Annotated in this window: 48 protein-coding genes, 1 tRNA gene and 1 riboswitch (2 of these 50 cut by a window edge); of the genes, 25 read left to right on the top strand and 24 right to left on the bottom strand. The window is 63.2% G+C overall.

Annotation, left to right across the window (positions count from 1 at the left end):
• Positions 1 to 333 carry the 5' end (the start) of an O-succinylhomoserine sulfhydrylase gene (locus LMTR3_RS24885; RefSeq protein WP_065747619.1) on the bottom strand. The gene continues 861 nt to the left of window position 1, outside the view, so the window shows 333 of its 1,194 coding nt (coding positions 1-333); the start codon lies at positions 331 to 333; its stop codon lies beyond the left edge, outside the window.
• A gap of 71 nt (positions 334 to 404) precedes the next feature.
• Positions 405 to 484: riboswitch (SAM riboswitch) on the bottom strand.
• A 119-nt stretch (positions 485 to 603) separates the two neighbouring features.
• Here LMTR3_RS24885 and LMTR3_RS24880 point away from each other — a divergent pair.
• Entirely contained in the window at positions 604 to 1,710 is a 1,107-nt protein-coding gene (locus LMTR3_RS24880) for a 2'-deoxycytidine 5'-triphosphate deaminase (RefSeq protein ID WP_065747618.1), read from the top strand.
• Between the two features lie 24 nt (positions 1,711 to 1,734).
• On the opposite strand, the gene LMTR3_RS24875 is transcribed toward LMTR3_RS24880, so the two are convergent.
• From LMTR3_RS24875 to LMTR3_RS24855, 5 genes are all read right to left on the bottom strand, one after another.
• Entirely contained in the window at positions 1,735 to 2,631 is an 897-nt protein-coding gene (locus LMTR3_RS24875) for an alpha/beta hydrolase (protein WP_065747617.1), read from the bottom strand.
• Between the two features lie 14 nt (positions 2,632 to 2,645).
• Positions 2,646 to 3,371 carry an ABC transporter ATP-binding protein gene (locus tag LMTR3_RS24870; protein ID WP_065747616.1) on the bottom strand — a complete coding sequence of 242 codons (726 nt, stop codon included), beginning with the start codon at positions 3,369 to 3,371 and terminating at the stop codon, positions 2,646 to 2,648.
• Positions 3,368 to 4,501 (bottom strand): ABC transporter permease, encoded by a 1,134-nt coding sequence (locus LMTR3_RS24865; protein WP_065747615.1) that lies wholly within the window; start codon positions 4,499 to 4,501, stop codon positions 3,368 to 3,370. The genes LMTR3_RS24870 and LMTR3_RS24865 overlap by 4 nt, the downstream gene beginning before the upstream one ends.
• A gap of 11 nt (positions 4,502 to 4,512) precedes the next feature.
• Entirely contained in the window at positions 4,513 to 5,742 is a 1,230-nt protein-coding gene (locus LMTR3_RS24860; RefSeq protein WP_065747614.1) for an acyltransferase family protein, read from the bottom strand.
• A gap of 138 nt (positions 5,743 to 5,880) precedes the next feature.
• Positions 5,881 to 7,218: a PQQ-dependent sugar dehydrogenase gene (locus LMTR3_RS24855; RefSeq protein ID WP_065747613.1), complete on the bottom strand. Its 1,338-nt coding sequence runs from the start codon at positions 7,216 to 7,218 to the stop codon at positions 5,881 to 5,883.
• A gap of 207 nt (positions 7,219 to 7,425) precedes the next feature.
• Between LMTR3_RS24855 and LMTR3_RS24850 the strand changes: the two genes are divergently transcribed.
• Positions 7,426 to 8,862 carry an MATE family efflux transporter gene (locus LMTR3_RS24850; protein WP_065747612.1) on the top strand — a complete coding sequence of 479 codons (1,437 nt, stop codon included), beginning with the start codon at positions 7,426 to 7,428 and terminating at the stop codon, positions 8,860 to 8,862.
• A 71-nt stretch (positions 8,863 to 8,933) separates the two neighbouring features.
• Here the strand turns inward: LMTR3_RS24850 and LMTR3_RS24845 are convergent, their stop codons facing one another.
• From LMTR3_RS24845 to LMTR3_RS24825, 5 genes are all read right to left on the bottom strand, one after another.
• The gene (locus tag LMTR3_RS24845) at positions 8,934 to 9,398 is read right to left on the bottom strand and encodes a hypothetical protein (protein ID WP_065747611.1); all 465 of its coding nucleotides are present in this window, start codon (positions 9,396 to 9,398) and stop codon (positions 8,934 to 8,936) included.
• Positions 9,399 to 9,524: 126 nt separating this feature from the next.
• Positions 9,525 to 9,926, bottom strand: a complete 402-nt coding sequence (locus LMTR3_RS24840; RefSeq protein ID WP_065747610.1) for an SRPBCC family protein — start codon at positions 9,924 to 9,926, stop codon at positions 9,525 to 9,527.
• Positions 9,927 to 10,107: 181 nt separating this feature from the next.
• Positions 10,108 to 10,467, bottom strand: a complete 360-nt coding sequence (locus LMTR3_RS24835) for a VOC family protein (RefSeq protein ID WP_065747609.1) — start codon at positions 10,465 to 10,467, stop codon at positions 10,108 to 10,110.
• 53 nt (positions 10,468 to 10,520) lie between these two features.
• Positions 10,521 to 11,360, bottom strand: a complete 840-nt coding sequence (locus LMTR3_RS24830; protein WP_065747608.1) for a helix-turn-helix transcriptional regulator — start codon at positions 11,358 to 11,360, stop codon at positions 10,521 to 10,523.
• Between the two features lie 9 nt (positions 11,361 to 11,369).
• Complete coding sequence (locus LMTR3_RS24825) at positions 11,370 to 11,948, bottom strand: methylated-DNA--[protein]-cysteine S-methyltransferase (protein WP_065747854.1); 579 nt, start codon at positions 11,946 to 11,948, stop codon at positions 11,370 to 11,372.
• A gap of 139 nt (positions 11,949 to 12,087) precedes the next feature.
• Between LMTR3_RS24825 and LMTR3_RS24820 the strand changes: the two genes are divergently transcribed.
• The 3 genes from LMTR3_RS24820 to LMTR3_RS24805 all read left to right on the top strand — a co-directional run bounded on the left by LMTR3_RS24820 (position 12,088) and on the right by LMTR3_RS24805 (position 14,924).
• Positions 12,088 to 12,161, top strand: a tRNA-Gly gene (locus tag LMTR3_RS24820).
• A 269-nt stretch (positions 12,162 to 12,430) separates the two neighbouring features.
• Entirely contained in the window at positions 12,431 to 12,712 is a 282-nt protein-coding gene (locus LMTR3_RS24810; protein WP_245319988.1) for a type II toxin-antitoxin system RelE/ParE family toxin, read from the top strand.
• Positions 12,713 to 12,848: 136 nt separating this feature from the next.
• Entirely contained in the window at positions 12,849 to 14,924 is a 2,076-nt protein-coding gene (locus LMTR3_RS24805; RefSeq protein ID WP_065747606.1) for a methyl-accepting chemotaxis protein, read from the top strand.
• A 195-nt stretch (positions 14,925 to 15,119) separates the two neighbouring features.
• On the opposite strand, the gene LMTR3_RS24800 is transcribed toward LMTR3_RS24805, so the two are convergent.
• The 3 genes from LMTR3_RS24800 to LMTR3_RS24790 form a co-directional block, all read right to left on the bottom strand.
• Positions 15,120 to 15,440, bottom strand: coding sequence for a cupredoxin domain-containing protein (locus LMTR3_RS24800; RefSeq protein ID WP_065747605.1), 321 nt, complete (start codon positions 15,438 to 15,440; stop codon positions 15,120 to 15,122).
• Between the two features lie 9 nt (positions 15,441 to 15,449).
• Positions 15,450 to 15,971, bottom strand: a complete 522-nt coding sequence (locus LMTR3_RS24795) for a DUF4142 domain-containing protein (RefSeq protein ID WP_065747604.1) — start codon at positions 15,969 to 15,971, stop codon at positions 15,450 to 15,452.
• Positions 15,972 to 16,232: 261 nt separating this feature from the next.
• Positions 16,233 to 16,913, bottom strand: coding sequence for an RNA polymerase sigma factor (locus LMTR3_RS24790; protein ID WP_065747852.1), 681 nt, complete (start codon positions 16,911 to 16,913; stop codon positions 16,233 to 16,235).
• A gap of 243 nt (positions 16,914 to 17,156) precedes the next feature.
• Here LMTR3_RS24790 and LMTR3_RS24785 point away from each other — a divergent pair, with 243 nt between their 5' ends.
• Positions 17,157 to 17,723, top strand: a complete 567-nt coding sequence (locus LMTR3_RS24785) for a thiamine pyrophosphate-binding protein (RefSeq protein WP_057841186.1) — start codon at positions 17,157 to 17,159, stop codon at positions 17,721 to 17,723.
• On the top strand, positions 17,720 to 18,319 hold the full coding sequence (locus LMTR3_RS24780) for a thiamine pyrophosphate-dependent enzyme (RefSeq protein ID WP_065747603.1): 600 nt from the start codon (positions 17,720 to 17,722) through the stop codon (positions 18,317 to 18,319). Before LMTR3_RS24785 ends, LMTR3_RS24780 begins: the two co-directional genes overlap by 4 nt.
• 7 nt (positions 18,320 to 18,326) lie before the next feature.
• Here the strand turns inward: LMTR3_RS24780 and LMTR3_RS24775 are convergent, their stop codons facing one another.
• Positions 18,327 to 19,250: a LysR family transcriptional regulator gene (locus tag LMTR3_RS24775; protein WP_065747602.1), complete on the bottom strand. Its 924-nt coding sequence runs from the start codon at positions 19,248 to 19,250 to the stop codon at positions 18,327 to 18,329.
• Positions 19,251 to 19,309: 59 nt separating this feature from the next.
• Here LMTR3_RS24775 and LMTR3_RS24770 point away from each other — a divergent pair, with 59 nt between their 5' ends.
• Complete coding sequence (locus tag LMTR3_RS24770) at positions 19,310 to 20,542, top strand: rhodanese-like domain-containing protein (RefSeq protein WP_065747601.1); 1,233 nt, start codon at positions 19,310 to 19,312, stop codon at positions 20,540 to 20,542.
• Between the two features lie 43 nt (positions 20,543 to 20,585).
• Here LMTR3_RS24770 and LMTR3_RS24765 read toward each other — a convergent pair whose 3' ends face one another.
• The gene (locus LMTR3_RS24765) at positions 20,586 to 21,302 is read right to left on the bottom strand and encodes a DNA-3-methyladenine glycosylase I (protein ID WP_065747851.1); all 717 of its coding nucleotides are present in this window, start codon (positions 21,300 to 21,302) and stop codon (positions 20,586 to 20,588) included.
• 303 nt (positions 21,303 to 21,605) lie between these two features.
• On the opposite strand from LMTR3_RS24765, the gene LMTR3_RS24760 reads away from it, so the two are divergent.
• From LMTR3_RS24760 to LMTR3_RS24745, 4 genes are all read left to right on the top strand, one after another.
• Positions 21,606 to 23,465, top strand: a complete 1,860-nt coding sequence (locus LMTR3_RS24760; protein ID WP_245319987.1) for a DEAD/DEAH box helicase — start codon at positions 21,606 to 21,608, stop codon at positions 23,463 to 23,465.
• Positions 23,466 to 23,523: 58 nt separating this feature from the next.
• Positions 23,524 to 23,811 (top strand): DUF1330 domain-containing protein, encoded by a 288-nt coding sequence (locus LMTR3_RS24755; RefSeq protein ID WP_065747599.1) that lies wholly within the window; start codon positions 23,524 to 23,526, stop codon positions 23,809 to 23,811.
• A gap of 221 nt (positions 23,812 to 24,032) precedes the next feature.
• On the top strand, positions 24,033 to 24,314 hold the full coding sequence (locus tag LMTR3_RS38665; RefSeq protein WP_065747598.1) for a hypothetical protein: 282 nt from the start codon (positions 24,033 to 24,035) through the stop codon (positions 24,312 to 24,314).
• Between the two features lie 256 nt (positions 24,315 to 24,570).
• The gene (locus LMTR3_RS24745) at positions 24,571 to 25,827 is read left to right on the top strand and encodes an aminopeptidase (protein ID WP_065747597.1); all 1,257 of its coding nucleotides are present in this window, start codon (positions 24,571 to 24,573) and stop codon (positions 25,825 to 25,827) included.
• Here the strand turns inward: LMTR3_RS24745 and LMTR3_RS24740 are convergent, their stop codons facing one another.
• Together LMTR3_RS24740 and LMTR3_RS24735 are read right to left on the bottom strand one after the other, a co-directional pair.
• Positions 25,828 to 26,877, bottom strand: a complete 1,050-nt coding sequence (locus LMTR3_RS24740) for an amidohydrolase family protein (protein ID WP_065747850.1) — start codon at positions 26,875 to 26,877, stop codon at positions 25,828 to 25,830.
• 137 nt (positions 26,878 to 27,014) lie between these two features.
• Positions 27,015 to 27,833, bottom strand: coding sequence for an MBL fold metallo-hydrolase (locus LMTR3_RS24735; protein ID WP_065747596.1), 819 nt, complete (start codon positions 27,831 to 27,833; stop codon positions 27,015 to 27,017).
• Positions 27,834 to 28,039: 206 nt separating this feature from the next.
• Here LMTR3_RS24735 and LMTR3_RS24730 point away from each other — a divergent pair, with 206 nt between their 5' ends.
• Positions 28,040 to 28,924 (top strand): alpha/beta fold hydrolase, encoded by an 885-nt coding sequence (locus LMTR3_RS24730; RefSeq protein ID WP_283809325.1) that lies wholly within the window; start codon positions 28,040 to 28,042, stop codon positions 28,922 to 28,924.
• A gap of 93 nt (positions 28,925 to 29,017) precedes the next feature.
• Positions 29,018 to 29,983 carry a Bug family tripartite tricarboxylate transporter substrate binding protein gene (locus tag LMTR3_RS24725; protein ID WP_065747848.1) on the top strand — a complete coding sequence of 322 codons (966 nt, stop codon included), beginning with the start codon at positions 29,018 to 29,020 and terminating at the stop codon, positions 29,981 to 29,983.
• A gap of 3 nt (positions 29,984 to 29,986) precedes the next feature.
• Here the strand turns inward: LMTR3_RS24725 and LMTR3_RS24720 are convergent, their stop codons facing one another.
• Together LMTR3_RS24720 and LMTR3_RS24715 are read right to left on the bottom strand one after the other, a co-directional pair.
• On the bottom strand, positions 29,987 to 31,510 hold the full coding sequence (locus LMTR3_RS24720) for a permease (protein ID WP_065747595.1): 1,524 nt from the start codon (positions 31,508 to 31,510) through the stop codon (positions 29,987 to 29,989).
• The gene (locus tag LMTR3_RS24715; protein ID WP_065747594.1) at positions 31,507 to 32,259 is read right to left on the bottom strand and encodes an ABC transporter ATP-binding protein; all 753 of its coding nucleotides are present in this window, start codon (positions 32,257 to 32,259) and stop codon (positions 31,507 to 31,509) included. Before LMTR3_RS24715 ends, LMTR3_RS24720 begins: the two co-directional genes overlap by 4 nt.
• 288 nt (positions 32,260 to 32,547) lie before the next feature.
• On the opposite strand from LMTR3_RS24715, the gene LMTR3_RS24710 reads away from it, so the two are divergent.
• The 6 genes from LMTR3_RS24710 to LMTR3_RS24685 all read left to right on the top strand — a co-directional run bounded on the left by LMTR3_RS24710 (position 32,548) and on the right by LMTR3_RS24685 (position 39,409).
• A complete protein-coding gene (locus LMTR3_RS24710; RefSeq protein ID WP_065733248.1) occupies positions 32,548 to 33,423 on the top strand; it encodes a branched-chain amino acid ABC transporter permease in 876 nt (291 codons plus the stop codon).
• Positions 33,423 to 34,574 (top strand): branched-chain amino acid ABC transporter permease, encoded by a 1,152-nt coding sequence (locus tag LMTR3_RS24705; protein WP_065747593.1) that lies wholly within the window; start codon positions 33,423 to 33,425, stop codon positions 34,572 to 34,574. Before LMTR3_RS24710 ends, LMTR3_RS24705 begins: the two co-directional genes overlap by 1 nt.
• The gene (locus LMTR3_RS24700; protein WP_028351788.1) at positions 34,571 to 35,329 is read left to right on the top strand and encodes an ABC transporter ATP-binding protein; all 759 of its coding nucleotides are present in this window, start codon (positions 34,571 to 34,573) and stop codon (positions 35,327 to 35,329) included. Before LMTR3_RS24705 ends, LMTR3_RS24700 begins: the two co-directional genes overlap by 4 nt.
• A gap of 10 nt (positions 35,330 to 35,339) precedes the next feature.
• A complete protein-coding gene (locus tag LMTR3_RS24695) occupies positions 35,340 to 36,119 on the top strand; it encodes an ABC transporter ATP-binding protein (RefSeq protein ID WP_065747592.1) in 780 nt (259 codons plus the stop codon).
• A 160-nt stretch (positions 36,120 to 36,279) separates the two neighbouring features.
• Positions 36,280 to 38,118 (top strand): AMP-dependent synthetase/ligase, encoded by a 1,839-nt coding sequence (locus LMTR3_RS24690; protein ID WP_065747591.1) that lies wholly within the window; start codon positions 36,280 to 36,282, stop codon positions 38,116 to 38,118.
• A 91-nt stretch (positions 38,119 to 38,209) separates the two neighbouring features.
• Positions 38,210 to 39,409: an ABC transporter substrate-binding protein gene (locus LMTR3_RS24685; protein ID WP_065747590.1), complete on the top strand. Its 1,200-nt coding sequence runs from the start codon at positions 38,210 to 38,212 to the stop codon at positions 39,407 to 39,409.
• A 187-nt stretch (positions 39,410 to 39,596) separates the two neighbouring features.
• On the opposite strand, the gene LMTR3_RS24680 is transcribed toward LMTR3_RS24685, so the two are convergent.
• Complete coding sequence (locus tag LMTR3_RS24680; protein ID WP_084029792.1) at positions 39,597 to 41,777, bottom strand: PQQ-dependent dehydrogenase, methanol/ethanol family; 2,181 nt, start codon at positions 41,775 to 41,777, stop codon at positions 39,597 to 39,599.
• Between the two features lie 248 nt (positions 41,778 to 42,025).
• Positions 42,026 to 42,829 (bottom strand): transglutaminase-like cysteine peptidase, encoded by an 804-nt coding sequence (locus LMTR3_RS24675; protein WP_084029791.1) that lies wholly within the window; start codon positions 42,827 to 42,829, stop codon positions 42,026 to 42,028.
• Between the two features lie 696 nt (positions 42,830 to 43,525).
• Here LMTR3_RS24675 and LMTR3_RS24670 point away from each other — a divergent pair.
• Entirely contained in the window at positions 43,526 to 49,018 is a 5,493-nt protein-coding gene (locus LMTR3_RS24670) for a VCBS domain-containing protein (RefSeq protein WP_065747589.1), read from the top strand.
• A gap of 8 nt (positions 49,019 to 49,026) precedes the next feature.
• Here LMTR3_RS24670 and LMTR3_RS24665 read toward each other — a convergent pair whose 3' ends face one another.
• Positions 49,027 to 50,199, bottom strand: a complete 1,173-nt coding sequence (locus LMTR3_RS24665; protein ID WP_065747588.1) for a tetratricopeptide repeat protein — start codon at positions 50,197 to 50,199, stop codon at positions 49,027 to 49,029.
• A 202-nt stretch (positions 50,200 to 50,401) separates the two neighbouring features.
• Here LMTR3_RS24665 and LMTR3_RS24660 point away from each other — a divergent pair, with 202 nt between their 5' ends.
• Positions 50,402 to 52,630 (top strand): CHASE2 domain-containing protein, encoded by a 2,229-nt coding sequence (locus LMTR3_RS24660; protein WP_065747587.1) that lies wholly within the window; start codon positions 50,402 to 50,404, stop codon positions 52,628 to 52,630.
• 106 nt (positions 52,631 to 52,736) lie between these two features.
• Here the strand turns inward: LMTR3_RS24660 and LMTR3_RS24655 are convergent, their stop codons facing one another.
• Entirely contained in the window at positions 52,737 to 54,350 is a 1,614-nt protein-coding gene (locus LMTR3_RS24655) for an ABC transporter substrate-binding protein (RefSeq protein WP_245319986.1), read from the bottom strand.
• A 205-nt stretch (positions 54,351 to 54,555) separates the two neighbouring features.
• Here LMTR3_RS24655 and LMTR3_RS24650 point away from each other — a divergent pair, with 205 nt between their 5' ends.
• From LMTR3_RS24650 to LMTR3_RS24640, 3 genes are all read left to right on the top strand, one after another.
• The gene (locus LMTR3_RS24650; RefSeq protein WP_084029790.1) at positions 54,556 to 56,214 is read left to right on the top strand and encodes an ABC transporter substrate-binding protein; all 1,659 of its coding nucleotides are present in this window, start codon (positions 54,556 to 54,558) and stop codon (positions 56,212 to 56,214) included.
• A gap of 207 nt (positions 56,215 to 56,421) precedes the next feature.
• Positions 56,422 to 57,375, top strand: coding sequence for an ABC transporter permease (locus LMTR3_RS24645; protein WP_065747585.1), 954 nt, complete (start codon positions 56,422 to 56,424; stop codon positions 57,373 to 57,375).
• 11 nt (positions 57,376 to 57,386) lie between these two features.
• Positions 57,387 to 57,671, top strand: partial view of an ABC transporter permease gene (locus LMTR3_RS24640; protein WP_035728661.1) — the start only. Its footprint extends 594 nt past the window's final position; 285 of the gene's 879 nt are visible here — the first part of the coding sequence; the start codon lies at positions 57,387 to 57,389; its stop codon lies beyond the right edge, outside the window.

Raw genomic sequence — 57,671 nt, 5'->3', positions numbered from 1 at the left:
CGAGGCTACCACGTGGTCGCCGGCTCTGAGCGGTGCGAGGATCGCGGTCGTCACCGCGGCCATGCCGGTGGCGGTGGAGCGAGCGGCTTCCGCGCCTTCGAGCTCGATCATGCGGCGCTCGAACATTGAAATCGTAGGATTGGAATAGCGCGAATAGATAAAACCGGGATCCTCGCCCTTGAAGCGCGCCTCGCACTGCTCCGCGCTGTCGTAGACATAGCCTTGGGTGAGGAACAGCGCTTCCGACGTCTCGCCGAATTGCGAGCGCAGCGTGCCGCCATGGACGAGGCGGGTTTCGGGACGAAAACGCTTGGCAGAACCAACTTCAGACATGTGACCTCCGTCGTGACCAGCAAGAAAATGGTCACAAAAAACCGGCCTGGAAGAATTTCCACAGGCCGGGATCACACGTGTCCCCGGCCTGTTTAGCTACTTATTTAACGTGGCTGCAAGCCGGCCGGCTCAAATCACCACGGGATAAGTCATGCTGATATTCGCTTGCGCCCTTTCAGTCAAGGCGGCCATCGGATAACCCCTAAAAGCCCATATTTACGAGGTTTGGATGACATTTGGGCATCCAGGGCAACCTCAGAGGACCGCGCCGTGTCGTTCACGCTTCCGCCCGACGGTAACGGAATTCTACCCGACCGCATGATCGCGGCGATGGCGGATGCGGGCCTGATCCTGCCGGCCTATCCGTTTGTCGAGAGCCAGATCCAGCCCGCAAGCCTCGATTTGCGCCTCGGCGACGTTGCCTACCGGGTGCGCGCGAGCTTCCTGCCTGGTCCGGGCGCGACCGTCGCCGAACGCATCGACGAATTGAAGCTGCATGAAATAAATCTCTCCGACGGCGCGGTGCTGGAGACCAATTGCGTCTACATCGTGCCGCTCCTGGAAAGCCTGGCGCTGCCGCCGGAGATCGTGGCCGCCGCCAATCCGAAGAGTTCGACCGGACGGCTCGACGTCTTCACCCGCGTGATTGCCGACGGCACCCGCCGCTTCGATATGATCGGCGCGGGCTATCACGGCCCGCTCTATGCCGAGATCAGCCCGAAGACCTTTCCGGTGCTGCTGCGCGAGGGCTCGCGGCTATCGCAGGTGCGTTTCCGCACCGGCGACGCCATCCTCAATGCCGACGAACTCGACGCGCTGCATGGCGCCGAGCGCCTGGTCGATATCGATGACGCCGATCTCGCCAATGGCGTGGCGCTATCGGTCGATCTCTCCGGCGAGAACACAGGCGGATTCGTTGGCTACCGAGCCAAGCGCCACACTGGTGTGGTCGATATCGACCGCCGCGGCGGCTATGCGGTCGATGAATTCTGGGAACCGATCCCGGCTCGATCAGACGGCAGCCTCATCCTCGATCCCGGCGAGTTCTACATCCTGGCCTCGAAGGAGGCCGTGCAGGTGCCGCCGGATTACGCCGCGGAAATGGTGCCGTTCGATCCCCTGGTCGGCGAATTCCGCGTGCATTATGCCGGTTTCTTCGATCCCGGCTTCGGCTATGCCGGTGCCGGCGGGCAGGGCGCGCGCGCCGTGCTCGAAGTGCGCTCGCGCGAGGTGCCGTTCATCCTTGAGCACGGCCAGATCGTCGGCCGTCTGGTCTACGAGAAAATGCTGTCGCGGCCCGATGCGATGTACGGCCAGCGCATCGGCTCGAACTACCAGGCCCAGGGCTTGAAGCTCTCCAAGCACTTCCGGGTCTGATCGCCTGCGCTGCCGGACCGCGCCTCAGCCGCGCACGTCGGAGATAAACTCGCCGATCTGCGCAATCGCCTGATGCGCTTCCGGCAGCACCGGCACGAACAATTGCCAGGTATGCGGCATGCGCCGCCATATCTCGAGTTTGCTGCGCGGATTGTGCGACTGCAGCTTCTCCGCCATTCGGACAGCGTCGTCCCTGAGAATCTCATCGCTACCGACCTGAATAAGCACCGGCGGCAATCCGGCGGGATCGCCGTAGAACGGCGACGCGTACGGCGTACGCGGATCGGCTCCGCCGAGATAGAGCTTCGCCAGTTCGGGAAGATCCTCCGCATTCAGCATCGGATCGGCCGCTGCATTCGTCTTCAGCGAGGCGCCGGTCAGGGCCAGATCGGTCCAGGGCGACAAAGCGACGGCTGCGGCAGGAAGCGGCTTGCCATCGTCACGAAGCCTCAATAGCAGGCCCAGCGCCAGGCCGCCGCCGGCCGAATCTCCCGCTACGAACAACTGGCGACTATTGGGCGTGTGATCGACGAGCCAACGATAGCCTTCCACGGCATCTCCTAGTGCTGCCGGAAAAGCGTGTTCCGGAGCGAGGCGGTATCCGAGCGCCCAGACGCGGGCTTGCAGGGCGTCGGCAATCCGCCAGAGGAAGTGCCGGTAATAGACCGGCGCACCGGAAACATAGGCGCCGCCATGGAGATAGAGCACGTTACGTTCGGGCCGGGATGCCGGCGTGGTAACCCGGTGAAATCGCACCTGGCCAGCCTCGATCTCGACCGTTGCGCTCCGGGCGGGCGGATGCGGCACAAACCGCTCCATCGCGCGCATGCTCCGCCGCCATTGCTCGACGTCGAGACTTCCGCCGCGCCGCTTGAGCAACATGCGAATACCGATGCGCAAAAGTTCGGCTCGCAGGCTCATGGCGGACCTTGCGCTCAGGCCCTGAACGGAACGGCGGTGGGCATCCGCGGGCGGTCGGTACGCTCCTGCACGATAAGACCGTCCTCGATCTCGACGATGCGATCGGCGTAGGGGACGACGCGCGGATCGTGGGTGACGACCAGCACCGCCCGCTCACGCTCATGGGCGGTATCGGCGAGAATCCGCATGATGCTCTGGCCGTTTTTTCCATCCAGTGCACCGGTCGGCTCGTCGGCAAGAACGACGGAAGGGTTTGCGACGAGAGCCCGCGCGATGGCGACCCTTTGCTGCTCGCCGCCGCTGAGCCCGCCCGGCAAACTATCCACCTTTTGCTCGAGCCCGACCATCACAAGGGCGTCCCGCGCCTTCTGCGCCGCGCGCCTGCCGTGCTCGCCACGAATATCCAGCGCCAACTGCACGTTCTGGGTCGCTGTCAGCGTCGGGAACAAATGATAGGACTGGAATACGAAACCAACATGCTCGCGCCGAATCCTGGCGAGCGCTTCCTTGTCGGCGTCGGCTGTCGGCGTACCGCATACGGTGACGCTGCCCGAACTCGGCGTCAGCATGCATCCGAGGACCAATAGCAGCGTGGTCTTGCCGCTGCCCGAAGGGCCCATCAGCAACGTCAACTCGCCCCGCCGTAGCGCGAGATCGATGCCTCGCAACGCGTGCACCTCGCCGGCGCCGCGACCCAGCTTCTTCTCGACCGACCTGGCTTCGACGACATGGTCATTCATCGCATGAACACCGTGGCTGGATCGATACGAACGACGCGGATGATTGCCCCAATGCCGGATGCTACGCACATCACCACCGTCAGCGCGAACAATGCCGCCATCAGCCATGGCGTGATGACGATCGGCAACGCGCTTTTGGCAGTCATCTGGACGACGATCGAGCCGATCCCGGCGGCGATCGCAAATCCGATCACGGCGTTGATGAGTGCCTGATAGATGATCACGGTATAGATATAGGCGTTCGAGGAACCCATCGCGCGCAGGGTGGCGAATTCGTTCAGATGATCCTTGGTGCTGGAGTAAAGCGTCTGCGCGACGATTACGGTGCCGACGATCACTCCGAGCAATGCGCCGGCAAACAGCGCGGCTCCGGCCCCCGTGCCAAACAGCCAGAACGACCGGCTGCGGCTTCGAAAATCTTCCGACGTGAGAACCTCTGCATCGCCGACCTGCGCGCGAATGGCGCTGAGCGCCTTCTCCCGATCGGCATCGGTTTTCAGCCGAACCAGAACGCTGCTGGCGCGATCGCGCGGCGTTCCGGTGTAGTTGCGCGCGTTTTTCAAGTCCACAAAAACGTACGGCGTCGTGGCGAACGAGCGGATGCCGTCGGTGACCGCGACCACGCGCACCTTGCGGCCACGGATTTCTGCCGTCGAGCCGACGCCGCTGACACCGAGCCGGTCAAAATAGGAACGGTCGACCGCAACGTTCGCTCCTTGCGTCAACGTCTGCACGTTGCCGTCCACGACGTTGAACGGTTGCAGGCTGCCGTCGCGCAGGTCGGCGCTCACAATGAAGACCGGCGTCACTTCGCCGCGCTCCAGGCGCCAGTCCGAGAAGCCGATCACGAGCGGGACTGCCCAACTCACGCCTTCCATGGTGGCGACGCGGTCGCGCAGCTTGACGTCGAGCAGCGAAGGGTCCTCGAAGCATTTGGCTCCCTTGGGCAGGATCCACAAATCGGCGGAGGCATGGTCGATCATGGTCGTGACCATTCGGCCGAACCCGAGGAACAGGCCCATCTGGATCATGACGAGGACGACCGAGAAGACGATTCCGACCATGGTCGCGACGAAGCGAAGCCGATCGTGGAACAGGTTGCGGGACGCAAGTGTCAGTACCAGCGACATGTCGGCATCCGTTATCGCGGTTGATTGGCGATGGCTCTCTCGTCTCGTGGCTCGGAATGGCGCGAAACCAGCGCTCTCCCGCCGATCTTCATTCCGGCGCTTGCAGCCAGACTTATGGTGAGCGCAGCGGCAAAAACGATCGTCGCCTTGCCGATCGCGTTGAGATCGACATCAAGCATCGCGTATTGCAGCCACACGACCACAGCGTAATGCAAGAGATAGATGCTGTAGGCATTGCTGGAGAGGCTATCGAGCAGGCGGTCGCGCAATTGCAGCAGCCGAAGGCAGATCGCGAGCAGACACAGAGCGGCGGCCGCGGAAGCAACTGGAAACGCCAGCGCCGAAGCCAGTCGAAAGAGCGGTGCGGCTGCCTGCCACTCCGGCAAGGTCAGCGATGTGAGCCCGCCCCATACGGACATGCTGGCGATGGCGGCCGCAAGCCAGGCCAGCCAATGACGTGCAAGCGGACCATCGGGACGCAGTATGCTGTGCTCGGGCTCGTGGCTGCCGATCGCAAATCCGGCGAAGAAATAGACCACGTAGTGCAGCGGCCGGCTGAGCTGAAATGAAAATGGGCCGAGAAAAGTCCACTCCCACGGTGTGAAGGCCATCGCCAGCGGCACATAGGCCAGCGCGGAGAGCGCCGCCAGCCCAATGAAGAACATTAGCGGGCGATCGGCAACGCGGGCGACGAGCGCGCTCAATGCCCGAAGCCAATGCGGGGCGAAGGCGTGGACGGCGGCCGCAACGGCGCCCAGCAGAAAGATCTGCCACAAAAACCATTGCGGTCCGGCAGGCCACATCGGAAGCGCGCGCCAGTGTTGCCAAAAGGCGCTGAAGGAGGGATCGGCCGCAGTCAGCCGATAGGACGCGAAGTAGGCGAGAGGGCTGAGAACGCCGACGGCAAAAGCGAACGGCAGGCCGATCCGCCACGAGCGCTCCAAGGTGTAGGTGCGAGGCCCCTTGCGGCCGAGGCTGGACGGCGTGAACAGACCGGCCAGCAAGAACATCAGCGACATCAGGCTGACATCCTGCCACGCGCAAAACAGGTCGAAGCCGAACCAGCGCTGGTTATCGAGGATTGGGAATGCAATCCAGCGATAGGGCGGTGCGTCGAATGGAAAGGGATCGGCCGGTTGCGATGCGAGGTACGGCAGCACGGAGTGAAATGCGACCACGATGACGATGGTAATCGCGCGCAAGTTGCTGAGGGGCACATTGACCCGTGGTGACACGGCCATTCGTCCACTGCCATCCCACTGATTTGGGAACCGGCAGGGGTTCAACGTGGAGCCGGCGTGCTCGTTCCCGATAACGTGCGGAACTCCGCCCCTTCGGGAGCGCGGCCGGCCGGGCCGGCCGCCGGATACCGCGTGCTGTTACCGCGATGCCGACCTCGCCGCCGGCGTCACGCGCCAGATCGTGTTGCCGACATCGTCAGCCACCAGCAGCGCGCCCTGCTTGTCGAGCCGCACCCCCACCGGGCGGCCCTGCGCCTGGCCCTTGTCGTTGAGGAAACCGGTGAGCACGTCCTGCGGCGGTCCGGATGGCTTGCCGTCCTTGAACGGGACAAAGATCACCTTGTAGCCGGATGGCGGCTTGCGATTCCAGGAGCCGTGCTGGCCGATGAAGGCACCACCCTCCATTTCGGCAGGAAACAGCTTGCCGGTGTTAAACGTCAGTCCGAGCGAGGCGGTGTGGGCACCGAGGGCATAATCCGGGGCCATCGCCTTCTGCACGAGATCGGGCCGCCGCGGCTCGACGCGGGTGTCGACATGGTCGCCAAAATAGCTGTACGGCCAGCCGTAGAATGCGCCGTCCTTCACCGACGTCATGTAATCGGGCACCAGGTCGTTGCCGATCTCGTCGCGCTCGTTGACCACGACCCAGAGTTCGCCGGTCACTGGATTCCAGGCCGGGCCATTCGGATTGCGTAAGCCCGAGGCGAACACGCGCCATTGACCGCTGCCGCGATCGACTTCCAGCACCGCGGCGCGATCCTTTTCGGCATCCATGCCGTTCTCACCGACATTGCTGTTGGAGCCAACGGTCGCATAAAGCTTTGTGCCGTCAGGGCTGGCGGTGAGATCCTTGGTCCAGTGATGATTGAGGGTGCCGGCGGGCAGGTCCGCAAGCTTGACGCCGGGCCCGCCGATTTTGGTGTCGCCTTCGCGATAAGGGAATTTCATGATCGCATCGGAATTGGCGACATAGAGTTCGTCGCCGACCAGCACCATGCCGAAGGGCGAATTCAGTCCGCTGATGAAAGTGGTTCTCAGCTCGGCAACGCCGTCCCCGTCGGCATCGCGCAGCAGCGTTATGCGGTTGGCGCTGGGAACGCCGGCGCCGGCCCAGTTCTGCGCCTGCTTGTAGATGAAGCCCTTGATGCTCATGCCGCCGCCCTGCTTCGGCGGCGCGTTACTCTCGGCGACCAGCACGTCGCCGTTCGGCAGTGTGTAGACGGTACGCGGATGTTCGAGGTCGAGGGCAAAGGCGCTGACCGTCATGCCGTTTGCGGCGGTCGGCGTGGCGCCGTTAGGCCAGCGCTTGACGGTTGCGATGTCCACCGTCGGGATCCAGGAATGTTCCGGTGGCGGCAGGTTGGGCGAAGGACCATAGCTCTGCGCCACGGTCGCGGTCTCCGTCGGCTCGCTACAGGCGGCCAGCAGCAGCGCCAACGCGCCGACGCAGATGGCCAGAAGGAGGGTCTTGCGCATGGCAGGGTTCTCCGGGATATCGCCCGTACAATGCAGTGCCGGCCCGAACGTTCGTGTTCCGGCATGAATTCCCTGTGAAACGGCCGGCCGAAGGCCCGCCTCGCAATCCCGCAGGCCCCCATTGCGCGCCGTGCACGTGGAATCAGGCTTCGCCATGCTAGGAAGCAGCGCGCCGCGGCTCTTCAAGTCCGCGCGCTGGGAGCAGAAATGTCCGATCTCGGCGTTGCCGAAATTCCCGTAGACGAGGATGAGCGTCCGCTTCCGCCACCGGCGCCGGCGAAAAACGCGCTGCTCGACGGTCCGATCCTGCGCACGCTGTTGTGGCTGGCCTGGCCGAACGTGATCGCGCTTACCGCGGGCACCTGTGTGGTCATCGCCGAGACCTCCTACATCGGACGGCTCGGTGTGGAAGCGCTGGCCGCGATGGCGCTGGTGTTTCCAACCGTGATCCTGACCATGACGATGTCGGGTGGCGCCATGGGCGGCGCCGTGGCATCCGCGATCGCGCGTGCACTCGGCGCCGGTGACCGCGATCGCGCCTCGACCCTTGCCGCGCACGCGCTGCTGATCGGCCTCTGCTTCGGGCTGTTCTTCATGCTGGGCATGCTGATCTTCGGCCCCAAACTGTTCGAACTGCTCGGCGGCCGCGGCAACGTGCTGACCCAGGCGATCGCTTACACGCAGATCTTCTTCGGCGGCGCCGTGGTGCCGTGGCTGATGAACACGATGTCCGGCATTTTGCGCGGCACCGGCAACATGAAGCTGCCGTCGCTGTTGATGCTTTCATCGGCGATTTGCCAGATCATTCTCGGCGGCACGCTGGGCTTGGGTCTGGGCCCGATCCCGCAACTCGGCATGCGCGGCGTCGCGGCCGGTTCGCTGATCGCTTACCTGATCAGCATCTCCGTGATGTCCTGGTATCTGTTTTCCGGCCGCGCGCGCGTCGTTCCCAAGGTCAGGGGCCTTCGTATTCAGTGGTCGATGTTCATCGACATCCTGAAGGTCGGGGCCATCGCCTGCTTCTCGCCGCTTCAGTCGGTGCTGACGATCAGTACCTTCACGCACATGCTTGCGAGTTTTGGCACCGAAGTCCTCGCCGGCTACGGCATCGGCGCGCGGCTCGAGTTCATGCTGACCTCGATCTCGTTTGCGGTCGGCATCGCCTCGGTTCCGATGGTCGGCATGGCCGTCGGCGCGCAGCGCATCGCCCGGGCCCGCAAGATTGCCTGGACGGCGGGGCTCGTCGCATTCGCCTCGGTCGGCACATTCGCGACCTTCATCGCAATCTTCCCCGACATCTGGGTCAACCTCTTCACATCAGATGCGGCCGTGCGTGCCGCGAGCCATCAATATCTTTCGACGGCGGCGCCGATGTACGCCTTCCTCGGCCTCGCCACGGCGATGTATTTTTCGTCGCAGGGCGCGGCCAAGGTGATCGGCCCCGTGATGGCGCAGACCGCGCGGCTGCTGTTCATCGGTGCCGGTGGCTGGTGGCTGTTGACGCACGATGCCACCGCGCAGAACTTTTTCATGCTGGCGGCAGCCTCCATGGTGCTGCTCGGCGTGCTCTCATGCGCGAGCGTGGTGCTGACGCGCTGGGGGCCGAAGCAGCGGGTGCCCGCGGTTAGCCCGGCGTTGTCGTGATATCGGCCATGGCAAAGATCGTCATTCCGGGTCTGGTCCTTCGGACCATCCCGGAATGACCGATCAAATAATTACCGCCGCCGGTGACGTCGGCCCGATCGACCGCTGCCGACATTGGCCATGCGCATCAGTTGCGGGACCATGCTCATCAGCTCGCCGCCGCCGCCAGCGCCGCCGAGCATGCCCATGAAGTCGCTGCCGCCCAGATTTATGCCGCCAGCGCTCACGCCGTAACCCTCCGGCACGTAGCCACCGCCGCCGGGGATACCACCGCCCATCATGCCGCCGAGCCCACCGCCGCCGCCTTCCATCATGCGGCTCATCATCGGGCCCATGGTCTGCATCAGCATGGCAAAGCGGCGCTTGCCCATCTTCGCCTTCATCATTTCCAGCATCGGCGCCATCTGCGTCATCATGTCTGCGCCGCCACCGCCACCGCCGAAGCCGGCAAATTGCGCCTTTGCCGGCGTCGACGTCAGGGCGAACAGCAACACCAGCGTGGCCGCCTGGCACACCACCTTGTCAGCTCCAGTCATGGCTCTGCTCCTCATGCGCCGGCGGCCGCGGGCGCGGCGTCATTCGGACGCATAGGGGGAGGCTAGGCGCGGGGAGGGAGCCAATCTGTGAGAAGGATCACGTCAGCTAGTGCCGGTAGCGCATGGTCATGCCGCGCTTCGTCCGAACGCCTTCTGCATGGCAAGCACGCCCTGGTCCATCTGTGAGGAGACGTAGGGCGCGATCTCGTCCGGCAATACGTCGACGATCCAGACCAACCGGCTGCGCGCGTCGCCATCAGCGAACACCTGGGCCGACGCGCTATAATGCTTCACACGCTCGCTGTTGATCGCATAGACCAGCCGCATTCGTCCGTCGTCGCAATCGACCAGCGTCTCGCGCGCGACGGTGCCGTTGGCAAAGGTGACGATGCGCGCGTCGCCGTCGAGCTTGGTGTCGGTGACGAACCCCGGCACCAGCCGGGTATGCAGCGCGCCGAAATCGCGCAGTGCGTCCCAGACGTCGTTGGCGGAAGCGTCGAGGGGGATGTCTTTGTGGATGGAGGCCATGTTTAGATCCGTTGTTAGGGTGTCGTAGGGTGGGCAAAGGCGCTTGCGCCGTGCCCACCATCTCTCCAAGGCTTGTGCGCGCGGTGGTGGGCACGCTTCGGCCTTCGCTCGCTGAGCTACGGCGGACAAGTCGCTTTGCCCACCCTACGTCGCTTCGCTCCGCTCGCAATGACGGATGGACTTACGTACAAACCGCCTCGACATTGTTGCCATCGGGGTCGATCAGGAAAGCAGCGTAATAGGTTGGGCTGTAATCCGCGCGCAGCCCGGCGCCGCCATTGTCGCGGCCGCCGGCCTTCAGGCCTTCGGCGTGGAATTTCTGAATCGCCGCATGGTCCTTGGCGCGGAACGCGACATGCGCGGCGGAGCCGGCGTTGCCCTTGTGCAGATGCAGCCAGAGCGCGGGCGCGCCCTTCGGGCCGAAGCCTGCGCCGGAATCATCCCGCGAGCACAGCACGAAGCCGAGGGGCGCGAGCGCTGCCGTATAGAAGCGCACGCTGGCGTCGAGATCGCCGACGCGTAATCCGATGTGGTCGTACATGACATTCTCCAGCAAAAAGTGCCACGAGCTCGCGCGGCCTGGAGAAAGCCTAGTCAGTGGAGGGCCAGCCGTTCTTGGAAAATCTTGCGCATGCCCCGCGAGGCTTGCCGGAACTTAAGCGGCGAGGCGCCGGCGGCGCGATGGAAAGTGCGCACGAAATTCGAGAGGTCGGCAAAACCGACGTCATAGGCGATGTCGGTGATCGGGCTGTCGTCGTCCGCGAGCCGCCGCGCGGCATGGCGCAGCCGCGAGCGCACCAGATATTGGTGCGGCGTGACGCCGAGCGCTTGCGAGAATAGCCGCAGGAAATGGAACGGGCTGATCCCGGCCTCGGCCGCGGCGTCCTCCAGATTGATCTGACGGTGCGAATTGGCATCGATCCACAGCGCGGTTTCCACCGCGCGGCGGCGGTCGCGCGCTGCATCAGGGCCGGATTTGCGCGGCCTGCCGGAAACCACCTCGACAAAGCGGCTCGCCAGCACCTGTCCGATCTCGTCGAGGTCGATGTCGCTGCTGCCATCTGCTGCCGCTTGCGCCAGTTCGCCGAGCACGACGAGCTCCGGCAGTGGCGGCGCGGAGCCGATCTGCCATGGCGATCGGCTGTCGCCGATGGCTTCCACCAGCTCGGGGGCAAAGAAGAACGACAGGCACTCGTCGCCACAGACGTGCTCGTGGGTACAGGTATATTCGTCGCCGGGATGGCCGATCAGCACCGATCCCACCACCAGTTCGCTGCACTTGCCGCGGCTGCGCAGGCCGAAACTGCCTTTGCGCACATAGGAAATCGAATGGCCGCCATGCTGCTCCGCGAACGGCTTGTCGCCCGGTCCCGCGGTGCAGCGAAAGTCGAAGACGGATATGGATTTGCGTTCAAGAAGCGTGGTCGCGATCATCCCGCCTACTTAAGGATGCGGGCGCGGCGGTGCAACCGGCAGCAGCACGTCGAACAATGTCTTGCCGGAGGTCTGGCTGGCGCCCTCGATCGAGAGCAGCCGCCGCTTGGAGATCGCCCCGCCAAAGGCTGAGATCTTGTCGGCATAATTGCCGGCTTCAAGCACGCGATGGCACGGCACGATGATCATGAAGGGGTTGCGGCCGACCGCCTGCGCCACCGAATAGACCGCGCCCGAAGCGCGAAGGCTGGCGGCCACTTCCGCATAGGTCCGCGTCTCGCCGCGCGGGATCGCGCGCGTATAGGCATAGACGCGCTGGCTGAAGGCGGGAATGCCGGTCATATCGAGCGCAACGTCGGACAGATCGCACGCTGCCCCGCGCACTAGAGCGATGATGCCCTCAATGGCGACCTGCACATTTGCCGGCGGGCGAAGCTCACGGGCATCAGGATAGAGCTGATAGAGCCGCCGCCGCGTGTCGATCTCGCGGACTTCCGGGAGCTGCACGCCGATAATGCCCGCCGGGCTCCATGCGACCCCGCAGCGGCCGATCCCCGAATCGAAAATGCTGTAGCCACGCCCCGTCATACGCCACCAGCCCCAGACGCGAATCATACCACCGGCCGGACGAATCGCATGGAATTTTGGCGAAGTCGACAGCGAGCAAGACGGCCAATGGAACAGCTTGGCGGATCGCGCAAGGTCGGCTAATCATGGGGTTCGACCCGCGGGCGTAGTTCAATGGTAGAACGGCAGCTTCCCAAGCTGCATACGAGGGTTCGATTCCCTTCGCCCGCTCCAATTTGCCCGCCTTGCCCGCGTGAAATGTGCTAATCTGGTTGTATGGTCAAAACACTCGAACAAGCCATCGCGCAAGTCTCTCGGCTCCCGGCAGCCGATCAGGAGCAGATCGGCCGAAAACTGCTCATGCATGTCGAAAAGCTCAACGCGCTTCGCGCTGAAATAGACAAGGGCTTGCACTCGCTCGATACGGGCGAGGGCCGCGCCTTGGACATGGAAGCTTTCCTTCGCGAGAAGAATTCGCGGCATGGCGGAGCATAAGCCAGCGGTTGATTGGTCGCCTGAAGCTATCGCCGATATTGATCACCTTTGGGATTACTACGCTCAAGGCGGATGGAATTTTGCGCGAGATCGCGAAGGCCATTGCCGTCATAGAAGATTTTCCTCTCGCAGGCCGGGCGCGCGACGAAATCCGATCCGGTCTGCGCTCTCTGGCGGCCGCTTCGCAAACCGTGTTCTATCGATTGAAAAGTGATCGGCCCGAGATCGTGCGAGTGCTCGATGGCAGGCGGGATATTGAAGAGATTTTTTCAGACGGCGAGAACGGCTAAGCGCGCAAGGGGCGCCACTGGCTCCGCCACGACATTTGAGACGCTAACCCCGTAGTACTACCGGCCTCGATTTAAGCCGGCCTTAGTCCGTTCTGCCTACGTTGCCCGCTTCTCCCTGGCAGAGCGGAAACAAAAAATGCGGATCGGTCGGCTTTTTGCACTATCGATGCTTTCGGTGACGGTCCTGGCGGTCGTCCTTGGCGCCGGGGTCCTTGTCCCGCAATACCGTACCTTTGCCAGCAAGAGCGAGGCGATCAAGACCGTGGAGGCCTACGGCGCGGTGCTGGCGGTTGGCCAGCAGGTCGCCGGCTATCGGGCGCCCTATGTTGGTCCGCTGTTCAAGGAAACGGCCGCGACACCCGAGCAGATGGAGACCGTCGCGAAAGCGGTGCAGGCGGCCGATGCAGCGTTCGCCAGGGCGCGAACGGTGGTCGGCGCGCTCAACGATGGCGCAGCGATTGTCCAGGGCCTGAACCAGGCGGCGGCCAAGCTTGCCGAGGTTCGCGCGGCGAGCGATCGCGCGCTGAGCCTGCCGATGAGCGCGCGCGATCCAGCGGCGATCAAGGGTTTTCTGCCGGGCATTGCCGCCGTCGTCGCAATCCTCGAGCCGCTGTTGAACCGACTGGAAAACCAGGTGGCGATGGCGGATGCGTCGCTGACGGCGCTGCTGAATGTCGCCCGCACTGCGCAGGATCTGCGGATCTCCGCCGGCGGCCGCGCCGCCACCATGTCGCTTGCGATCAGCACGCGTCGCCCGCTGACGGCGGCCGAAATTTCGATCACCGACCGCGCCCAGGGCCGCGTCGATCTCGACCGCGAGCGGATCGAGGCCGGCGTCGATCAGATCGGCAGTCCGCCGCGGCTTGCGAAAGCGATGAACGATGCCATCGAGGGCTACTTCGCCAAGGCCGCGCCATGGCTTGAAAAAGAGATGGCGGCTGGGCGCGCCGACGGCAACTACGGAATCAATTCGGATCAGCTTGCCAGGACGATCGTGCCGGCGGTGCAGGCCTTCTTCGCGGTGCGCGATGCGGCGCTCGCAGAGGCCGCCGAGCGCGCGAGCGCTGCGCGCGATGGCGCGCTCACGATGTTGGCGCTGGCGAGTATTGCCGTCGTGGCGCTGCTCGCCGTGCTTGCCGGCGTCACCGTGATGCTGCGGCGGCGCGTGATCACGCCGCTGGCAAACTTGACCGGCGTGGTCGGCGAACTCGCCGCCGGCCGGCATGACGTCACGATCCCGACCATCGAGCGTGCCGACGAAATCGGCGCGATGGCAGGCTCGCTGCAGGTTTTCAAGGACGCCCTTATCGCCAAAAAGGCCGCCGACGAGGCGGCCGCGGTGGAGGCCGATGTAAAAATCCAGCGCGGCCAGCGCGTCGACCGGATCACCAGCGATTTCGAGGCGATGATCGGCGAGATCATCGAGATCGTGTCACGGGCGTCGACCGAGCTGGAAGCCTCCGCCGGCACGCTGACGGCGACCGCGGAGCGTTCCGAAGAACTGACTACCGTGGTTGCGGCGGCATCCGAAGAGGCCTCCACCAACGTGCAATCGGTGGCATCCGCCACCGAAGAGATGGCGTCGTCGGTCAACGAGATCAGCCGTCAGGTCCAGGGCTCGGCGCGCATCGCCAGCGAGGCGGTGGAGCAGGCGCAGAAGACCAATGACCGCGTTGCCGAGCTTGCCAAGGCGGCCGCCCGCATCGGCGACGTGGTGGAGCTGATCAACACCATCGCGGGTCAGACCAATCTGCTGGCGCTGAATGCCACCATCGAAGCGGCGCGCGCCGGCGAGGCGGGGCGCGGTTTTGCCGTGGTCGCCTCCGAAGTGAAGGCATTGGCGGAGCAGACCGCGAAAGCGACCGGCGAGATCAGCCAGCAGATATCGGGCATCCAGGCGGCGACGCAGGAATCGGTCGGCGCCATCAAGGAGATCGGCGATACCATCGGACGGATGTCGGAGATTGCCGCCACCATCGCCGCCGCCGTCGAGCAGCAGGGCGCGGCGACCCAGGAAATATCCCGCAACGTGCAGCAGGCCGCGAACGGCACGCAGCAGGTCTCCGCCAACATCACGGACGTGCAGCGCGGCGCCAGCGAGACCGGCTCCGCCTCCGCCCAGGTGCTATCAGCGGCAAAATCGCTGTCCGGCGAAAGCGACCGGCTGAAGCGCGAGGTTGGAAAATTCCTCAGCTCGGTGCGCGCGGCCTGAGCCGCGCTGAAGGTTTGAGGCACGTCATAAGCGAGGGGTAAAAGGCGGACGACTCTCGCTGTTCGTCATTCCGGGGCGTGCGAAGCACGAGCTACGATGTGCAATTGCACATCTGAGAATCCATCTCACCTCGGCCATGCGGCTCAATGGATTCCGGGCTCGCGCCAAGAGGCGCGCCCCGGAATGACGGCCGTGTTACGGCGCAATCGTCAGCACCGCCTTCATGTTGGGATGGTACCGGCAGTAATATTCGACGCTGCCGGCCTTCGTCAGCACCGAGGTCACCGTCTTCTTCGGCGGCGTGGCGACATCGAAATCGCCGTTGCGCGCGGTCGCGGTGTGGGCGAACACGTCCTTGTTGATCCATTCGATGGTGTCGCCGACCTTGGCAGACACCTCGGCCGGCGCGAACACCAGATTGTCGATCGTGATCTGGATCGTCGCTGCATGCGCCGTGACGGCCGCCGCGCCAAGCAGCAGAGCGGCGACGAGCGGCAGATGTCGTCCCGGACGCATGGCGGCCTCCTACTTCAGCTTGGCGGCAACTTGTTCGGCGTGCTGCTGGTGGCCTTGAAAAATCTTTAGGCCGGTTTGCAGCAGGTTCTTCAGCTCGGCATTGCTGGCTGACGGAATCAATTGCGTCTCCAGCGCGCTGTTGACGGCCTTGTGGTAGGCGACCTCATTGGCGAGATAGGCCTTGTCGTATTCGGCGCCCTTCAGCTTGTCGAGTTCGGCGAGCTTCTCGGTGGCCTGCTTCGATAGCGTCTTGCTGGTGTCGTTGTCCTCCGGCGTCACCTTCAGCTTCTTGACCAGGTCGAGCGCCTGCTTGTTGACGGTCTCATGGTCGCGCACCATGTCCTGCGCGAATGCCTTGACGTCCTTGTTGCTGGCTTTCGCGATCGCCTGCTTGGCGGCGTTGATGTCGATGACTCCAGCCGTGTAGGCGATATGCGCGATCTGGGGATCGGTGGGTTTTGCGCCTTGCGCCAGCGCGGTGCTGCCAAGAAGGCTCAATGCGGCGATCGCCGCGCTCAATCGTACGAACATGGTTTGACACTCCTGTGGCGCCGGGCGCGAGCACTCGGCGCATGTTGGTTGCACAGGGAGTTGGATGGAAAAGGCGGCTGGAGGTTCCGGGAAAATCGGCCTTGTCGCAGCAATTGGGCCTGCATGGTTCGCCCGGCGATGCGAAGCATCGTCCGGAGACGGGCGGCTTCGCCGCGCTCCTCACCATGAGGTCTCGGACCTCATCCTGAGGAGCCCGCGCAGCGGGCGTCTCGAAGGATGAAGCCACCGCTGCGAGTTGCACTAATACCCCAGCCGCTTCAGCACGGCGTCCGTCAGCCGCTCGCAGCGCCGGCCGGCAAAGGGGAACGCCTCCATCACCACGGGGCCGATCTTGTTCTCGACGATGTCGCGCAGCATGGTGCGGGCGCGGTGCAGTCGGGTTTTTACCGTCTCCGGCTTCAGCCCAAGAATTTCAGCGGTCTCTTCCACATTCATCCCCTCGATCACGCGGGTGATGAAGACGAGACGGAACGCTTCCGGCAGTTCATCGATGGCGTGTTCGACGACATGCTGAATTTCACGCTGGGCCATGGATTTTTCCGGATCGTCGGCGGCAAGAGGAAACTGGATGATTTGGGCCTCCAGCGCGCCCTGCGGCAATGAGTCCAGTTCGACGGCGGGCCGCTGGCGGCGCAGCCGGCCTAGCGCCTCATTCATGGTGATCCGCGACAACCACGTCGACAGGCTGGAATCACCGCGAAAGTTTTCCAGATGGGTGAAGGCACGGACATAGGCCTCCTGCACGACGTCCTCGGCTTCGCCATCGTTGCGCAGAATGCCGCGGGCGAGCCGGTACAGCCTGCGATTATTCGCCTGCATAATCGCGCGCACCGCTGCCTCGTCGCGGGCCAGCGCGCGGCGCACCAACTCGGCGTCGCCGGTATCGAGGCGCGCGATGTCCGGTATGTGGGCCTGGTGCATGATATCCACCAATAACAGGGTATTGGGATTAGATGCTGCAGGGGCCGGCAGGTTCCCGAAATAATTCGGCTGCATAGACGGGCCAAACGTCAGCGTGTCAGCCATTCGGCATGACGCATTGGTTCCACCGAGCATTCCAATTTTGCGATAGAAGCCATGTCCACATTCAAATTCCTCGAACCCTCGCCGCGATCTATTCTGCACGTCAACCAACCCTTGGAATCGCGGAGGAAATTGAGCCCGATGGCGGAAGCAGCAAAATCACGCGCCGAGGCCGCACCGGCGTTGCCGACGTGGCCGGACGAGATCTACCGCGTGCTCAAGGACGCCGGCATTCGCCAGGTCGCGATGGTTCCGGACGCCGGCCACAGCCGCCTGATCCGCTCCTTCGAGGCCGATCCCGAGACTCGCGTCGTCACGCTGACGACGGAGGAAGAGGGCGTGGCGATGCTGGCGGGTGCGTGGCTCGGCGGCGAGCGCGGCGTGCTGCTGCTGCAGTCGAGCGGCGTCGGCAATTGCATCAACATGCTGTCGCTGCCGGTCATCTGCCACATGCCGTTATTGATGATCGTCACCATGCGCGGCGATTGGGGCGAGTTCAATCCGTGGCAGATTCCGATGGGGCAGGGCACGCGTCCCTCGCTGGAGGCCATGGGCGTGATCGTGAACAAGGTCGACGAGCCTGATCTCGTCGCCTCCACCGTGCAGGGCGCGGCGAACCTAGCCTTCAACACCTGGAAGCCGGTAGCGGTCCTGATCGGCCAGCGCGTGCTTGGCGCCAAGAATTTCAAGGAGCTTGCCCGCAAATGAGCAATCCGAACGCGCTCCTGCATCGCCGCGACGTCGTCAACGAATTGTTGCGCGACCGCGCCGATCTCCTCGTCATCGCCGGCCTCGGCGCGCCGAACTGGGACGTCTCCGCCGCCGGCGACCATCCGAACAATTTTCCGCTCTGGGGCGCGATGGGCGCCGCCTCGATGATCGGGCTTGGGCTGGCGCTGGCGCAGCCCAAGCGCAAGGTGCTCGTCATCACCGGAGACGGCGAGATGCTGATGAATATCGGCTCGCTCGCCACGATCGCGGTGGAGGCGCCGAAGAATCTCACGATCGCCGTTCTCGACAACGAGCGCTTCGGCGAGACCGGCATGCAGAAGACCCCCACCGCGTCGGGAGTCGACCTCGCCGCCATCGCGACCGCCTGCGGCATCCGCACCTCGCGCATCGTTCGCACGATGGCGGAAGTCACCGAACTGCGCGACCTCGCGCATGAGGGACGCGGAACGGCCTTTGCGCAGATCAAGATCAATCCCGAGGCACTGGTCTTCGTGATGCCGCCTGCCGATGGCGTCATCCTGACGACGCGCTTCCGGCAATCGGTGTTGGGAGACGAGGCGCTGTATAATTGAGGCGCAGCTACGCCGTCATGCTGATCTTCCAAAGCCCTTCCCGGGAAAGCTGTTGAATCTCGGATACGATCCGCGTCGCGATCGTGGTCGTTGCGATCGACGGCGGGTGGGCGATCGGCGAGGCCAGGATCAGCTCGCGCGACACGGCGGGGCTGACGGCAGCCATCTCCAGGCGCTTTGCCGCCACCTCGGTGCGGATCGCCGAGGGCGGCAGCAGCGTGTAGCCGAGCCCTTCCTCCATCAGGCTGATCTGGGCGCGGTAGGAATCGACCTCGATCATGGCCTCCAACTTCAGCTTTTCGCGCGCCAGCGCCTTCTCCAGGAGCGCCCGCAGACCATGCGAGATGCTCGGCAGGATCAGCTTCTGCTTCACCAGCCACTTCAGATCGACCTGCTTGCGCTTGTTCAGCCCCGACCCCGGCGGCCCGACAGCGACGATATCCTCACGGCCGATCGACTGGACCTGAAGATGGAGATCGACGGCAGGACCATAGATGATCGCGAGATCCATCTCGCCGCGGTGCAGCCATTCGACCAGATGCCCGCCATAGCTCTCCACGATGCGCAGCGAGACGTCGGGAAACTCGTTGAGGACGCGGCGGGCAAACCGTCCGGACAGGACAGCGCTGACCGTCGGCACCAGCCCGAGGATGACCCGGCCCGACGGATTGCCGTTCGCCGATTTGAGGTCGTCGCTGACCTGTTCGATCTGGCGGATCAGGCCGGTGGTGCGGTCGAGCAGCATCCGGCCCGCGCTGGTCAAGAGCATGCCGCGTCCGTTGCGGACGAACAGCTCGACGCGGAGCTCATGCTCGAGCAGCTTGATGTGGCGGCTCAGCGCCGGCTGCGCGGCACGCAGCCGGTCCGCGGCCTTGCTCAGGCTTCCGAGTTCGGCTACGGCCCGGAAAGTCCGCAATTGTTTGAGATCCATCGAGTGCCCAGAGTGCCTGTTATGCAAGCGATCATATGCCGTTTCCGGAATCTCCGTCCATGACCGTACCCTCAGTTACCCCCTCGCAAGTCCGCGCCGCGCTGCTGCTGCGCGAGGAAATCGCGCTGCTTGATGTTAGGCACGAGGCCGTGTTCGCCACCGGCCATCCGCTGTTTGCCGCCAACATGGCGGCCGACCGGATCGCGCTCGAAGCGGAGGCGCGGCTGCCGCGCAAGGACGTGCCGATCGTGATCTATGACGCCGGTGAAGGCCTCGTCGGCGCAGCGACGGACCACCTGAAAGTGTTGGGCTACACCAATGTTTGCCAGCTCGACGGCGGGCTGCAGGGCTGGAAGTCGGCTGGCTATGAGGTGTTCGAGGACGTCAATTCGTACGCCAAGGCCTTCGGCGAACTGGTCGAGTCGCGGCGGCACACGCCTTCGCTCGCCGCCGAGGAAGTCGGTGCCCTGATTGCGAGCGGCGCCAATATCCAGATCCTCGATGTCCGCCGCTTCGATGAATACGCCACCATGAACATCCCGGGCTCCATCAGCGTGCCCGGCGCCGAACTGGTGCTGCGCGCCGGCCGCGCCGCGCCGGACCCCGAGACGACCATCATCGTCAATTGCGCAGGCCGCACCCGCTCGATCATCGGCACCCAGTCGTTAATCAATGCCGGTGTCGCGAACAAGGTGCGGGCGCTGCGCAACGGCACCATCGGCTGGACGCTGGCCAAACAACATCTCGAACATGGCAGTGACAGGCGCGGCGAGGTCGGTACTATCAAAGGCGGCGAAGCCAATGCTCGCGACGTCGCCTATCGCGCCGGCGTCCGGCATATCGGATCGGAGGAAATGGCGGCGTTGCAGGCGCAGGCCAACCGTACGCTCTACTGCTTCGACGTCCGCTCGGAGGAGGAATACACGGCTGGCCATATCACGGGCTTCCGCCACTACGCCGGCGGGCAATTGGTGCAGGAAATCGATATGGCGGCGCCGGTGCGCGGCGCCCGGATCGTGCTGACGGATAATATGAGCGTGCGCGCCGACATGACGGCGTCCTGGCTGGCGCAAATGGGCTGGGAAACTTACGTGCTTGAAGGAGGCTACGACGCCACGCTGGAAATCGGGCCACCGCGCGTGATCCTAAAACCCGATCCGTCACACCGCTATCGCCGGCCCTACGAGGGCACCGATGTTAAGGAAAGCGCGATGCAGGCCTATCTCGACTGGGAATACGGCCTCGTCGAGCAGCTCCGCCGCGACGGCACGCACGGATTTTTCGTCATATAATTCGGAGCGCTTGTCGCGCCTTAGCTCAACGAGCGTAGGCGGATCATTCATCCGCGCCGAAACTGGCCAGCTTCTCGGCCGAATAATTCTCGCCGACCGAGAGCGCGCAAATCCGCGAGATATGCACGTAGGGAAGCCCGCTTTCCTCCGCCCATGTATTGAACTGCGCCTGCACCTTGGCGAGATCGCGCTTGGAGGTGACCGTCTCCGCAATGTCGAGCCCGGCGTCGCGCAGGCACAGGATCACGTCGCTGGAGGTGACGAATCCGTCCCAGCCGAGGAAACGCAGCATCATCTGCCCGGTATTGCCGCCGAGCCGGCTGCCGCGCTTGGCCAGCAGTTCCAGCAATCCAGCCTCGTCCGACGACGGCCAGTTCGCAAGGAACTTGCCGAAACTGCCGTGCTCCTTCGCAATGTCCCTGATGAAGCCGGCATTGGCGCGCACCGACATGATCTTGGCGCCGTTGCGCACGATGCGGGTGTCTTTCATCAGGCCGTCCCAGAAATCATCCGGCTGCAGCGTCAGCGGCCCGGGCTTGAAGCCGAGAAACGCCTTCTCGAAGCCCGGCCATTTGCTCTCGATCACGCTCCAGGCAAAGCCCGCGCAGAACACCCGCTTGGTCATTTCGGCAAGAATCCGGTCGTCGCCGAGCTTGGCGAGCGCCTTCGGGTCCGGCTTGGCCGGCAGCAGCTTGGCGAGTGCCTTCGGCCCGCCCTTGCGCTTCTCGGCGCGGGCGCGAATGGTCTTGAACGCGGTCACGGTGCATGGCCCCATATGCTCAAGTTGAAAACCACGGCTGAAATGCCCGGAAAGCCGTAGTGTAGCGGATCATCCCAAAATTCCCAGCCGGCAGCCTGGGAGGTTAACCGTCGCAGAAGTGATCGGCTGACCTGCAAAGAATGGATGGCGTCCTGGCTGGATTTCGCCTAAAGCATCCCCACCTCACTCAATCCGTCAGGCCGTGCGGCTGTGCGTCGTCAATGCGCAGCTTTTTAAGTCATTTCGGTTCGAGGCGCCCTTTCATATTCCCGGCCGACAGTGCCAACCAAGGTCTGACATCTCGTGACATTACTGCCCGCAAATGCGCCGCTCGCCCGAGCTTTGGCGGAACGCAACTACGATCGGCTGACGCCGGTGCAGATGGCGGTGCTGGCCGACGATGCTGATGGCCGCGACCTGCTCGTTTCTGCGCAAACCGGCTCCGGCAAAACGGTCGCCTATGGTCTGGCGATTGGAGCGAACCTGCTGGATGGCGCCGAACGATTCGAGCGGGCTGCCGCGCCCCTTGCATTGATTGTCGCGCCGACACGCGAGCTTGCGCTTCAGGTGCACCGCGAACTCGGCTGGCTTTATCAGCATGCGGCCGCCCGCGTGGTTTCCTGCGTCGGCGGCATGGATCCGCGCCGCGAGCAGCGCGAACTGGCCGCGGGCGCCCATATCGTGGTCGGCACGCCGGGGCGGCTCTGCGATCACTTGCGGCGCGGCCGGCTCGACGTCTCGGAATTGAAGGCGATCGTGCTCGACGAGGCTGACGAGATGCTCGACCTCGGCTTCCGTGAGGACATGGAATTCATCCTGCAGGCCACACCGGACGACCGCCGCACGCTGTTGTTCTCGGCGACGCTGCCGCCCGGCATCGTCGCGCTGGCAAAGGAATATCAGCAGCAGGCCTTCCGCGTCGAAGTCGCCGGCGACGAAGGGGGTCATGCCGATATCGAGTATCGCGCGATCCGGATCGCCGCCGGTGATGTCGAGCACGCCGTCGTCAACATCCTGCGCTATTTCGAATCGCCTGGCACCCTGGTGTTTTGCAACACGCGCGAGGCCGTGCGGCATCTGCAGGCAACGCTGCTGGAGCGCGGCTTCTCCGTGGTGGCGCTGTCGGGCGAGTTGACCCAGAACGAGCGAACGCTGGCGCTGCAGGCGTTGCGCGACGGCCGCGCCCGCGTTTGCGTTGCGACCGACGTTGCCGCGCGCGGCATCGATTTGCCGAACCTCGACCTCGTCATCCACGCCGATCTGCCGAACGATCCGGAAGTCATGCAGCATCGCTCCGGCCGCACCGGGCGGGCCGGTCGCAAGGGCGTCAGTATCTTGCTGGTGCCGCCGGCGCGGCGGCGTCGCGCGGATATGTTGCTCAAGCTCGCCGGCATCGACGCGGCCTGGGGCTTGGCGCCGCAGCCGGATGAAATCCGCAAGCTCGATCAGGAGCGGCTGCTGCGCGATGATGTGTTCGCAGGCGAGATAACTGCAGAAGATGAGGCACTCGCGCAAAGCTTGCTTGCTGAGCGGTCGTCGCAAGAGATCGCCACCGCGCTGGCACGGCTCTATCGCGCGCGATTGCCCTCTCCCGAGGACATCGTCGACCCCGGCGAGGAGCGCGTCAAATCTCGTGCCGAGCGCGCCCGCGAGCGGGCCGATCGCGAGGCTGGAAGGGGCGTGAAGCCAACGAAATCCTCGACGCGCCACCGCATGGCGGAGGACGCCGTGTGGTTCAGCGCCGCGATCGGACGCCGGAAGAACGCGGAAGCGCGTTGGCTGTTGCCGATGTTGTGCCGCCGCGGCAGCATCAAGAAGGAAGATATCGGCGCCATCCGCATTCTCGACAGCGTCACCGAGTTCGAGATTTCCGCACGCGTCGCCGGCCGCTTCGCCGCCAGAGTTCGCCGTCCCGACAAGGAAGACAGCATTCGCATCGAGGCGATGACGAATACCCCGCCGCGCGAGGAGACACGGCTCTCGAAGCCGCATGGCAAGAACGCAAAGAGCGCCGACGGGGCAGGGTTTGACAAGGAAGTGCGTTACGATAGGAAGAAACCGCATCGGGATAAATCGACTCACGCCGGAAAACCGCGGCACGAACGCGAGGCGCCCGCGGCGCCTGCATTCGGCAAGAAGAAAAAGAAGAAGTTTCGCGGCTGACCGGCATGACCGAGACCTCAACGGCCCCCGCCGCGCAACCCCCAAATGAGGAGCCGTCATGAGCGTCTACATCATCGCCCAGTTGAAGTTCACCCGCAGCGAACTCTACGATCGCTATCAGGCGCGCTTTATGGACGTATTCAAGAAATTCCGTGGCAAGCTGCTGGTAGCGGACGCAGATCCGGTCGTGCTGGAAGGCGAGTGGCCGCGCGACAAGGTCGTGATCATGGAATTTCCGGACGACGCCACAGCAAAGGAATTTCAGAATTCGCCGGAATATCGGGAGATCGCGGTCGATCGCAAGGCGGGGGCCGATGCCATCGTGCTGGCGGTAAGAGGCCTGTGACATCGCGAACCGTTGAGTTGATCGTCCGGCCGCAACAAGCTGCCGCTCGCGCACGGATGACAACAGCGCGTCTCGCCTCAAGCGCACCTCAAGGCTTCATCAAGCTTCCTCACGTCCATTTGTCTCGTGCGGCGAAGCACCTGTGAAGTATCTCACAGGCCTTTCTCGCGCTTGCTGACATTTTGCCCGCGACACACACACTAGCCCGCGGGGCATCAGCGATGCGTACTCACTCCGTTGAAGACGAGCCCAGGCAGCGCACGAGGCGCAAGGGACTGTTTGCGCGCATCCTCGAAGCGTTACATCGCTCGCGGCGGCGCGAGGCAATCCGGGTGCTGCGCCGCTACCGTCATCTGTTTGCCGGGCAGGCTCAGATACGTCCCGTGAAGCATGTGCCGGAATCCCGACAAGCCGAAGCGAGCAGCCGAAATGCCCACGGAAATAACGCGCCCGTCCGCGCCGATCGCAAGGCCCAACAGGACGCCGGGACACAATTCGCGTGATGGAGCGCAGCTTTGCTCGCCATGATTCCATCCTCGTCGTCGTCATCATGGCGCCGGCACGGCCATACTTTGACCGCTTGTAGCAGGTTCCGTGCTCGCATTATTGCATTCCGGAACATCAACGAGGCCGGCTTTCGCCGGGCCATTCTTGTGCTATTGCTGCTGTCAGGCGTTTTGCTCGCTTTGACATGATTGCGTCATCATTGGCCGAAGCTTGCGAAGCCTTAAAAATCCTTCAGCATTTGCCGAAAGAATCATGACCGCACCTGAGCGAAACGCTTCCGTCTCGATTGATCCCGTAAAGCTCGACCGCCTCGCCGAAGTCGCGGTCAAGGTCGGCTTGCGGCTACAGCCGGGGCAGGACTTGCTGCTGACCGCGCCCTCGGTCGCGCTGCCGCTGGTGCGCCGGATTGCCGTACATGCGTACAAGGCCGGCGCGGGTTTGGTGACCCCGATTCTGTCGGACGAGGCGATCACGCTGGCGCGCTACCGCTACGGCCACGAGGCCGGTTTCGATCGTGCCGCCACCTGGCTCTACGAGGGCATGGCGAAGGCGTTCGGCGCCAACACCGCACGCTTGGCCATCGTCGGCGACAATCCGATGCTGCTGTCGGGCGAGGATCCCGCGAAAGTGGCGCGCGCCAGCAAGGCCAATTCGATCGCCTATCAGCCGGCGCTGGAGAAGATCGTCAATTTCGATACCAACTGGAACATCATTGCCTATCCGAGTCCGTCCTGGGCCAAGCAGGTTTTCCCTGACGTCCCTGAGGACGTCGCGGTGGCAAAACTGGCGGATGCGATCTTTGCGGCGTCCCGCGTCGATCAGGACGGCGCCGTCGCCGCCTGGGAAAAACACAACGCCGTGCTGCGCGAGCGCACCGAATGGCTGAACGGCCAGCGCTTCCACGCGCTGAAATATTCCGGCCCGGGCACCGATCTGACGATCGGTCTTGCCGACGGCCACGAATGGGAAGGCGGCGCCTCGACCGCGAAGAACGGCATTACCTGCAACGCCAACATCCCGACCGAGGAAGTCTTCACCACGCCGCATTGCCGGCGCGTCAGCGGCCATGTCGTCTCCTCCAAGCCGCTGTCCTATCAGGGCACGCTGATCGACAATATCGCGGTGAGATTCGAGGAAGGCCGCATCGTCGAGGCAAAGGCGTCGCGCGGCGAGGAGGTGCTCAAGAAGGTGCTCGACACCGACGAGGGCGCGGCGCGTCTCGGCGAAGTGGCGCTGGTACCGCATTCCTCGCCGATCTCGAAAAGCGGGCTGTTGTTCTTCAACACGCTGTTCGACGAGAACGCCGCCTCCCATGTCGCGCTCGGCCAGTGCTACTCGAAATGCTTCGTTGGCGGCGACAAGCTGACGCCGCAGCAGATCGCCGAGCAGGGCGGCAACAAGAGCCTCATTCACATCGACTGGATGATCGGATCGGCCGAAACCGACATCGACGGCATTCACGCCGACGGAAGCCGCGTCCCGGTATTCCGCAAGGGCGAGTGGGCGTAGTTAGCCCAGGGTGAGCCTGTAGAAGTCGGTCGCCGTCTTCGAAAACAGCGCCGTCTTCTCGGCCTCGCTGTATTGCGCGGCGATACGCTTGAACGCGTTGAAGATCACCTGATAGCTGCACTGGCCTTTATCAGGCGGAAAATTGCTTTCGAACATGCATCGATCGGGTCCAAAGGCCTCGATGCAAGTTTCGAGGTAGGGGCCCCAGGCGGCCGCGGCCTCCTCGGAAGACGGCGGCTTCGGCCGCAGGTGAAAGTCGTAGCCGAGCAGGCACATCGCGAGCCCGCCGAGCTTCGCCACGACGTTCGGGCATCGCGCGATTTCCTGGATCGAGGCCTTCCATTCCGGGAACACCTCCTCGCGCCGGCCGGCAAAGCGGCCGATGCCGACGGGGCCGCCGCAATGATCGAGCACGATTTTGGTGTCAGGGAAAGCGCGGGCGAGATCGGTGAGTTCGCCGATCTGCGGATGAAACAGCCAGGCGTCGAAGCTCAGGCCCAATGGCGCGAGGCAGGCAAAGCCCCTGCGGAACGTGCTGTCGAGCAATAGCCCCTGCGGCCGCGTCGCATACATGCCGGCGACGTTGGGATCGGCATCCCAGGCCGAGGAATGCCGGATGCCGCGGAAGCGGCCGTTGCCGGCAGCGATCTCCGCTTCCAGCACGGCCTTCGCGCCTTCGCCGAGCAGCAGGTTGACGTGGCTGACGATGCCGGCGCAGATCGCAGCCTTGCCATAGCCGCCGCTCGCCGCCATCGCCGCAACGCCATTGGCGAACTCGACCTCGCCGACCGGGCGAAACGCTTCCGGCCCGTGAGCGCGGTACATCGAGCGGCAATCGACATAGACTGTCGCGACGATGTCGTGGCCGGAGGCGATGTCGGCGGCCATCTCCTCGATCATGTAACGCAGGCCACCGCGGTCCCAGAGATGGTGATGCGGGTCGACGATCGGACGGGCGGGATCGATGATCTCTTCGGTGTGCTGCGCCAGCCAGTCCTCGCGCGGATCGGCGTAGAGCCCGCTTCTGGAGGCGGGTGCAGTGCTGGCCATGGATGTCGCTCTCTTGAATCGCTGATTCTTGTTTTGCGTCATTGCGAGCGCAGCGAAGCAATCCATCTCTCTGCCTGTGGAGGCATGGATTGCTTCGCTCCGCTCGCAATGACGGCGGTTACTATCGTTGCGCTGGCTTATACCCCTTCGAGAATGATTACCGTCGGCGTGCCTGGCAGCGTTTCGCGTGAAATCTTCAACGTCCGTTCCGTCCGCTGGTCGATCTGGAATTGCTGGCCGATCAGGCGCATGAACTCATCGAGCGGAGTGGCGAAACGGTGCATCGGCAGCACGATCGAGGAGCGCAGCCGCTTGGTGATCTCGGAAACGCCGTCGAGCGACATCGTATAGGTACCGTCGATCGGCACCATCACGATGTCGAGCCGGCCGATCGCCGCAAAATGCGTCTCGTCGAGTTTGTGATGCAGATGTCCGAGATGGCCGATGCAGAGGCCGGCGACCTCGAAGATGAAGATCGAGTTGCCGTCCTTGATCATTCCCCCGCTGGAGCCCTCGCCATAGTAGCGGCGGATGTCGGTCGGCACGTTGCGGATATAGACGTCGCCGACGCGCGTTGAGATATGCGCCGCCTGCCCATTCTCGCCCCAGCCATGCAGGACGTGCGGAATTTTCGGATCAGGAAACAGCGTATAATGCGTCGAGTGCGCGCGGTTCATGGTAACGACATCAGGCAGGCGGCCGGTCCGGTAGGCGCCGTTGAAGTCGGTCCCGATCCGTACGCCGTCGGGCGTATCGATGTAATAGGTGGAATGTCCGACATAGGTAATCGCGACTTCTTCCACCTTGGCGGCGGTACGGCGCAGGCTGACCGGAACGGCGCGTGGCGGCGCGTTGGCCATCGCGAGGCACTCGCTGCGTAAAGGCTGCTGTTGGGCGGCCACAGGCTCAATCAGCGAACCGAGGAAGGCGAGGGCGACAGCAAGGGATCGCAACATGGCATGACCCGTCAGCGGTGAAGGCCGTGGGCGACACTGTATCGCCGAATTCGGGAGACGTCATGGCATTCGCGCATGGCAGCGCGCCGGAATTTGTTTCATCGGGGGCCGGCGCATGCCGTATTGTTGAATTAGCCAAGGAGTTCGCCGTGACTGAAGAAACCGCCCCAGCCCCGCGTGCCCCATCATCGAAGCGGCTGGAGCCGCTGCGCCAGGTCGATGCCGGCCCGCTCAGCATCGCCTATTACGAGGCGGGGCCGGCGGATGGCCCCGCCGTGATGCTGATGCACGGCTTTCCCTACGACATTCATTCCTATGTCGACGTCGCGCCACAACTGGCTGTCCAGGGCTGCCGTGTCATCGTTCCCTATCTGCGCGGCTATGGCCCGACCCGGTTTCGCGATGCCGCGACGCCGCGCTCGGGCGAGCAGGCGGCGGTCGGCGCAGACATGATGGCGCTGATGGATGCGCTTCATATCCGCCGTGCGGTGTTCGCGGGCTATGACTGGGGTGGGCGCGCGGCCTGCGTCGGCGCGGCGCTATGGCCGGAGCGCTGCCTCGGGCTCGTCTGTGTCAATTCCTATCTGATCCAGGATATTGCCAACGCTATGGTGCCAATGCGCCCCGAACGCGAGGTGGCGCTGTGGTACCAATATTATTTCCAGCTCGAGCGCGGCCGCGCCGGCCTTGCAGCCAACCGGCGCGAGATCGCCCGAATGTTGTGGACGCAGTGGTCGCCGAACTGGTCGTTCGACGATGCCTGCTTCGAGCGGACCGCGAGCGCTCACGACAATCCTGATTACGTCGATGTGGTGATCCACAGCTATCGCCACCGCTTCGGTCTGGCCGAGGGAGATCCGCAATATGCCGACATCCAGCGCCGGCTGGCGGCACTTCCTCCCATCACCGCGCCGTCAATCACGCTGGACGGCGCGGGCGATGGCGTGGCGCCCGCGAGCGATGGCACCGCCAGCGCGTCGAAATTCACTGGCCGCCGCGTCCATCGCGTGGTGCCGCGCGTCGGGCACAATCTGCCGCAGGAAGCGCCGGAGCCGTTTGCGGCGGCTGTGATGGAGTTGGTTCGCGGATAAGCGACTTTGCCGCATGGCAAGCTGCGTCGAAAGCGGTCATCTTCCCTGCACAAGTCCTCCAAGAAGGACGAATATTTCGTGGGGCGGAACACCATGGCAAAGCGTCACGTCGTTGCGATCTGGCTTGCATCCTTGGCACTCACGCCGGCCTTGGCCGAGGAATTCCCCAACCGTCCGATCACCTGGGTCGTGCCGTTCGCGCCGGGCGGCATCACCGACACGACCTCGCGCATCGTGGCCGAGGAAATGTCGAAGACGCTCGGCCAGTCCGTTGTGATCGATAACCGGGCCGGCGGCGGCGGCACTGTCGGCACCGAGCAGGTGGCGCGCTCGAAACCCGATGGCTACACGATGATCTATGGCACGCAGGGTACGATGGCGGCCAATGTTACGCTGCGCAAAAACCTGTCCTATGATCCGCTCACGAATTTCCTGCCGGTGCACCTTGTCGGAGAAAGCCCGAACTTGTTCGTGGCCTATCACGGCGCGCCATATAATTCGGTTCCGGAGTTCATCGCCTACGCCAAACAGAATCCGGGCAAGGTGACGTTCTCCTCCTCCGGCGTCGGCACCGCAACGCATCTGGTCGCCGAACTGTTCAAGACGGTGGCCGGCATCGAGATGCAACATGTGCCCTACCGGGGCAGCGCGCCGGCATTGAACGACATGATCGCCGGGCGCGTCGACGTGATGTTCGACTATCCGGTTTCGGTCGGCCCCCATGTCGAGGCCGGCAAGCTGAAGGTGCTGGCGACCACCGCGCCGGAACGTCTGCGCGCATTTCCGAACGTGCCGACCATGGCCGAACTCGGCATGAAGGACATGACCACCCAGAGCTGGTCCTCGATCATGGTACCCGCGGGCACGCCTGCGGCGGTGGTCGATAAACTGGCAGAAGCCGCGCATGCGGCGCTGTCGTCGGAACGCGTGCGTACGCATTTCGAAAAGATCGGCACCCGCCCGATGATGCTGCAAAAGGCCGAGACGATCCCGTTCATTGAGAAGGAGATCAAACGCTGGGGCGACGTGATCGAGCGGGCGGGGTTGGAGAAGCAGTAGTCTCTAAGCTCGCCGCGGGCTGATCTTCCACGTCGCAGCCAGGATCGCCGCGGTGATCGCCCCGCTGATCACGGCGGCAACCGGGATCGTGACGGCGAGGGCTGACGTCGCGGCCCAGCCGATCGAGCAGAAGGCTTCGGCGAAGGTTGCCAGCCGCGACGAGGTCTGGCGGCGGCGGAACTGGGTGCGCTTGGCCTGCACGCGGAACCAGAGCTGGATCCCGGCGGCGGAGACGGTCGCGATAATGACGCCGAGCGCGGTGACGATCGCCTGCGTCAAGGAGGCAAACGCAAGGGCTGCGACCAGCGGCGTGAAGATGGCGCCGATTGAGATCAGCACTACTTCGATCTTGGCGCGGATCACGCGCGAGGGCGGCAGCGGTGCGGTTGCGACCAGGTCGGCGGCATCCTCTCCTGATATCGTCAGCCATGCGAGGCCGCCGGCAAGCTGGCCCGCCGCCATCACGATCACGGGCGTGACCAGCACGATCGCGCTAGAGCTTTCGGAAAAACTTCGCCACAGCATCAGGGCGGGCGGCACCAGATACAGCAATTGCATCAGGCTTTGCGACAGCAGCCACGGGTCGCGCCGCAGCAGCACGAACTCCTTGGTGCGTAGCGCCCGTTGCCGCGAGCCGCCGCGAAATGCCGTGGCGCGCGGCCCGCGACGGACAGCGCGCGTGGTTGCGGCGACACGGACGACGGTATCGGCAAATCGCGGCGAAAAGGCCGCCATCACCGCGCCGAGCAGCAGGAGCCCACCGGCCATCAGCCATGACAGCACCACGCCGTCGCCGATCGCCGCGCGCGCTGGCCACCACAGCGGACTGTCGAGATCAGGGGCATAGGCTGAAGCGGCATCGGAGGTCAGCACGGTAAAGCGAGACAACGTGCCGTAAGAAAGGATGGCCGCGACCTGGAGCGCGATGACGAAGCCGGCGCCGATGACGGCGGCCACGATCTGTGCGACGAGGCGGGTGCGGCTCGGGCCGATCAGCCTGAACAGCAGCACGGTGATCGCGATCGCTACCGCTGCGGCCGAAAGACCGATGGCAACGACGACCCCGAATGACGAAAGCCAGCGCGCGCCGCCGCCGATCACGAGAACGTCGACAAAAGGCGTCGACAGCAGCAGCGCCATTCCGATGACGGATAGCGCGATCGCCGCGATCCGAACCGAGAACACGTTGGCGAGGTTCGCCGGTGACGACATCAGGAGGTCGAGATCGGCGCGGGCGTAAAACACCCGCGTCACGGATTCGATCGCCTGCGACAGCATCAAGGCCCAGGCGAGAAAGATGGTCGCGGTGATGACGATCAGTTCGGACTTGCCTAACGGTGCCTGCAAATCCGCGAACCGGCCGATCACCGCATAGGCCGGCAGGTGCATGATGGCAGCGAACACGACCAGGGCGATGATCGCGCGCTTTCGTTTTCCCCGGCTGCCGGTCATCATGGCCAGCCATTCGCGCCAAGCCAGCCGGATTTCGTGCCGGGCAAACCAGGTGAGCGCCGCGGCCGAACTCATGCGGCTGCCGCCCCGGCGTCGACGAGCGCGATGAACATGTCTTCGAGGCTGGTGTCGCCGCGGCCATTCTGCTGGCGCAGCTCGCTGAGCGTACCCTCGGCCACCAGCCGCCCCGCGGCGATGACGCCGATTCGGTCGGCCATCCGCTCGGCGACTTCGAGAATATGCGTCGTCATGATCACGGTGCAGCCGGAGCGGACGCGCTCCTGCAGCAATCCCTTGACGTGTCGCGCCGACAGCGCGTCGAGCCCGGTCAGCGGCTCGTCCAGGATGATCAGCCGGGGGTCGTGAACCAGTGCGCCGGCGAGCGCCACCTTCTGCCGCATGCCTTTGGAAAATCCCTCGCAGCGTTCGTGCAGATGCGGCTCGAGGCCGAGCGACGCCAGAAGCTGGTGAGCGGAAGTTTCGGAAGTTGCGGGGTCGATGCCCCACAGGCCGGCGACGAATTCGAGATATTCCAGCGGCGTCAGCTTGTCGTAGATCATGGGCTCGTCGGAAACCCAGGCCATGATCTGCTTGGCGGCGACGGGATCGGCAAGCGCATCGATGCCCCATATCGCGACAGAGCCTGCGTCGGGCTTGAGCAGACCGGCGACCATGCGCAAGGTCGTGGTCTTGCCGGCGCCGTTGGGGCCGAGCAGGGCATAGAACTCGCCGGTGCGAACGGTGAGGTCGAGCGCATCGACCGCCGGGCGGTCAAAACTCTTCGTTAACCCTCGCACCTCGAGCGCCGATACATCCGCCTTCATGATTCGGAACGATCCAGTTGTTCGTCGCGGACCATGAACCGAAGAGCTTTCGGCGCGGTGAATCTGGTGGACCAAATCGCGCCGACCCCCGCAACTTCCCGGGGCTGCGGCATTTCTCCGCAATTGTTAACGGCGCTGTTCGCAGCGCTTTGTTGACAGCGGTCGGCGCTTTGGGCTCAATGCAGCGGGACATATGCGGCTGCAGGCATCGTGGATGCCGGGCAGCGTGTAGACACAAGATGCGAAAGAGGCGATCGACAGAATCGCCCGGCATCGGGGAGGGAAATGATGCTGGACTTCGTTCAGCAGCTCGTGAGTGGCATCGCGCTCGGCTGCGTCTATGGCCTGATCGCGCTCGGTTTCGTGCTCATTTACAAGGCAACCGAGGTCGTCAATTTCGCCCAAGGCGATTTGATGATGCTGGGCGGATTCTTCGCCTTCACATTCATCGGCATGCTCGGTCTTAACTACTGGCTTGGATTCGCCGGCGCGGTTGCGGCCATGGCCCTGTTCGGCATGCTGGCCGAACGCGTCGTGGTGCGCCCGATTCTCGGTTATCCGCAGTTTTCCATCATCATGGCGACGATCGGGCTCGGATACTTCCTGCGCTCCGTGGTCGGCATGATCTGGGGCACCGACGATTTCAAGATCGAGACGCCGTTCAGCGATGGCGTGTTACGAATCGGCTCGCTGGTGCTGGCATACGACAAGCTGTCGGTGATCGCCGCGACTATTATCCTTTGCGCGCTGCTGTACCTGTTCTTCAATCGCACCACGCTCGGCACCGCAATGCGCGCCAGCTCTGAGAACATGCTGGCTGCCTACTACATGGGCATTCCGGTCAAGCGCGTGGTCTCGATCGTGTGGGCGATCGCTGCGGCGGTCGCGACAGCCGCCGGCGTGCTGTTGGCGCCGATCACCTTTATTCACTCCAATGTCGGACTGGTGCTGGGCCTGAAAGCATTTCCCGCCGCCGTGCTCGGCGGTTTCGGCTCGATCCCCGGCGCCGTGGTCGGAGGCGTGCTGATCGGCGTGATCGAGAGCATGGCCGGGTTCTACCTGCCGCAGGGCTGGAAGGACGTCGCCCCTTACATCGTCCTTCTGGTGGTGCTGCTGCTCAAGCCCGAAGGCCTGTTTGGTGTTCACATGCGGAAGAAGGTCTAATGCGTTTTCTCTTCAAGACGGACTACGAAGACGACATCAAACTGATTCCGCACAGCGGCTACGTCGTCTCCTACGGTATCCTGCTGGCGTTTCTCCTGATCGCACCGTTCGTGCTTTCCAGCTATCTCGTCAGCCAACTGGTGTTCGTCTGCATCTATGCGATGGTCGGCGTGGGATTGATGATCCTCACCGGCTTCACCGGGCAGGCCTCGCTCGGGCACGCCGCCTTTCTGGCGATCGGCGCGTACACGGCGGCCTATCTGCAGCAGTACAACGTGCCGTTTCCGGTCTATTTCCTGGCCGGCGGCCTGTTAACCGGCGTGGTCGGCGCGCTGGTCGGATTTCCGGCGCTGCGGCTGACGGGCATCTATCTCGTCATCGCGACGATTTCCTTTGCCTTCATCGTTGAAGAGGTGCTGGCGCGCTGGGAAAGCGTAACCCACGGCAACGAAGGCATGCGGGTCAAGACGCTCAGCCTGTTCGGGCAGGCGGTGCCGCAAAACGGCCCGACCTTCTACTATCTCTGTCTTGCCGTACTGACCCTCACCATCGTCGGCACGCTCAATCTGCTGCGCTCGCCGACAGGACGCGCCTTCGTCGCGATCCGCGACAGCGAAACCGCGGCGCGCAGCATGGGCGTCAACGTGTCGCTCTACAAAGTGAAGTCGTTTGCGATCAGCGCGGCGATCACAGGCCTCGCCGGCGTGCTGTTCGCGCACAAGCTCTCCTTCATCTCGCCGGAAATGTTCACGCTGCAGCTCTCGATCGAGTTCATCATCGTGATCCTGATCGGCGGCGCCTTCAGCCTGCACGGCGCGGTGTTAGGTGCAATCTTTCTGGTCATGATCGATCCGTTCCTGACGTACCTGAAGGACGATTTGCCCGGCATCATCGCCGGCATCGCCGCAACCTTCGGCGCCGACAGCATTACGGCGGGCAAGATTCACGGCAACGTCGCCGCCGTTGCGTCCGCCAATGGCCTGAAGGGCGCCATCTACGGGGTGATCATCGTGCTGTTCGTGCTGTTCGAGCCGCTCGGTCTCTACGGCCGCTGGCTGAAGATAAAACTCTTCTTCCAGCTCTTCCCGCTCTACAAGCGCGCCACCTTCAAACGCCAGAAGATCTACGTGAAATCGGAGCGGAACCGATGAGCTATTTCCGTGCCGAAAATCTCTCTCTTCACTTCGGCGGCTTGAAGGCGGTCGATTCCGTCAGCTTCGCCGTGGAGAAGGGCGAGATACTCTCGATCATCGGCCCGAACGGCGCCGGCAAGAGTTCAATCTTCAACCTGATCTCGCGGATTTATCCGCCGACCTCGGGCAGGATCTTCTTCGAGGACCAGGATATTACCAATCAGCCGGCCTACGATATCGCAGGCCTCGGCATCGCCCGCACGTTCCAGAACATCGAATTGTTCGAGAATGCGACCATGCTGAGCAATCTATTGGTCGGCCGGCACCGCCACTCCACCACGCGGCTCTGGCAGGAATTGCTGTTCCTGCCGAGCGTGCGCGCCGGCGAAAAGATGCATCGCCGCCGCGTCGAGCAGGTGATCGAATTCCTCGATCTCGAAGCCTATCGCGACAAGCTGATCTCGGGGCTGCCTTACGGCGTCCGCAAGGTGATCGAGCTGGCGCGCGCGCTGTGCTCCGAGCCGAAGCTGATCCTCCTGGACGAGCCGTCCTCCGGGCTCAACGTCGAGGAGACCGAGGACATGTCGTTCTGGATCCGCGACATGAAGACCGAGCTTGGCATCACCGTCTTGATGGTCGAGCACGACATGACGCTGGTCAACCGCGTCTCCGACCGCGTGATTGCGCTCAACTATGGCCGCGTGCTCGCGATGGGCTCGCCGTCCGAGGTGCAGCGCCATCCCGACGTCGTCGCTGCCTATCTCGGCGCATGAGGATGATGCCATGAGCGCTTCCGACATCATCCTCAAGCTCAGCAATATCGAGAGCTATTACGGGCCGATCATGGCCATCCGCGGCATCAGCCTGGAGGTACCGCGCGGCCGCATCGTTACCTTGCTCGGCGCCAACGGCGCCGGCAAGACCACGGTGCTCAAGACCATCTCCGGCATTCTCGATCCGCAGAAAGGCTCGATCGAGTTTCTGGGCAAGCCGATCCAGCGCATGGAAGCCGACAGGATCGTCCGGCTGGGCTTGAGCCACGTGCCGGAGGGGCGCGAGGTGTTTCCGTTCCTCTCGGTGCGCGAAAATCTGATGATGGGCGCCTACCCGCGCAAGGATCGGGCCGGCGTCGCCGAGGATCTCGATCGCGTCTACGGCTATTTCCCGCGGCTGAAGGAACGCATCAATCAGCCGGCCGGGCAGCTTTCCGGCGGCGAGCAGCAGATGCTGGCGATCGGGCGGGCGCTGATGAACCGGCCGACCCTACTACTTTTGGACGAGCCCTCGCTCGGCCTGTCGCCGATTCTGGTGAAAGAGATCTTCACCATCATCAAGCGCGTCAACGAGGAACAGGGCATGTCGATCCTGCTGGTCGAGCAGAACGCCAAGGTAGCGCTGGAGACCGCGCATTACGGCTATGTGCTGGAAATCGGCCGGGTCGTGATGAACGATACCTGCGAGCGGCTGATGAGTTCAAAGGACATCCAGGAATTCTATCTCGGCGCCAAGGAAGAAGGCGCCCGCGGCGAGCGGCGCTGGAAAAAGAAGAAGACGTGGCGTTAGAAGACTTAGAACACCTGGCGTTAGAAGATCTGGCGTTAACCGTCGCAGTCAAAAGCATGGCGTTAAGAACTAGTTAGAGCTAAATTCGAGCCCTGCTTCGAAAACCAAGACCGGTTCGAACACCGGCACCGGAGGCGGGCGACAGAGGGAGGAGATGCGCATGGCCAGACCGGCAGTGCTGACGGTCGCCGACACGATCGCGAAGAGCTTCTTGCTGTCCGTGGAAACACGCGGCGACCGGCCGGCGATCCGCGAAAAGAAGTTCGGCATCTGGCAGCCGACCAGTTGGCGCGAATGGCTGCAGATATCCAAGGACGTGGCCTATGGCCTGCATGCCAGCGGGTTCCGGCCGGGGGACGTCGCCTCGATCATCGCCAACGCCGTGCCGGAATGGGTCTATGCCGACATGGGCATCCTCTGCGCCGGCGGCGTTTCGTCCGGCATCTACCCGACCGACTCCTCGTCGCAGGTTGAATATTTGATCAACGATTCTTCGACCAAGGTGATCTTCGCCGAGGACGAGGAACAGCTCGACAAGATCCTCGCCTGCCGTTCGCGTTGCCCGACTCTGCAGAAGATCGTCGTGTTCGACATGGAAGGCCTGACCGGTTTCAGCGACCCGATGGTGTTGTCGCTGGCCGAGTTCATGGCGCTCGGCCGCAACCACGAGCAGGATAATGAGGCGCTGTGGGACGAGATGATCGGAAGCCGCAGCGCAGGCGATCTCGCCATCCTGGTCTACACCTCGGGCACCACCGGCCCACCCAAGGGCGCCATGCATTCCAACCGCAGCGTGACGCACCAGATGCGCCACGCCAATGACCTGTTTCCGTCGACCGACAACGAGGAACGGCTGGTGTTCCTGCCGCTCTGCCACGTCGCCGAGCGGATCGGCGGCTATTACGTCTCGCTGGCGCTGGGATCGGTGATGAATTTCGCCGAGAGCCCGGAGACCGTGCCGGATAATCTGCGCGAGGTGCAGCCGACCGCCTTCCTCGCGGTGCCGAGAATTTGGGAAAAGTTCTATTCCGGAATCACGATCGCGCTGAAGGATGCGACCACGTTCCAGAACTGGATGTACCGCAACGCGCTCGCCATCGGCAATCGGATGACCGAGTACAAGCTGCAGGGCGATACGCCGCCACTGTCCTTGCGGCTGGCCAACCGCGCCGCCTATTGGCTGGTGTTCCGCAACATCCGCCGCATGCTCGGGCTCGATCGGTGCCGGCTGGCCTTTACCGGCGCGGCCCCGATCGCGCCGGACCTGATCCGCTGGTATCTCGCGCTCGGCCTCGACATGCGCGAAGTCTACGGCCAGACCGAGAATTGCGGCGTCGCGACCATCATGCCGCCCGATCGCATCAAGCTCGGGTCGGTCGGCAAGGCCGCGCCGTGGGGCGAGGTTGCGATCTCGCCGCAGGGCGAAATCCTGATCCGCGGCGACTTTCTGTTCATGGGCTATCTGAATCAGCCGGAGAAGACCGCCGAGACCATCGACGCCAAGGGATGGTTGCACACCGGCGACGTCGGCTCGATCGACAATGAAGGCTTCGTCAAGATCACTGACCGGATGAAGGACATCATCATCACCTCGGGCGGCAAGAACATCACGCCGTCGGAGATCGAGAACCAGTTGAAATTCTCGCCTTACGTTTCGGACGCCGTGGTGATCGGCGACAAGCGGCCGTATTTGACCTGCCTCGTGATGATCGACCAGGAGAATGTCGAGAAGTACGCGCAGGACCACGATATTCCGTTCACCAATTATGCCAGCCTGTGCCGTGCGCAGGAGATCCAGGACCTGATCCAGCGTGAGATCGAGGCGGTCAATGCGAACTTCGCGCGCGTCGAAACCATCAAGAAGTTCTACCTCATCGAGCGTCAGTTGACTCCCGAGGACGAGGAACTGACGCCGACCATGAAGCTGAAGCGCAGCTTCGTGAACAAGCGCTACGCCGCCGAGATCGACGCCATGTATCGCGAACGGGCGGTGGCGTAGGCGGACATTTGGAACGAAGTATTTGAAAACGGCGAAGGACCGAGAAGGCCCCACCCTTCGCGCAACACGGGCCAAGGAAGAGGAGACTGCAATGTCGAAATCGTTCAAGGCGCTGGGCCTTGCGGTGAGCGCCCTTGCGCTGACCCAATTGCCGGCCGCAGCCCAAACCAAGGTTACCGATCAAGGCATCTCGGCCAATGAGATCGTCATCGGTACCCATCAGGACCTGTCCGGTCCGATCAAGGTCTGGGGCGTGCCGGTATCCAACGGCATGAAGATGGCGGTGGAAGAGATCAATGCTGCCGGCGGCATCCACGGCCGCAAGATCAAGCTGGTCCTGGAGGACAGCGGCTACGATCCGAAGCGCGCTGTGCTGGCGTCGCAGAAGATGGTCGAGCGCGACAAGGTTTTCGCGATGGTCGGTCCGATGGGTTCGCCGACGGTGCTGGCGTCGCAGGATATTCTGTTCGATGCAGGCGTGCTGCAGCTATTCCCGCTGACGGCTGCAGAATTTACCTTCAAGTTCGATCCGGCGAAGCCGCAGGAAAGGCTGAAGTTCAACAATCTGCTGCCCTACGTCGAAAGCACGCGCGCCGCCGTCAAATACATGATCGAAGCGAAGAACTTCAAGAAGCCGTGCATCATGTATCAGGACGACGAGTACGGAAAGAACGTGCTCGACGGCTTCAACCAGCAGGTCGCGGCGATGAAGCTGACGGCCGCTTCCGTCACGAGCTACAAGCGCGGCGCTTCCGACTTCAGCGCGCAGGTCGCCAAGATGAAGTCCGACGGTTGCGATATGGTCGTGCTCGGCACCGTGATCCGCGAAACCATCGGCGCGATGGGCGAGGCCAAGAAGCTCGGCTGGGACGTCACCTTCCTCGGTGCGACGCCAACCAACGTGCTCGAAGTGCCGGCGCTCGGCAAGGAAGCCGTCGAAGGCCTTTACGCCGCGTCCGGCTTCGAAATTCCGTACGAGGATACGGCAAAGGGCAAGGTCAAGGACTGGCTTGCCAACTACAAGAAGATGTTCGGCTCGGACGCCAATACCCAGGCGATCATCGGCTACAATGCCATGACGACCTTCGCCTTCTATGCCAACAAGGCGGGCAAGGACCTGACCGGCCAGAAGATGATGGATGCGCTGGAATCCGGTGAGCAGTTCCGTGACATCTTCAACTCGCCGCCCAGCAAGTTCTCCAAGACCAACCACCTCGCCAACACCATCACCCAGGTCCAGCAGATCAAGAACGGCCGCTGGGTGCTGGTCAAGGAGGGCCTGATGTTCTGAGGGGCGCTTCGCTCTAGCGACAGGACTTCAACGAGAAAGGGCTGCGCGGGACGATCGCGCAGCCTTTTTGTTTGTGCTCTTATCTTCGACGGCAAACGCCGTCATTGCGAGGAGCGAAGCGACGAAGCAATCCATCTCTCCGCTTGTGGCGCTATGGATTGCTTCGCTTCGCTCGCAATGACGGTTTTCACTTCGGCCTTATCGCGTCCGCGGTGCCTTGGATGAAGGCTTGGATCTTCACCACGTCGGCTTCGGTCAGCTTGCCGGTGAAGTCGGGCATGCCCTGATCGTGGAACGGGCCCTTGAACACGAAGTTCTTCAGGTTCTCGATCGTCTCCTTGGAGACATAGCCGAGATTCCTGACATTGCCGCCCTTGTCGACGCCGGGCACGCCATGGCACTGGGCGCAGGCGGTGACATAGAGCGCAGTGCCTTCGGGAACGTCCTTCGGATCGTACTTGACGCCGGCGAGCAGGCCTTCGGTCTGGTACTTCACGAAGGCCGGCGGCGGCGCTTTGCCGTCGAGCGCGAACGTGTAGACGGTACCCGGGCTCTGCAACTCGGTGGCGCGGGCGGCAATTCCGAACACGCCGCCCCAGCCGACCGCGATCGAGACATACTGCTTGCCGTCGACGATATAGGTCGAGGCAGCCGCAACCACGCCGGTACCGACCGGCGTCTCCCAGAGCTTTTCGCCCGTCGTGGCGTTGTAGGCGATGAAGCGGCCGTCCGCAGTGCCCTGGAAAACGAGGTTGCCCGCCGTGGTGAGCGTGCCGCCGTTCCACGGCGCCACGTATTCCGCGCGCCAGGCTTCCTTCTGCTTCACCGGGTCCCAGGCGAGCAGGCGGCCGAATGGCGCGCTCTTCGGCGGTGTCGCGTTGAGCATGAAGCCAACGTTCCAGCCCGCCGCGGAAGCGAATTTGCCAGGCTCCTGTGCGTTATGCTTGACCGCCTTTTCCGGCGTGAGATTCACCGGAATGTTCTGCGCCGGCAGATAGACGAGGCCGGTCTGCGGGTTGAACGACATCGGATGCCAGTTGTGGGCGCCGTACGGGCCCGGGATGCTGTCATACTGTTCCCTCCCGCGCGCCTCCTTCACCTCGATCGGCCGGCCGTTGGCGTCGTAGCCGGTCGCCCAGTTCACATCGACGAAGTTCTTGGCCGAGATGAACTTGCCGTTGGTGCGGTCGACGACGAAGAAGAAGCCGTTTTTCGGCGCGTGCAGGATCACCTTGCGCGGCGTGCCGTCGATGGTGAGATCGGCGAGGATCATCGGCTGGGTGGAGGTGTAGTCCCAGTGATCGCCGGGCGTCTCCTGATAGTGCCAGACGTATTTTCCGGTGTCGGCGTTCAGCGCGACCAGCGAGGCCAGATAGAGGTTGTCGCCGCCGGACGGGCTGCGCACATCCCGATTCCACGGTGAGCCGTTGCCGGTGCCGATATAGACGAGGTTGAGGTCTGGATCGAAGGTGATGGTATCCCACGCCGTTCCGCCGCCGCCGTTGATCCAGTATTTGCCGGCGGGGTCCCAGGTCTTGGCTGCAGCCGCCATCGATTCATCTTCGAACGGTTTTGACGGATCGCCCGGCACCGTGAACCAGCGCCAGGCCTGGTTGCCGGTTTCGGCGTCGTAAGCAGTGACGTAGCCGCGGGCGCCGTATTCCGCGCCGCCATTGCCGATCACGACCTTGCCGTTGAACACGCGCGGCGCGCCGGTGATGGTGTAGGAATGCTCCTTGTCGATCAGCGTGTCCTTTTCCCAGACCACTTTGCCAGTGACGGCATCGAGCGCGATCAGCCGCCCGTCATAGACGCCGACGAACACCTTGCCTTTCCAGAGCGCGACGCCGCGATTGACCACGTCACAGCAGCCTTTGTAGCCCTTTGTGCGATCGACCTTCGGATCGTACGTCCAGAGCCGCTTGCCGGTGCGGGCATCGATGGCGTGCACCACGCTCCAGGACGCGGTCTGATACATGACGCCGTCGACAACGACCGGCGTCGCCTCGACGCCGCGGGAGGATTCCAGCGGATAGCTCCACACCAGTCCCAGCTTCTTCACGTTGTCGGCGTTGATCTGGTTGAGCTTGGAAAAGCGAGTCTCGGCATAGTCGAGGCCGATGGTCGGCCAGTCGCTCGATGTCGCGGTGTTGGCCTTGATCGATGCGCCGTCGACCGCCGAAGTAACCGCTTTGATGTGCTCGGGCGATCCCTTGGCGGGTGTCTGCGCAAGGGCTGTGCTGCAGCCCAGCGTCAGGCCCAGCCCGATTGCGATCACGGCTTGTGCAAGGCGCGCCGGCCGATGGGAAGTAACGGCAATTTCAGGAAATAAAAGGCAAGCGGAATCAACGCGCGGCAAACGTGTCATCTCATTCCCTCCCAGTGATCTCTAGCGGATCTGGTGGAATGCTATGCCGGTGAGAAGGATCGCGTCAATCAACGCGATGCGCGAAACGAAAAATAGAAAATTTGTCTCGCATGTTTTGAGCGAGCGTTCTTACCGAACGGATGCAAGCTGGCATACCGGCTGCAGCGCAGCATGGGCCGTGAGGCAGGGAAGATCAGGTAAGGAAAGCAGATCGTTGCCTGCCGTCGCCGCGCAACAATTGCGCGCCGTCATTCAGTCGGCACGTTCGAATGACCGGTCGGCGGAGCGGCCAGAGAACTCAAGACAAGCGGAGCCGCCAGCGTACTGCCCGAGGCGTCGGCTAGCAGCGGAGCATCGGCATATCGCATCACGCCGTGCTGACCGATGACGAATGTCGGCCGAAAGTTTCTGACGTCGGCATCCCGGACCATGGCCATGCGGCGATTGTCGAGCATCAACCAGCTCCCATCCAGCCGCGCGGCAGCCACCGCATGGTCCTCGCCGTGGATGGTATCGTGCAGTACCACGATCCTGAGATCGTCGGACGCGAGGCCGGCGCGGCGCAAGGCTATGAATTTCGCAATCGCATAATCCTCGCAGTCGCCGCCGCCGCGCGCGAGCGTTGAGAGCGGCGGCGTCCAGACGTCGGTCTGGCCGTGCTGGGCGAGATCGCTCATCGGCCGGATGGCGAGATTGACGGCGCGGTTGATTTCGCCGAGCCGCGCGCGGCCTTCGCGCAAGCGCGCGGCGTCGACAATGTCGAGGAATCTCAGTGCGGCCGGAGACACGCAGCCGTCACGGTCGCCTTCGCAGAGCGCAAGCTGCACCATTTCGTCGTCGAGCCGGCGCTGTACGCCGAGCCATTTGTCGCGCAGCCCGCCGGCGGCGAGGGAAGATGCCGCAAGTCCAAACGGCTCGGCCGACCGCTGGATCATCTCCACCGGCGCGGATGGCTCGCCCGTCTCCGCGCGCAGGTCGACTGGCCCGAACCAGGCCAGCCCGCACGCGATGATGCCCGCACGCCATGCGCGTGCATAGACTGACAACCCCATCTGACACCCCTTGTCCGGGTATCGGCGGGCTTGCTCTGCCTGCTCGTGCCCAGATCATTTCAGAACGGACAGGATGGGCAACGGCGCTTTTGATCCGTTTAAAACGAGAGGAGGCCTATCGGAAGTTTGCGAAGGAGCGTGAACGCGGCCTTGCGGGTTTGCAGATGATTTTATCGATCCACTCAGATCGGCGCTCATCAGGGCCGCTCGGCTATCCGAGACAGGATGCGGACACGGCGCAAAAGTTTATGGTTGCGCAAGGGTCACAGGTCACTCGAATTAACCTTACCCACGGGATTGCTCGGTGCGCGATTACAACCCTTCCCGGATCTTGCGGAGGGGATGCCGGTCCACATGCGCATCCGACGATCGGGTGGAGTGACCCAGCTTTGGGTGCCCACATCATCCTACGGGAAAGCGGCATTCAGTGCGGAGCGGCAAGGATAAGCTATTCAGACTGCTTATCTTTATGCGTTGCGAACGCCGTGCCCATTTTTCGATCGGTCCCGGGCCAAGCCCGCCTTTTCCTCGCCACACTTCCGCCGGACACCTTTTCCGGACTTTTTCGGTCCTGTTGCAGACATACCCCATATCGAGGGTATTCGCGGCATGCCTGCTTTTGTGTTCCTTACCTGCATGGTATGAAAACCCCGCAGGGAAATTTCATACTTCTTAACCATTTAGATTGGTGTTCCATTGAACTACGCCGGCAAATTCGGATCGGGCGACCTCGCCCCTTTTTCCGGCGCGGATATTGGCTCTAGCCCTCTTCTGTCATCGCACGGCCATCTTCCTTCCCATGGCAAGCTCCATGTCGACAAAGTTTCGACACATGCGCCGTCCGACGCCATAATTATTCCTGATGCTGATCTGCTCTTCAGCGGCGACTTCAAGCGATCGGGCGTCGACCTGATCCTCAGCAGCAGCGACCGCGAGCTCGTGCTGCGCGATTACTTCAAGGGCGAGAAGCGCGCTGCGCTGGCCTCGCCCGATGGCGCCCATCTCACCGGCGACATCGTCAACGCGCTGAGCGGGCACACCCAGTTCGCGCAAGCCGACGGCAGTCCCAGCGTCGCGCCGCCTGTGATCGGGCATGTCACCAAGCTGACGGGGCATGCGACCGCGATCCGCAACGGCGTCTCGATCATCCTGAACCAGGGCGAAACCGTCCATAAGGGCGACGTCGTCCAGTCCGGCTCCGATTCGACGCTCGGCATCACCTTCATCGACGGCACCGTGTTCGGCCTCGCATCGAACGCCCGGATGGTGCTGAACGAGATGGTCTACGACCCCAACGGGTCGGACAACAGGTCGCTGCTCAGCCTGGTGCAGGGCACGATCTCGTTCGTCGCCGGCGCCACCGCCAAGAAAGGCGACATGAAGGTCGACACCCCGGTCGCGACCATGGGCATCCGCGGCACCGCGGTGCTGGTCGAGATCGACTTCGAGGTGCCGGGCCAGGGTGGTGCGCCGCCGGCGAAGTTCCAGGTGCTGGTCGAGCCCGACGGCACCACCGGCTCCTACATCCTGTTCGACAAGACCACGCTGACGCCGATCGCGACCGTCAACCAGGCCGGCACGCAGACGATCGTCAGCGGCCAGGGCACGGTCAGCTTCCAATCGTCGGTGCAGCTATCGCCCGACGCGCAGAAGATCATCAGCGACGTGTTCTCGCTGAAGTTCACCGACCTGAACAACCCGAACACCAAGCTCACCACCAACTTTACCGATTCGATCGTTCCGGAAACATTGTTCATCAAGCTGGCCGGCGGGGATTTCATTCCCGTGACGCTTCAGCTACTCAACATCCCGAGCGGGGCTACTCCCCCTGTGGATCCGGGACCGCCCCCCAGGCTCGTGCATATTCCAGGGCCGCCGCTGGCCGCGGCGCACGGCGGCGCGGTTACCGAACGAATCGATGTGACCGCGAGCTCCGCGCTCGATAGCATCTCGGGCACCGTCAACTACATCGACATCAACGTCGGCGACACGCCGACCGTCAGTACGCAGTTTTCTTCCTTCGTCTATCAGGACGCGCAGGGCACCGACGTCACCGCCACGCTGACGGCGCAGCAACTGGCTGCGATCGAAGCGGTCGAAGTGCCGCTATCCGTGGTGCAGGATCCCAACGGCAAGAACATCGGTACGGCGACATGGACCTACAACATCGCCGACGGCGCGTTCGACTTCCTCGCCGCCGGCGAGACGCTGAAGCTGACCTACATGGCGCGGGTCGACAACAATTATGCGCCGAGCAACGAGACGACGTTTGTGCCGTTTACGATCGTCGTCACCGGCACCAACGACAAGCCGACGATTTCTTCAACCGGCGGCGAAATCATCGAGCAGATCGGCACCGGCAACACCGCGGTCGACACCGTAACCGGCACTGTCGTCTTTACCGACGCCGATTTGACCGACCGTCCGGTCGTTAGCGCAGCGATCTCGGCCAGCGATCCGTTCCGCTACTACGACGCAGAAGACAAGGACATCACCGCGACGCTGACGCCGGAACAGTTGGCGGCAATTCAGGCCGTCCTGGTGCCGCTGACCGTGGTGCAGGCTTCCGGAAACGGCAACAACGGCACGGCGACCTGGACTTACAGCATTGCCGACAGTGCGTTCGACTTCATCGCCGACGGCGAAACGCTGAACCTCAACTATGTCGCCCAGGTCGACGACGGTCACGGCGGCGTCATCTCGACGCCGATCACCGTGTCGATCCAGGGCGGGGAAGTCGTGGTCATCGGCACCAACGATCTTCCGGTCATCGTCGACGACTTGACCACGGCCACTGACGCGGTGACGGAGGATGAAGCGCCAACGCTGGTCGCCGGCGGCACCATCACGTTCCAGGACCTCGACCTGACCGACACCCACGCCGCGACTTTTGTTCTCAAATCGTCGAATGCCAATGCCAATCTGCCGGGCTATTCGGAGGCGGCGCCACTCAGCGCGATCGGGACATTCACACTCACATCGGTGAGCGAGAATCCCGGCGTCACCACTATTGGCTCGATCGGCTGGAGCTTCGCGCTTAACAACAACGATCCAGTGCTGCAGTCGCTGGCGGTCGGGCAAACCATCACTCAAGTCTACGCCGTCACCTTCGATGATCACCACGGCGGCACCGTCACGCAGGACGTCACGGTTACCATTACCGGCACCAACGACGCACCGACCATCGTCGCGGGATCGACCACCGCGAGTGGGGGTGTTACTGAAGATACCGTCGTCGCGTCCGGCGAGATCGAGACGTCGGGCACGATCGCGATCCAGGACCTTGACCTGATCGACACCCACACGGCGACGTGGGAGTTCAAGTCGTCGGCTTCGAACGAGCATCTGCCAGGGTTTGAGAATACGCACATCGGTACGTTCACCATCGATCCGTCGGTGACCGAGAGCACCAGCGACATCCACAACGGTGCCACGCTGGGCTGGAGCTTCACGCTTAACAACAACGATGCGGTGCTGCAGTCGCTGGCGCTGGGCCAGACCATCACCCAGGTCTACACCGTCACCTTCGCTGATCACCACGGTGGCACCGTCACGCAGGACGTCACGGTTACCATTACCGGCACCAACGACGCACCGACCATCGTCGCGGGATCGACCACCGCGAACGGGGATGTTACCGAAGATACCGCCGTCGCGTCCGGTGAAATCGAGACGTCTGGCACGATCGCGATCCAGGACCTCGACCTGATCGACACCCACACGGCGACGTGGGAGTTCAAGTCGTCGGCTTCGAACGAGCATCTGCCAGGGTTTGACGAGGGCGATACGCATATAGGTACGTTCACCATCGATCCGTCGGTGACCGAGAGCACCAGCGACATCTACAACGGTGCCACGCTGGGCTGGAGCTTCACGCTTAACAACAACGATGCGGTGCTGCAGTCGCTGGCCCTGGGTCAGACCATCACTCAGGTCTACACCGTCACCTTCACCGACAATAACGGCGCATCGATACAGCAGGATGTCACGGTCTCCATTACCGGTATAAACGACGCTGCGACGATCGACGGCAAATCGACCGGTTCGCTGGTGGAGGACGCTACCAGCGTCATCAACAGCGGCGAGGTGGTTGCGCTCGACACGGACAGCGGCGTGCTGGCGGTGCACGATGTCGACAACGGCGAAGGCTACTTCCAGGCAGTCGATCCGGCCTCGCTGGCCGGCCAGTACGGCACCTTCACCTTCGACAGCGTCACGGGCGCATGGACCTACCAGGTCGACAATTCCAAGATCCAGCATCTGGGTGAGGACGATACCGCGACCGATACGCTGACGGTGACGTCGTTCGACGGCACGGCGCATCAGGACATCGTCGTCACCATTGCCGGTACCAACGATGCGCCGGTCCTCAGCGGCTCCGACCTCGCGTCGCCCTATTCTGCAAGCGGAAGCCCGGTTGCGCTCGTCAGCAATGTTACTGCAAGTGACGTCGACAGCGCCAATTATGACGGCGGATCGCTGACAGCGGCGATGACCGCAGGCGGGCACGAAGGCGATACGCTGTCCATTGCGGAAAACCAGTACATCACGGTCAGTGGCAACGACGTGATGTACGATGCGGACGGTGAAGGCTCCGGCGCGGCTGTACAGATCGGAACGCTCTCGTACGACCATAGCAGCCTGACGGTGACGCTGAACGGTGTGGCCGACGATGCGGCCGTCGCCGCGCTAACCAAAGCGATCGAGTTCTCGAATTCCGAGAACAATCCGGTCGCCGGCGAGCGCACCGTGACGTTCACGCTCAACGATGGCGGCGGTACCGCCAACGGCGGCCATGACTCCGATTCTTTCACTGCGACGGTCAACGTCACAGGCAGCAGCAACGCGACGGTTGTCGGCGACCTCACTGGCAGCGTGTTTGAGGATGACAACTACATCGACGCCAGCGGTCATATAGTCGCAAACGATGTCGATGAAGGCTTGCTCACCGTGCTGGACGACGACAGCGAGGAGGACCATTTCCAAGCGGTAGATCCGGCTGCATTGACAGGCACCTACGGCGACTTCACCTTCGACGAGACCTCTGGGGGCTGGACCTATACACTGGTCCACGATCGGGTGGACCACCTCGCAGTGGACGAGATCAAGCACGATAAACTGACCGTGACGACTGCCGATGGCACGACGCAGGTCATCGATATCACCGTCCATGGAACCAACGACGCACCGGTGCTCGTAGCTGACGACCTTACGGCAATCTACGGAGCGAATGGTCCTGCAGTTGTGGTGGCGACCAATGTGTCGGTGAGCGATATCGACAGCGCCGACTACAACGGTGGATCGTTGACCGTGTTGCTGAATGGCGGACACGACGGCGATATTTTGTCGATCTGGCCCGACCAATACATTTCGGTTACCGGCACCACCATCATGTTCGATGCCGACGGTACCGGAGATCTTTTTGACGCTGTCGCGATCGGCACAACGAGCGACGCCATCGGCTACCTGGCGATCGACCTGAACAGCAACGCCACAAACGAGGCTATTGCCCACTTGGCCGAGGCGGTCCGGTTCCAGAGCACCAGCTCGGAGGCCGGCACGCGCACTGTGATGTTCGCGCTTACCGATGGCGACGGCACCGAATACAACGGCGAGGACACAGGTTTGCTGTCTACGACGGTCAACGTCACGGCCGCTCCGCCGGTTGACAACCAGGCGCCGCTGATCTCGACCAACAATCTGCAAACTGAAGAGGTTCGCGAGACCACAACTCCGCCGTCGACCGACAAGGTTACCATTGCGGTCACCGACGGGTTCGGCGCCACCGACACCGTGAACTTCATCTTCGACGAGGCAGGCACGGGCCCGGATATCACGCTGGTGGGCACGGACGGCAAGGACGTGATTTTTGCGACCGACTACACCGACACGCTCACGGGTGGCGCGGGCGCGGACCAGTTCGTGTTCAGGGCGGGCTCCGGTGACGACACCATCACCGACTTCACGCTTGGCGAAGACAAGATCGATTTATTCGACCATTTGCCGTTCGATGCAGGCGATGCCGACTCGTTCGACGCATGGATCGCTAACGATGCTGAAGTCAAGCAGGTGGCCAGCGGTACCGTGATTCATCTCGATGGAGGCGACTCGATTCTGCTTACGAATGTCAGTCGCGCCAACCTCCATATGAATGATTTCATCTTGCATCCCGGCGGGGCCGGCAACTGATCGCAATATTATGCAGGCGGCAGGCGCGGAATACCCAACCGGTCGACCTCAGTCAGCACCGCGGCAAGATTCTGGTGGCCGGCGCCGAAATGGCCCTTGTGTTCGCTGAGTGGGACCGTGTGAACGCCGGGTAGCCGGTAGTGCCGGTCGTGGACGAGGCATCGGTTGCGGATAAGTGGCCACAGCATCAGACCGAGCATGCGCTGGTCGTGGCCATATTTCGCGGTCGGCCCAAACTTGAAATAGCGTCGCATCAACTCGACGATGTCGATTCCGCAATCGGTGCGGCCGGCCCAGGTGCAGCCGATCATCAGTTCGTTGTGCATGACGTGATCGCGCACGGCGTGAAAGGGGTAGCCGCTCTCGATCCATTGCCGGACCAGATCGGCCTCGCCAGCGGAAAGCCGTGCGTCGCAATCGCGCACGAGGAAACGCCCGACCGTGCGATCGTTCATGACCAGGAAACGTTGAAACAGGCCGACGCTCGGATATTCGTCCTCGATGTTGCGGACGTCGCCGCCGTTTTCGCGCAGGAAGGCCACGCAGGCCGGTGGGACGGCGGCGTCGACATAGAACCGGCAGGTCCAGCCGGGATATATCGTGCGGCTGAGCACGAGGTTGATCATGGCTCCGTAACTATAGAAAGGCGCGGTCCCCCACAGTGAAAATGAAATGACGTTCGCGCCTGATGGCGGGCCATCGGGCTCCTTCAGGGAGAAAGGCGGGGGATTGTTGCAGGCCTCGGCATCCCGCAGCTCGAGCGCGCGTTGCCCGTAACGGATCGCCTCATTGGCTTTGCCGGTGTAAAAGGTCGCGACCTTGAGCGTGTCAAGGATCGTGAGATCGTCGCCGTGACGCTCGATGTAGCGCGACGCCTGCACGATCGTCTCGTCGTAGCGTTTCAGATTGGTCAGTGTCGCGATCCGTGCCTTCTCCAGCCGGGCATTGTCCGGCTGGTGCCGGTTCAACTCTTCGGCGAGTGCCAGCGCCGGCTCCCAATCGCGTTTCTGGAAGAACGCATCGAACAGCAATTCCTTGGCGACGAGATTCTGCGGATAGCTGACGGTGATGGCGCACAATTGGACGATCGCTTCGTCGTTCTTGCCGGCCCGCAGCAGTGAGCGAATGGCGTTGTAACGTTCCGCAGGCTGCGGAAGCGTCCCGCTCAGGAGGTCGGACATCGGTAGCTCGGGTCAGGGGTGACGCAATTTTTCAAATGATACGGCGTCATTTAATAGACGAACCGGCATCGGTGTTGAATAGTCAGTGTGGATTGGACGACACTGACCGCCCCCGCGGCCTCGATTCTTAGTCCGGATAATTAACAATGTGCCTCGTAGGAATTCGGTGCCGCAGTCCGGCCGGGCGTGATACCCAGGTACCATGAAGCGACTACGGACCTTGCCCAGGTGGTTCAAGCGGCGCATCGGCTACGCTCGACTGCTGTGCCTTGTGCTGCTGATCGGGTTTGCCTGGCTGCGCATTGCCGACCCGGCGCCGATCGAGGAAATTCGTATCAGGACTTTTGACGCTTTCCAGCGCATCGACCCGCGCAAGAAAACGGCAAGGCCGGTTACCATCGTCGATATCGACGAAAAGAGCCAAGAAAAACTCGGGCAATGGCCGTGGCCGCGCACCCGGCTTGCTGACCTCATCACCGAACTGACCCAGCTCGGCGCGGTCGTGATCGCGTTCGACGCGGTGTTCCCGGAGCCCGACCGTCTCAACCCCGCCTTGGCGGCGGACACCTTCCGCAATCTCGACGAGGAAACCCGCGCCAGGCTGCGCGCGCTGCCGAGCAACGACCAGATCTTCGCCGACGCCATCCGGAAGTCGCGCGTGGTGCTCGGCGAATCCGGCCTGCCGGAGGAAATCGCGGCCCTCGACAAGACGCTGCCGGTCACCGGGCTCGCGATGCTGGGAGAGGAGCCGCAGCGCTTCATGTTCGAATTTCCCGGCCTTCTTCGCAACGTTCCGGTGCTGGAACATGCCGCCGCCGGGCGCGGCCTGTTCACCGTCAGGCCCGAACGCGACGGCATTGTGCGGCGGGTGCCGATGATCATGCTCGCGCAGGGCCAGACCATGCCGTCGCTGACCTTCGAGATGCTTCGGGTGGCCACCGGATCCGGCACCATCCTGATCAAGGCGGAGAAGGCCGGCATCAAGAGCCTCGGCATCAAGGGCGTCCAGATCCCGACCGACCATAACGGCCAGCTCTGGGTCCATTATGCCCGCAACGATGCCTCAATCTACGTCCCCGCGATCAACGTGCTGGAGAAGAACGTCGCCCCCGACATGATCGCGGGCAAGCTGGTGCTGATCGGCACCTCCGCGGTCGGCCTCAATGACATCAAGACCACGCCGGTGTCCCGCGCCATGCCCGGGGTCGAAATCCACGCCCAGGTGCTCGAAAGCGCGCTGACCGGCGCGGTGATCTCGCAGCCGAACTATGGCATCGGCGTTGAATTCGCAGCGGCGATGTTGCTCGGGCTCCTCGTGATTGCGTTTGCACCCCTGTTCGGTCCGGTCTCGCTGGTCATCGTCGGGGGCGCGTTTGCATCCGTGCTGGTCGGAACGTCGGCATATTTTTACGCCCAGCATCGCCTGCTGATCGACTTCACCTATCCGTTGATGTCGACCACGTCGATCTACCTCACGCTGATCTTTTCCGCCTTCGTGCGCGAGCAGGCGCAGCGCCGCCAAATCCGCTCCGCCTTCGGCCAGTATTTGTCGCCGGCCTTGGTCGAACAGCTTGCGCAGTCGCCGGAAAAGCTGGTGCTCGGCGGCGAGGAGCGCGAGATGACCATCATGTTCTCCGACATGCGCGGCTTCACCTCGATCTCGGAGACCTACAAGAACGACCCGCAGGGCCTCACGGCGCTGATGAACCGCTTCCTGACGCCGCTGACCAACGCCATCCTCGACCGCAAGGGCACCATCGACAAATACATGGGCGACGCCATCATGGCGTTCTGGAATGCGCCGCTGGACGACAAGGACCACGAGCTCAATGCCTGCGAAGCAGCGCTCGACATGCTGGAGCGCGTCGACGAGCTCAACCAGGCGCGCGAGCAGGAGGCCAAGCAGGAGGGGCGTCCGTTCATTCCGCTCAATGCCGGCATCGGGCTCAATACCGGCGTCTGCGTGGTCGGCAACATGGGTTCCGACCAGCGCTTCGACTATTCGGTGTTCGGCGACAGCGTCAATCTCGCCTCGCGCCTCGAAGGGCAGTCGAAAGAATATGGTTTTCCGATCATTGTCGGCTCCAGGACCGCGCTCGCGGTCAAGGACAGGTTCGCCATTCTCGAGCTCGACTTCATCATGGTGAAGGGCAAGAAGGAGCCGGAGGTGATCTACGCCATCGCCGGCCGCGAGGACACCGCGCAGTCCGGCCGCTTCCAGCGCCTGCGCAACCTGACGATCGAGATGCTCGCCTGCTACCGCAACCGCGACTGGCACGGCGCGCTCGCGGCCATCGCGCGCGGCCGCAAGACCGACGAGGCAAATTCGCTGGAGCTGCTCTACAACCTCTACGAAGCGCGCATCCGCGGCTATCTCGAAGACCCGCCGCCGGAAGACTGGAACGGCGCCTTCGCACTGCTGACGAAGTAGCTTTCGTAGGGTGGGCAAAGCGAAGCGTGCCCACCATCACGAGCGCGGAGCAAAATGGTGGGCACGGCGCTGCGCGCCTTTGCCCACCCTACAATTCTACAATTTCTCACTCCAGCCCGATTTGCGTCAAATCCTGGAACCAGTGTTGCGCCTGCACGAACTTCTTCACCTTCGGCGACAGCGCATGCGGGTTGGTGTCGTGCACGACCCATACCAGCGTGGCGTCGTCGACGATCGCTGCATGCGCCTGCGCCAATAGCTCGTCCTGCTTGGCGACATCAAAAGTCTGCTTGGCCTCGTCGATCAGCGCATCGACCTTCGCACTTCTGTAGCCGCCCCAGTTGACGCCGACGGGCGCAATCTGGCCGGAGTGGAAGAAGCGGACGATGGCATAGAGCGGGTCTGACGTGACATAGGCGATGTTGTTGGAGGTGATGCCGGCGTTCATCTCGTCGGCCGCGCCCTTGCGCCAGGCCGTGTATAGCGTCTCGAGCTCGACCACCTTGAAGTCGATCTCGATGCCAATCTCCTTGAAACTCTGCTGCAGGAATTCGTTCATCGGCAGCGACAGCATCTGTCCGGTGCCGCCTTGCGCGATGACGAAGGTGGTCTTCAGCGGCTTCTCCTTCGAATAGCCGGCCTCCTGCAACAGCTTCTTCGCCGCCGCGACATCATATTTGAGCTCGAAGGACGGCTTGCCGAACCACGGGCTCGACGGGTCGACCTGGCCCTTGGCGGGTTTCGCCAGACCGTTCATCAGCCCGACCACTGCCTCGCGGTCGATCGCGAGGTTGAGCGCCTTGCGCAGGCGGATGTCGGTCCAAGGCGAGCCGGGCAACACGCTCAAGTGATAATTCCAGACATGCGGCGTGACGTTGTCGACGATCTTCATGCCGGCGGATTTGAGCTGCGGCACCGCGTCCGGCGCCGGCGTTTCGATCAGGTCGACCTGGCCGGCCAATAGCGCGTTGGTGCGCGTCAGCGCTTCCGGCATCGGGATCAGCACGATCTTGTCGGCCTTCGGAACCCGCTTCTTGTCCCAGTAATCGACGTTCTTTGTGAGCTCGGCGAGTTCGCGCGGCACCAGTTTTGTCAGTTTGAACGGCCCGGTGCCGGAGGGCTGGCTTGCGAACTTGTCCCAATCCTTGCCAAGCTTTTCATATTGCGCCGGGCTGGAAACCAGAAACCACAGCATCTGGTACGGAAAGAAAGAATCGACCGCCTTGGTCGTGATCTCGACGGTGGCGCCGTCGATCTTGGCGTAGCTCGCGACCGAGGGCAGGCGGGTCTTCACCTGCGCGCTCTGCCGCTTGTCGAACTGCGGTGCCTTGTCGTTGAGCACCTTGTCCAGATTCCAGATCACCGCGTCGGCATTGAATTCGCTGCCGTCGTGAAACTTGACGCCCTTGCGAAGCGAAAAGCGCCACTTCTTCTTGTCCTGCTCGTCCACCTTCCATTCGGTCGCGAGCCCGGGCACCAGCTTGCCGGGCCGGTGGGCCACGTCCATTTCCCAGGCCACCAGCGGGTCGTAGATCGTATAGGCCGAAAACTGATAGGCGCCGGCGCCGCGGTCGGGCTGGCCAGTGGTCAGCGGGATATCCGCCATGGAAATGCCGTAGCGCACAACGGTCTCGGCCTGCGCCGAAATCGTGGAGATGCCAAGAGCCAAACCCACGGCCAGAGTTGCGGCAGGAAGAAGCATCGAATTTCGGGTGCGCATGAATTAGGCTCCATCGGGCAGGGTCTGGAGCTAAAAATGCAAGCTTGGTGCCAGCTTAGGCATCCAACGTGCCTTGCATGCGCGCTTCACAAGGAGTTGTGCGGTCAAACGCATAGCCCGGAGGGAAGCATGCCGTTTGGCACAGGCGTTGCATACGGCTGCATAAGAATTAGTCACCGAAGCGTTGAGAAGGGGATTGCTGCAAATGCGTAACGACAAATCGAAGAAGACGGCCACCGCGTGGCTGCTGGCAACGGCGCTGGTGGTCGGGTTGCCGCAATTCGCAAGCGCCGAGACGGTGCTGCGGATCGGCATGACGGCTGCCGATATTCCGCGCACGCTCGGCCAGCCCGATCAGGGTTTTGAGGGCAACCGCTTCACCGGGCTGACGATGTATGACGGCCTGACGATGTGGGACCTCTCGTCCCGCGACAAGGCAAGCGTCATGATTCCGGGCCTCGCGACCGAATGGAAGGTGGACGAGGCCGACAAGAAGAAGTGGACCTTCAAGCTGCGCCCCGGCGTCAAATTCCATGACGGCAGCAACTTCAATGCGGACGCCGTGGTCTGGAACGTCGAGAAGGTGCTGAAGCAGGATGCGCCGCATTTTGACGCCAGCCAGGTCGGCGTCACCGCCTCGCGCATGCCGACGCTGGCCTCCGCGCGCAAGATCGACGACATGACGGTGGAATTGACCACCAAGGAGCCGGACAGCTTTCTGCCGATCAACCTGACCAACCTGTTCATGGCGAGCCCTGCCAAGTGGCAGGCCTTCTATGACAAGGCTGAAGGCGCCGACGCCAAGGCGAAGTCGCAGGCCGCCTGGGCGGCGTTCGCCAGGGACGCCTCGGGCACCGGCCCCTGGAAGATGTCGAAATTCACGCCGCGCGAACGGCTCGAACTCGTCAAGAACGAAGGCTATTGGGACAAGGGCCGCGTGCCCAAGGTCGACCGGATGGTGCTGCTGCCGATGCCGGAGGCCAATGCCCGCACCGCGGCCTTGCTGTCCGGCCAGGTCGACTGGGTCGAGGCGCCCGCGCCCGACGCGGTCAAGGAGATCAAGCAGCGGGGCTTCCAGCTCCAGGCCAACGAATCGCCGCACGTCTGGCCATGGCAGTTTTCGCGCATCGAGGGCTCGCCCTGGAACGACATCCGCGTCCGCAAGGCCGCCAATCTCTGCGTCGACCGCGAAGGGCTCAAGGAGGGCCTGCTTGCCGGCCTGATGGTGCCGGCGACCGGCACGTTCGAGCCCGGCCATCCCTGGCGCGGAAAGCCGACCTTCGAGATCAAGTATGACCTGAAGGCCGCCCAGAAGCTGATGCAAGAGGCGGGCTACGGCCCGAACAAGAAGCTGACGGTGAAGACACAGACCTCGGCGTCGGGATCGGGCCAGATGCAGCCCTTGCCGATGAACGAATATCTGCAGCAGGCACTGGCTGAATGCTACTTCGACGTTCAGCTCGACGTCATCGAGTGGAACACGCTGTTCACCAACTGGCGCCGCGGCGCCAAGGATCCGACCGCCAACGGCGCCAACGCCACCAACGTCACCTACGCGGCGATGGATCCGTTCTTCGCGCTGGTGCGCTTCCTGCAATCGTCGATGGCGCCGCCGGTCTCGAACAATTGGGGCTACATCAACAATCCCAAGTTCGACGAGCTGGTGACCAAGGCGCGCCAGACCTTCGACCCCGCCGCGCGTGATGCGGCGCTGGCCGAACTGCATGCGGCCTCGGTGGACGATGCGGCGTTCCTCTACGTCGCCCACGACGTCTCTCCGCGGGCCATGAGCCCGAAGGTCAAGGGCTTCGTGCAGCCGAAGAGTTGGTTCGTCGACTTCTCGCCGGTGTCGATGGCGCCGTGAGGTGAGCACATGACGCTTGCACCCTCTCCCCTTGTGGGAGAGGGTGGCTTCGATGCGAAGCATCGAAGCCGGGTGAGGGGTTCTCTCCGCGGACACGCCTCCCTCATTTGAAAGACCAGCATCCGCGGATGGAACCCCTCATCCGGCGCGGACCAAAGTCCGCGCCACCTTCTCCCACAAGGGGAGAAGGGAAGAAGAGAGTAACCCGTGTTCGCTTACATTGCCCGGCGTATCGTCTACGTCATTCCGATCGTGATCAGCGTCGCGCTGGTGTGCTTCCTGCTGGTGCACATCACGCCTGGCGATCCCCTGGTCGCGGTGCTGCCGGCGGATGCGTCGCAGGAACTCGCGGCGCAACTGCGCACCGCTTACGGCTTCGACCGGCCGCTGCCGGTGCAATTCGGCCTTTGGCTATGGCGCGCGCTCCATGGCGATCTCGGCAGCTCGATCGCGACCGGCCGCCCGGTGCTGTCGGAAGTCCTGCGCGCCGTCGGCAACACCGTCACGCTTGCGGTTGCCGCCGCGCTGATCGGCTTCACGCTCGGGCTGATGTTCGGCCTGATCGCCGGCTATTTCCGCGACACCTGGATCGACAAGGTCGCGACCTCCATCGCGATCGCCGGCGTCTCGGTGCCGCATTACTGGCTCGGCATGGTGATGGTCATCATCTTCTCGGTGCAGCTCAACTGGCTGCCCGCGGTCGGTGCCGGTCCCGGCGGCTCCGGTTCGTGGGGCTGGGACTGGGAGCACATGAAATACCTTATCCTGCCGGCGATCACGACCGCGGTGATCCCGATGGGCATCATCACCCGCACCGTCCGCGCGCTGACCGGCGACATCCTGAGCCAGGATTTTGTCGAAGCGTTGCGCGCCAAAGGGATGCGCGAATTGGACGTGTTCCGCCACGTCATCAAGAACGCCGCACCCACCGCGCTTGCGGTGATGGGCCTGCAGCTCGGTTACATGCTCGGCGGCTCGATCCTGATCGAGACCGTGTTCTCGTGGCCCGGCTCGGGCTTGCTGCTTAATTCGGCGATCTTCCAGCGCGACCTGCCGCTGCTGCAGGGCACGATTTTGGTGCTGGCGCTGTTCTTCGTCACGCTCAATCTGCTGGTCGACATCGCGCAGGCCGCGATCGACCCGCGCATCAAGCGGGGCTGACCATGACCGTGATGTCGGATACCGCCCTGCAAGCCGCGCCCGCGACCAAGGCGCGTGGCTATTGGGCCACCGTCGGCCGCCGCATCGCGCGCGACAAGGTCAGCATGGTCTGCGCTTTCGTGCTGGTGCTGATCTTCGCCTCCGCGCTGCTGGCGCCGTGGCTCGGCCTTGCCGATCCCTATCAGGGCTCGATGATCCGCCGGCTTCGCCATATCGGTACGCCGAACTATCCGCTCGGCACCGACGAGCTCGGCCGCGACATGCTGGCGCGGCTGATCTATGGTGGCCGGCTGTCG

Source organism: Bradyrhizobium sp. LMTR 3, assembly GCF_001693485.1.
Taxonomy (GTDB): domain Bacteria; phylum Pseudomonadota; class Alphaproteobacteria; order Rhizobiales; family Xanthobacteraceae; genus Bradyrhizobium.
The sequence above is the reverse complement of the archived record's forward strand: the minus strand, read 5'-3'. Positions and strand labels throughout refer to the sequence as shown.

Bases quoted from the DNA above. Each gene is read 5' to 3' on its own strand.
- LMTR3_RS24875 (WP_065747617.1), bottom strand. From the start codon at position 2,631: ATGAGCCTGCGAGCCGAACTTTTGCGCATCGGTATTCGCATGTTGCTC.
- LMTR3_RS24870 (WP_065747616.1), bottom strand. From the start codon at position 3,371: ATGAATGACCATGTCGTCGAAGCCAGGTCGGTCGAGAAGAAGCTGGGT.
- LMTR3_RS24865 (WP_065747615.1), bottom strand. From the start codon at position 4,501: ATGTCGCTGGTACTGACACTTGCGTCCCGCAACCTGTTCCACGATCGG.
- LMTR3_RS24860 (WP_065747614.1), bottom strand. From the start codon at position 5,742: ATGGCCGTGTCACCACGGGTCAATGTGCCCCTCAGCAACTTGCGCGCG.
- LMTR3_RS24855 (WP_065747613.1), bottom strand. From the start codon at position 7,218: ATGCGCAAGACCCTCCTTCTGGCCATCTGCGTCGGCGCGTTGGCGCTG.
- LMTR3_RS24850 (WP_065747612.1), top strand. From the start codon at position 7,426: ATGTCCGATCTCGGCGTTGCCGAAATTCCCGTAGACGAGGATGAGCGT.
- LMTR3_RS24845 (WP_065747611.1), bottom strand. From the start codon at position 9,398: ATGACTGGAGCTGACAAGGTGGTGTGCCAGGCGGCCACGCTGGTGTTG.
- LMTR3_RS24840 (WP_065747610.1), bottom strand. From the start codon at position 9,926: ATGGCCTCCATCCACAAAGACATCCCCCTCGACGCTTCCGCCAACGAC.
- LMTR3_RS24835 (WP_065747609.1), bottom strand. From the start codon at position 10,467: ATGTACGACCACATCGGATTACGCGTCGGCGATCTCGACGCCAGCGTG.
- LMTR3_RS24830 (WP_065747608.1), bottom strand. From the start codon at position 11,360: ATGATCGCGACCACGCTTCTTGAACGCAAATCCATATCCGTCTTCGAC.
- LMTR3_RS24825 (WP_065747854.1), bottom strand. From the start codon at position 11,948: ATGACGGGGCGTGGCTACAGCATTTTCGATTCGGGGATCGGCCGCTGC.
- LMTR3_RS24805 (WP_065747606.1), top strand. From the start codon at position 12,849: ATGCGGATCGGTCGGCTTTTTGCACTATCGATGCTTTCGGTGACGGTC.
- LMTR3_RS24800 (WP_065747605.1), bottom strand. From the start codon at position 15,440: ATGCGTCCGGGACGACATCTGCCGCTCGTCGCCGCTCTGCTGCTTGGC.
- LMTR3_RS24795 (WP_065747604.1), bottom strand. From the start codon at position 15,971: ATGTTCGTACGATTGAGCGCGGCGATCGCCGCATTGAGCCTTCTTGGC.
- LMTR3_RS24790 (WP_065747852.1), bottom strand. From the start codon at position 16,913: ATGCACCAGGCCCACATACCGGACATCGCGCGCCTCGATACCGGCGAC.
- LMTR3_RS24785 (WP_057841186.1), top strand. From the start codon at position 17,157: ATGGCGGAAGCAGCAAAATCACGCGCCGAGGCCGCACCGGCGTTGCCG.
- LMTR3_RS24780 (WP_065747603.1), top strand. From the start codon at position 17,720: ATGAGCAATCCGAACGCGCTCCTGCATCGCCGCGACGTCGTCAACGAA.
- LMTR3_RS24775 (WP_065747602.1), bottom strand. From the start codon at position 19,250: ATGGATCTCAAACAATTGCGGACTTTCCGGGCCGTAGCCGAACTCGGA.
- LMTR3_RS24770 (WP_065747601.1), top strand. From the start codon at position 19,310: ATGACCGTACCCTCAGTTACCCCCTCGCAAGTCCGCGCCGCGCTGCTG.
- LMTR3_RS24755 (WP_065747599.1), top strand. From the start codon at position 23,524: ATGAGCGTCTACATCATCGCCCAGTTGAAGTTCACCCGCAGCGAACTC.
- LMTR3_RS38665 (WP_065747598.1), top strand. From the start codon at position 24,033: ATGCGTACTCACTCCGTTGAAGACGAGCCCAGGCAGCGCACGAGGCGC.
- LMTR3_RS24745 (WP_065747597.1), top strand. From the start codon at position 24,571: ATGACCGCACCTGAGCGAAACGCTTCCGTCTCGATTGATCCCGTAAAG.
- LMTR3_RS24740 (WP_065747850.1), bottom strand. From the start codon at position 26,877: ATGGCCAGCACTGCACCCGCCTCCAGAAGCGGGCTCTACGCCGATCCG.
- LMTR3_RS24735 (WP_065747596.1), bottom strand. From the start codon at position 27,833: ATGTTGCGATCCCTTGCTGTCGCCCTCGCCTTCCTCGGTTCGCTGATT.
- LMTR3_RS24725 (WP_065747848.1), top strand. From the start codon at position 29,018: ATGGCAAAGCGTCACGTCGTTGCGATCTGGCTTGCATCCTTGGCACTC.
- LMTR3_RS24720 (WP_065747595.1), bottom strand. From the start codon at position 31,510: ATGAGTTCGGCCGCGGCGCTCACCTGGTTTGCCCGGCACGAAATCCGG.
- LMTR3_RS24715 (WP_065747594.1), bottom strand. From the start codon at position 32,259: ATGAAGGCGGATGTATCGGCGCTCGAGGTGCGAGGGTTAACGAAGAGT.
- LMTR3_RS24710 (WP_065733248.1), top strand. From the start codon at position 32,548: ATGCTGGACTTCGTTCAGCAGCTCGTGAGTGGCATCGCGCTCGGCTGC.
- LMTR3_RS24705 (WP_065747593.1), top strand. From the start codon at position 33,423: ATGCGTTTTCTCTTCAAGACGGACTACGAAGACGACATCAAACTGATT.
- LMTR3_RS24700 (WP_028351788.1), top strand. From the start codon at position 34,571: ATGAGCTATTTCCGTGCCGAAAATCTCTCTCTTCACTTCGGCGGCTTG.
- LMTR3_RS24695 (WP_065747592.1), top strand. From the start codon at position 35,340: ATGAGCGCTTCCGACATCATCCTCAAGCTCAGCAATATCGAGAGCTAT.
- LMTR3_RS24690 (WP_065747591.1), top strand. From the start codon at position 36,280: ATGGCCAGACCGGCAGTGCTGACGGTCGCCGACACGATCGCGAAGAGC.
- LMTR3_RS24685 (WP_065747590.1), top strand. From the start codon at position 38,210: ATGTCGAAATCGTTCAAGGCGCTGGGCCTTGCGGTGAGCGCCCTTGCG.
- LMTR3_RS24680 (WP_084029792.1), bottom strand. From the start codon at position 41,777: ATGACACGTTTGCCGCGCGTTGATTCCGCTTGCCTTTTATTTCCTGAA.
- LMTR3_RS24675 (WP_084029791.1), bottom strand. From the start codon at position 42,829: ATGGGGTTGTCAGTCTATGCACGCGCATGGCGTGCGGGCATCATCGCG.
- LMTR3_RS24665 (WP_065747588.1), bottom strand. From the start codon at position 50,199: ATGTCCGACCTCCTGAGCGGGACGCTTCCGCAGCCTGCGGAACGTTAC.
- LMTR3_RS24660 (WP_065747587.1), top strand. From the start codon at position 50,402: ATGAAGCGACTACGGACCTTGCCCAGGTGGTTCAAGCGGCGCATCGGC.
- LMTR3_RS24655 (WP_245319986.1), bottom strand. From the start codon at position 54,350: ATGCGCACCCGAAATTCGATGCTTCTTCCTGCCGCAACTCTGGCCGTG.
- LMTR3_RS24650 (WP_084029790.1), top strand. From the start codon at position 54,556: ATGCGTAACGACAAATCGAAGAAGACGGCCACCGCGTGGCTGCTGGCA.